The sequence below is a fragment of the Piezobacter thermophilus genome, assembly GCF_055386745.1.
This window is the reverse complement of the sequence record NZ_AP042380.1, coordinates 3,051,762-3,107,136: the sequence shown is the minus strand read 5'-3', so window position 1 is coordinate 3,107,136 and position 55,375 is coordinate 3,051,762. Positions and strand designations below refer to the sequence as shown.

The 55,375-nt window shown below is 65.5% G+C and carries 57 protein-coding genes (2 of these 57 only partly in view); 23 read left to right on the top strand and 34 right to left on the bottom strand.

What is annotated here, in order from left to right; genetic code table 11:
• Positions 1-375 carry the beginning of a flagellar hook-length control protein FliK gene (locus ACZ5CM_RS15080; RefSeq protein WP_464639833.1) on the bottom strand. The gene continues 1,221 nt to the left of window position 1, outside the view, so the window shows 375 of its 1,596 coding nt (coding positions 1-375); its start codon is at positions 373-375; its stop codon lies beyond the left edge, outside the window.
• Between ACZ5CM_RS15080 and ACZ5CM_RS15075 the strand changes: the two genes are divergently transcribed.
• From ACZ5CM_RS15075 to ACZ5CM_RS15030, 10 genes are all read left to right on the top strand, one after another.
• A complete protein-coding gene (locus tag ACZ5CM_RS15075; protein ID WP_464639831.1) occupies positions 374-658 on the top strand; it encodes a rod-binding protein in 285 nt (94 codons plus the stop codon). The two genes, ACZ5CM_RS15080 and ACZ5CM_RS15075, sit on opposite strands and share 2 nt — an antisense overlap.
• Positions 648-1,004 carry a flagellar biosynthesis protein FlgN gene (locus ACZ5CM_RS15070; protein ID WP_464639830.1) on the top strand — a complete coding sequence of 119 codons (357 nt, stop codon included), beginning with the start codon at positions 648-650 and terminating at the stop codon, positions 1,002-1,004. Before ACZ5CM_RS15075 ends, ACZ5CM_RS15070 begins: the two co-directional genes overlap by 11 nt.
• 203 nt (positions 1,005-1,207) lie before the next feature.
• Positions 1,208-2,419 (top strand): flagellin N-terminal helical domain-containing protein, encoded by a 1,212-nt coding sequence (locus ACZ5CM_RS15065; protein WP_464639829.1) that lies wholly within the window; start codon positions 1,208-1,210, stop codon positions 2,417-2,419.
• A gap of 65 nt (positions 2,420-2,484) precedes the next feature.
• Complete coding sequence (flaF, locus tag ACZ5CM_RS15060; protein ID WP_464639827.1) at positions 2,485-2,850, top strand: flagellar biosynthesis regulator FlaF; 366 nt, start codon at positions 2,485-2,487, stop codon at positions 2,848-2,850.
• A complete protein-coding gene (gene flbT / locus ACZ5CM_RS15055) occupies positions 2,851-3,261 on the top strand; it encodes a flagellar biosynthesis repressor FlbT (RefSeq protein ID WP_464639825.1) in 411 nt (136 codons plus the stop codon).
• 7 nt (positions 3,262-3,268) lie between these two features.
• Positions 3,269-3,997: a transglycosylase SLT domain-containing protein gene (locus tag ACZ5CM_RS15050; RefSeq protein WP_464639824.1), complete on the top strand. Its 729-nt coding sequence runs from the start codon at positions 3,269-3,271 to the stop codon at positions 3,995-3,997.
• Between the two features lie 69 nt (positions 3,998-4,066).
• A complete protein-coding gene (flhA, locus tag ACZ5CM_RS15045) occupies positions 4,067-6,127 on the top strand; it encodes a flagellar biosynthesis protein FlhA (protein WP_464642644.1) in 2,061 nt (686 codons plus the stop codon).
• On the top strand, positions 6,124-6,894 hold the full coding sequence (locus ACZ5CM_RS15040; RefSeq protein WP_464639822.1) for a flagellar biosynthetic protein FliR: 771 nt from the start codon (positions 6,124-6,126) through the stop codon (positions 6,892-6,894). The genes flhA and ACZ5CM_RS15040 overlap by 4 nt, the downstream gene beginning before the upstream one ends.
• Positions 6,876-7,970, top strand: coding sequence for an EscU/YscU/HrcU family type III secretion system export apparatus switch protein (locus tag ACZ5CM_RS15035; RefSeq protein WP_464639820.1), 1,095 nt, complete (start codon positions 6,876-6,878; stop codon positions 7,968-7,970). The genes ACZ5CM_RS15040 and ACZ5CM_RS15035 overlap by 19 nt, the downstream gene beginning before the upstream one ends.
• On the top strand, positions 7,970-8,350 hold the full coding sequence (locus ACZ5CM_RS15030) for a hypothetical protein (RefSeq protein WP_464639818.1): 381 nt from the start codon (positions 7,970-7,972) through the stop codon (positions 8,348-8,350). Before ACZ5CM_RS15035 ends, ACZ5CM_RS15030 begins: the two co-directional genes overlap by 1 nt.
• Positions 8,351-8,393: 43 nt before the next feature.
• Here the strand turns inward: ACZ5CM_RS15030 and ACZ5CM_RS15025 are convergent, their stop codons facing one another.
• The 15 genes from ACZ5CM_RS15025 to ACZ5CM_RS14955 all read right to left on the bottom strand — a co-directional run bounded on the left by ACZ5CM_RS15025 (position 8,394) and on the right by ACZ5CM_RS14955 (position 21,059).
• Positions 8,394-9,257, bottom strand: coding sequence for a sterol desaturase family protein (locus ACZ5CM_RS15025; protein WP_464639817.1), 864 nt, complete (start codon positions 9,255-9,257; stop codon positions 8,394-8,396).
• A gap of 119 nt (positions 9,258-9,376) precedes the next feature.
• Positions 9,377-10,048, bottom strand: coding sequence for a cysteine hydrolase family protein (locus tag ACZ5CM_RS15020; RefSeq protein WP_464639815.1), 672 nt, complete (start codon positions 10,046-10,048; stop codon positions 9,377-9,379).
• Positions 10,045-10,674, bottom strand: coding sequence for a hypothetical protein (locus tag ACZ5CM_RS15015; protein ID WP_464639813.1), 630 nt, complete (start codon positions 10,672-10,674; stop codon positions 10,045-10,047). Before ACZ5CM_RS15015 ends, ACZ5CM_RS15020 begins: the two co-directional genes overlap by 4 nt.
• A 21-nt stretch (positions 10,675-10,695) precedes the next feature.
• Positions 10,696-10,980, bottom strand: a complete 285-nt coding sequence (locus ACZ5CM_RS15010; protein WP_464639811.1) for a BMC domain-containing protein — start codon at positions 10,978-10,980, stop codon at positions 10,696-10,698.
• A 49-nt stretch (positions 10,981-11,029) separates the two neighbouring features.
• On the bottom strand, positions 11,030-11,269 hold the full coding sequence (locus ACZ5CM_RS15005; RefSeq protein WP_464639809.1) for a EutN/CcmL family microcompartment protein: 240 nt from the start codon (positions 11,267-11,269) through the stop codon (positions 11,030-11,032).
• Entirely contained in the window at positions 11,266-11,706 is a 441-nt protein-coding gene (locus ACZ5CM_RS15000) for a hypothetical protein (RefSeq protein WP_464639807.1), read from the bottom strand. The genes ACZ5CM_RS15005 and ACZ5CM_RS15000 overlap by 4 nt, the downstream gene beginning before the upstream one ends.
• Positions 11,706-12,317, bottom strand: a complete 612-nt coding sequence (locus tag ACZ5CM_RS14995; RefSeq protein ID WP_464639805.1) for a BMC domain-containing protein — start codon at positions 12,315-12,317, stop codon at positions 11,706-11,708. Before ACZ5CM_RS14995 ends, ACZ5CM_RS15000 begins: the two co-directional genes overlap by 1 nt.
• A gap of 3 nt (positions 12,318-12,320) precedes the next feature.
• Positions 12,321-13,901 carry an aldehyde dehydrogenase family protein gene (locus ACZ5CM_RS14990; protein ID WP_464639803.1) on the bottom strand — a complete coding sequence of 527 codons (1,581 nt, stop codon included), beginning with the start codon at positions 13,899-13,901 and terminating at the stop codon, positions 12,321-12,323.
• Entirely contained in the window at positions 13,901-15,172 is a 1,272-nt protein-coding gene (locus ACZ5CM_RS14985; RefSeq protein ID WP_464639801.1) for a class-III pyridoxal-phosphate-dependent aminotransferase, read from the bottom strand. The genes ACZ5CM_RS14990 and ACZ5CM_RS14985 overlap by 1 nt, the downstream gene beginning before the upstream one ends.
• A gap of 92 nt (positions 15,173-15,264) precedes the next feature.
• Positions 15,265-16,269, bottom strand: coding sequence for a phosphotransferase enzyme family protein (locus ACZ5CM_RS14980; protein ID WP_464639799.1), 1,005 nt, complete (start codon positions 16,267-16,269; stop codon positions 15,265-15,267).
• A 21-nt stretch (positions 16,270-16,290) separates the two neighbouring features.
• Positions 16,291-17,070: a 3-oxoacyl-ACP reductase FabG gene (gene fabG / locus ACZ5CM_RS14975; RefSeq protein ID WP_464639797.1), complete on the bottom strand. Its 780-nt coding sequence runs from the start codon at positions 17,068-17,070 to the stop codon at positions 16,291-16,293.
• Positions 17,071-17,089: 19 nt separating this feature from the next.
• Entirely contained in the window at positions 17,090-17,902 is an 813-nt protein-coding gene (locus ACZ5CM_RS14970) for an ABC transporter permease (protein ID WP_464639795.1), read from the bottom strand.
• Position 17,903: 1 nt separating this feature from the next.
• The gene (locus ACZ5CM_RS14965; RefSeq protein WP_464639793.1) at positions 17,904-18,758 is read right to left on the bottom strand and encodes an ABC transporter permease; all 855 of its coding nucleotides are present in this window, start codon (positions 18,756-18,758) and stop codon (positions 17,904-17,906) included.
• Positions 18,745-19,845 carry an ABC transporter ATP-binding protein gene (locus ACZ5CM_RS14960; protein ID WP_464639791.1) on the bottom strand — a complete coding sequence of 367 codons (1,101 nt, stop codon included), beginning with the start codon at positions 19,843-19,845 and terminating at the stop codon, positions 18,745-18,747. Before ACZ5CM_RS14960 ends, ACZ5CM_RS14965 begins: the two co-directional genes overlap by 14 nt.
• Positions 19,846-19,919: 74 nt before the next feature.
• Positions 19,920-21,059 carry an ABC transporter substrate-binding protein gene (locus ACZ5CM_RS14955; RefSeq protein WP_464639789.1) on the bottom strand — a complete coding sequence of 380 codons (1,140 nt, stop codon included), beginning with the start codon at positions 21,057-21,059 and terminating at the stop codon, positions 19,920-19,922.
• 251 nt (positions 21,060-21,310) lie between these two features.
• Here ACZ5CM_RS14955 and qhpR point away from each other — a divergent pair, with 251 nt between their 5' ends.
• Positions 21,311-22,378 (top strand): AraC-like transcriptional regulator QhpR, encoded by a 1,068-nt coding sequence (qhpR, locus tag ACZ5CM_RS14950; protein ID WP_464639787.1) that lies wholly within the window; start codon positions 21,311-21,313, stop codon positions 22,376-22,378.
• Here qhpR and ACZ5CM_RS14945 read toward each other — a convergent pair.
• From ACZ5CM_RS14945 to ACZ5CM_RS14930, 4 genes are all read right to left on the bottom strand, one after another.
• A complete protein-coding gene (locus ACZ5CM_RS14945) occupies positions 22,366-23,811 on the bottom strand; it encodes an amidase family protein (RefSeq protein ID WP_464639785.1) in 1,446 nt (481 codons plus the stop codon). The genes qhpR and ACZ5CM_RS14945 overlap by 13 nt on opposite strands.
• A gap of 33 nt (positions 23,812-23,844) precedes the next feature.
• Positions 23,845-24,243: a carboxymuconolactone decarboxylase family protein gene (locus tag ACZ5CM_RS14940; RefSeq protein WP_464639783.1), complete on the bottom strand. Its 399-nt coding sequence runs from the start codon at positions 24,241-24,243 to the stop codon at positions 23,845-23,847.
• Positions 24,243-25,064: a cyclase family protein gene (locus ACZ5CM_RS14935; protein WP_464639782.1), complete on the bottom strand. Its 822-nt coding sequence runs from the start codon at positions 25,062-25,064 to the stop codon at positions 24,243-24,245. The genes ACZ5CM_RS14940 and ACZ5CM_RS14935 overlap by 1 nt, the downstream gene beginning before the upstream one ends.
• A gap of 187 nt (positions 25,065-25,251) precedes the next feature.
• Positions 25,252-26,478 carry an FAD-dependent monooxygenase gene (locus tag ACZ5CM_RS14930; RefSeq protein WP_464639780.1) on the bottom strand — a complete coding sequence of 409 codons (1,227 nt, stop codon included), beginning with the start codon at positions 26,476-26,478 and terminating at the stop codon, positions 25,252-25,254.
• A gap of 85 nt (positions 26,479-26,563) precedes the next feature.
• Here ACZ5CM_RS14930 and ACZ5CM_RS14925 point away from each other — a divergent pair, with 85 nt between their 5' ends.
• The 4 genes from ACZ5CM_RS14925 to ACZ5CM_RS14910 all read left to right on the top strand — a co-directional run bounded on the left by ACZ5CM_RS14925 (position 26,564) and on the right by ACZ5CM_RS14910 (position 32,667).
• Positions 26,564-27,892, top strand: coding sequence for an amidase (locus ACZ5CM_RS14925; RefSeq protein ID WP_464642642.1), 1,329 nt, complete (start codon positions 26,564-26,566; stop codon positions 27,890-27,892).
• A gap of 106 nt (positions 27,893-27,998) precedes the next feature.
• Entirely contained in the window at positions 27,999-29,180 is a 1,182-nt protein-coding gene (locus ACZ5CM_RS14920; protein WP_464639778.1) for an aminotransferase class I/II-fold pyridoxal phosphate-dependent enzyme, read from the top strand.
• Between the two features lie 15 nt (positions 29,181-29,195).
• Positions 29,196-32,003 (top strand): DNA translocase FtsK, encoded by a 2,808-nt coding sequence (locus tag ACZ5CM_RS14915; RefSeq protein WP_464639777.1) that lies wholly within the window; start codon positions 29,196-29,198, stop codon positions 32,001-32,003.
• 58 nt (positions 32,004-32,061) lie between these two features.
• Positions 32,062-32,667, top strand: coding sequence for a LolA family protein (locus ACZ5CM_RS14910; RefSeq protein ID WP_464642640.1), 606 nt, complete (start codon positions 32,062-32,064; stop codon positions 32,665-32,667).
• A gap of 16 nt (positions 32,668-32,683) precedes the next feature.
• Here ACZ5CM_RS14910 and ACZ5CM_RS14905 read toward each other — a convergent pair whose 3' ends face one another.
• Positions 32,684-33,268, bottom strand: a complete 585-nt coding sequence (locus tag ACZ5CM_RS14905) for a transglycosylase SLT domain-containing protein (RefSeq protein ID WP_464639775.1) — start codon at positions 33,266-33,268, stop codon at positions 32,684-32,686.
• Between the two features lie 196 nt (positions 33,269-33,464).
• Between ACZ5CM_RS14905 and hspQ the strand changes: the two genes are divergently transcribed.
• A complete protein-coding gene (hspQ, locus tag ACZ5CM_RS14900) occupies positions 33,465-33,791 on the top strand; it encodes a heat shock protein HspQ (protein ID WP_464639773.1) in 327 nt (108 codons plus the stop codon).
• Between the two features lie 18 nt (positions 33,792-33,809).
• On the opposite strand, the gene ACZ5CM_RS14895 is transcribed toward hspQ, so the two are convergent.
• The 3 genes from ACZ5CM_RS14895 to ACZ5CM_RS14885 all read right to left on the bottom strand — a co-directional run bounded on the left by ACZ5CM_RS14895 (position 33,810) and on the right by ACZ5CM_RS14885 (position 36,472).
• The gene (locus ACZ5CM_RS14895) at positions 33,810-35,387 is read right to left on the bottom strand and encodes a gamma-glutamyltransferase family protein (protein ID WP_464639771.1); all 1,578 of its coding nucleotides are present in this window, start codon (positions 35,385-35,387) and stop codon (positions 33,810-33,812) included.
• 282 nt (positions 35,388-35,669) lie between these two features.
• Positions 35,670-36,137: an ATP-binding protein gene (locus ACZ5CM_RS14890; protein WP_464639769.1), complete on the bottom strand. Its 468-nt coding sequence runs from the start codon at positions 36,135-36,137 to the stop codon at positions 35,670-35,672.
• Positions 36,134-36,472 (bottom strand): STAS domain-containing protein, encoded by a 339-nt coding sequence (locus tag ACZ5CM_RS14885; RefSeq protein WP_464639767.1) that lies wholly within the window; start codon positions 36,470-36,472, stop codon positions 36,134-36,136. Before ACZ5CM_RS14885 ends, ACZ5CM_RS14890 begins: the two co-directional genes overlap by 4 nt.
• 249 nt (positions 36,473-36,721) lie before the next feature.
• On the opposite strand from ACZ5CM_RS14885, the gene ACZ5CM_RS14880 reads away from it, so the two are divergent.
• The 4 genes from ACZ5CM_RS14880 to ACZ5CM_RS14865 all read left to right on the top strand — a co-directional run bounded on the left by ACZ5CM_RS14880 (position 36,722) and on the right by ACZ5CM_RS14865 (position 43,206).
• On the top strand, positions 36,722-37,291 hold the full coding sequence (locus ACZ5CM_RS14880) for a helix-turn-helix domain-containing protein (RefSeq protein ID WP_464639765.1): 570 nt from the start codon (positions 36,722-36,724) through the stop codon (positions 37,289-37,291).
• A 66-nt stretch (positions 37,292-37,357) separates the two neighbouring features.
• A complete protein-coding gene (locus tag ACZ5CM_RS14875; RefSeq protein ID WP_464639764.1) occupies positions 37,358-39,805 on the top strand; it encodes a GcvT family protein in 2,448 nt (815 codons plus the stop codon).
• Positions 39,806-39,923: 118 nt separating this feature from the next.
• Positions 39,924-42,374, top strand: coding sequence for a GcvT family protein (locus tag ACZ5CM_RS14870; RefSeq protein WP_464639763.1), 2,451 nt, complete (start codon positions 39,924-39,926; stop codon positions 42,372-42,374).
• Positions 42,375-42,459: 85 nt separating this feature from the next.
• Complete coding sequence (locus tag ACZ5CM_RS14865) at positions 42,460-43,206, top strand: glycosyltransferase family 25 protein (protein ID WP_464639761.1); 747 nt, start codon at positions 42,460-42,462, stop codon at positions 43,204-43,206.
• On the opposite strand, the gene ACZ5CM_RS14860 is transcribed toward ACZ5CM_RS14865, so the two are convergent.
• Positions 43,173-43,829 (bottom strand): peroxiredoxin, encoded by a 657-nt coding sequence (locus ACZ5CM_RS14860; protein ID WP_464639760.1) that lies wholly within the window; start codon positions 43,827-43,829, stop codon positions 43,173-43,175. The genes ACZ5CM_RS14865 and ACZ5CM_RS14860 overlap by 34 nt on opposite strands.
• Before the next feature lie 221 nt (positions 43,830-44,050).
• Here ACZ5CM_RS14860 and ACZ5CM_RS14855 point away from each other — a divergent pair, with 221 nt between their 5' ends.
• Positions 44,051-45,490, top strand: coding sequence for an aldehyde dehydrogenase family protein (locus ACZ5CM_RS14855; protein WP_464639758.1), 1,440 nt, complete (start codon positions 44,051-44,053; stop codon positions 45,488-45,490).
• Between the two features lie 164 nt (positions 45,491-45,654).
• Positions 45,655-46,500, top strand: a complete 846-nt coding sequence (locus ACZ5CM_RS14850; protein ID WP_464639756.1) for an alpha-1,2-fucosyltransferase — start codon at positions 45,655-45,657, stop codon at positions 46,498-46,500.
• Between the two features lie 7 nt (positions 46,501-46,507).
• Here the strand turns inward: ACZ5CM_RS14850 and ACZ5CM_RS14845 are convergent, their stop codons facing one another.
• The 8 genes from ACZ5CM_RS14845 to rbfA form a co-directional block, all read right to left on the bottom strand.
• Positions 46,508-47,161, bottom strand: a complete 654-nt coding sequence (locus ACZ5CM_RS14845; RefSeq protein WP_464639754.1) for an RluA family pseudouridine synthase — start codon at positions 47,159-47,161, stop codon at positions 46,508-46,510.
• A 140-nt stretch (positions 47,162-47,301) separates the two neighbouring features.
• The gene (pnp, locus tag ACZ5CM_RS14840) at positions 47,302-49,443 is read right to left on the bottom strand and encodes a polyribonucleotide nucleotidyltransferase (protein WP_464639752.1); all 2,142 of its coding nucleotides are present in this window, start codon (positions 49,441-49,443) and stop codon (positions 47,302-47,304) included.
• Positions 49,444-49,612: 169 nt separating this feature from the next.
• Positions 49,613-49,882 carry a 30S ribosomal protein S15 gene (gene rpsO, locus ACZ5CM_RS14835; RefSeq protein ID WP_464639750.1) on the bottom strand — a complete coding sequence of 90 codons (270 nt, stop codon included), beginning with the start codon at positions 49,880-49,882 and terminating at the stop codon, positions 49,613-49,615.
• A 185-nt stretch (positions 49,883-50,067) separates the two neighbouring features.
• On the bottom strand, positions 50,068-51,063 hold the full coding sequence (locus ACZ5CM_RS14830) for a calcium-binding protein (RefSeq protein ID WP_464639748.1): 996 nt from the start codon (positions 51,061-51,063) through the stop codon (positions 50,068-50,070).
• Positions 51,064-51,160: 97 nt separating this feature from the next.
• On the bottom strand, positions 51,161-51,670 hold the full coding sequence (locus ACZ5CM_RS14825) for a DUF1643 domain-containing protein (protein WP_464639746.1): 510 nt from the start codon (positions 51,668-51,670) through the stop codon (positions 51,161-51,163).
• A 94-nt stretch (positions 51,671-51,764) separates the two neighbouring features.
• Positions 51,765-52,670 carry a tRNA pseudouridine(55) synthase TruB gene (gene truB / locus ACZ5CM_RS14820; protein ID WP_464642638.1) on the bottom strand — a complete coding sequence of 302 codons (906 nt, stop codon included), beginning with the start codon at positions 52,668-52,670 and terminating at the stop codon, positions 51,765-51,767.
• Between the two features lie 78 nt (positions 52,671-52,748).
• Positions 52,749-53,504 (bottom strand): phosphodiester glycosidase family protein, encoded by a 756-nt coding sequence (locus tag ACZ5CM_RS14815; protein WP_464639744.1) that lies wholly within the window; start codon positions 53,502-53,504, stop codon positions 52,749-52,751.
• Positions 53,501-53,896 (bottom strand): 30S ribosome-binding factor RbfA, encoded by a 396-nt coding sequence (rbfA, locus tag ACZ5CM_RS14810; RefSeq protein WP_464639743.1) that lies wholly within the window; start codon positions 53,894-53,896, stop codon positions 53,501-53,503. Before rbfA ends, ACZ5CM_RS14815 begins: the two co-directional genes overlap by 4 nt.
• 100 nt (positions 53,897-53,996) lie before the next feature.
• Here rbfA and dapB point away from each other — a divergent pair, with 100 nt between their 5' ends.
• Positions 53,997-54,806, top strand: a complete 810-nt coding sequence (gene dapB / locus ACZ5CM_RS14805) for a 4-hydroxy-tetrahydrodipicolinate reductase (RefSeq protein WP_464639741.1) — start codon at positions 53,997-53,999, stop codon at positions 54,804-54,806.
• Positions 54,807-54,880: 74 nt separating this feature from the next.
• Here the strand turns inward: dapB and fnrL are convergent, their stop codons facing one another.
• A protein-coding gene (gene fnrL, locus ACZ5CM_RS14800) for a transcriptional regulator FnrL (protein ID WP_464639739.1) crosses the window boundary here: on the bottom strand, positions 54,881-55,375 show its 3' portion. Its footprint extends 249 nt past the window's final position; 495 of the gene's 744 nt are visible here — the last part of the coding sequence; its start codon lies beyond the right edge, outside the window; the stop codon is at positions 54,881-54,883.

The window sequence follows — 55,375 nt, the reverse complement described above, 5'->3', positions numbered from 1 at the left end:
GCTTTCCTTTTCCCCATTCGGCGAATCCGAAACCGCGGCTTCGCGATTCGGCTTCTCCGATTTGTCTGCGGTGGATTTGCCGTTCGCTCCCTTTTCCCCGACCGTGATGTCCGTTTCGCCGTCGAGTGCATCGAAAACGCGGGTGAAGCCCTGCCCCGTCATTTCCCCGGTAGCGGAAGATACGACACGCGCTGCCCCCGGAGTCGCAGATATCCCGATTGCATCGTTCGTTCGCGCATTCAGTTGAAATGTCGTCACAGCCATGACCAATTCGCCGTTTGTCCAAGGGTAGAAATGGCAGGATTCGGTTTCGGATTTTTTAACTCGAGTCAGCAAGGATGCGGGCGGTCGAAATTGTTCGAGGGAGAATTTCATGACAGTTCAAGCTGTCGGAACGGGTACTGCTTCATTGGTCGAAAAGGGAACGCAGGACGCGCTCGCGAAGGCCTCGCGCGCGATGGAGGCGGTCTTTCTTGCCGAAATGTTGTCCCTGGCGGGCCTCGGAAAGAGTTCGGAAAGGATGGGGGGCGGGATCGGCGAAGAGCAGTTCGGCTCGCTTCTCGTGCAGGCTCAGGCCCGGGAAATCGTGAATGCCGGGGGTATCGGGCTGGCGGATGTCCTGTTTCGGCAATTGTTGGAGCGTGAGAATGGCCGCTGATTCGTATTTCGATCTATCCGAAATGGCGGATCTTCTCGAAGAGGAGCGGCGCACTCTGCTTTGCGGGAAGTTGAAGGATCTGCAGGACATCGCACGGCGCAAGGAGGAATTGGCGGCGCAGCTCGAGGCAGCCTTCCCTCCTGACAATGAAGGGTTGCGCGAAATCCGGGAAAACATGGCGCGAAACCAGAGGCTTATGGCCTGCGCGATGGAGGGAATCCGGGCCGTTTCCAACCGGCTTGAAGAGCTTCGCCGGGTCTGTAACGGCCTGGTGACCTACGGCAGGGATGGCAAGCGGGAGAACGCCGCAACAATTTTGCGCCCGAAGCTGGAAAAACGGGCATGAGCGAAAATCGATTCAAATCCTCGAGAACCGGCGATCACGTCTTAGCCGTTCGTTAGGAGATGAAAGGCAAGAGTGTCGGGGCATCCGATCAGCGGGTGGCGCGGGGCCGGTTCGGCCATCGCAGTGGTCAGAAAGACGTGTGATCCGTCCCGAGGGGGCGGGATGAGATTGGGCGGAAACGCCTGCGACTGAAGGAACAAGCAATGTCCAGCATTCTGACGAACAATGGCGCGATGGTCGCGCTGCAGACACTCCAGAGCATCAACAAGAATCTCGCAAGCGTGCAAAGCGAGATTTCAACCGGCAAGCGTGTCGCGACCGCCAAGGACAACTCGGCGGTCTGGGCGATTTCCAAGGTGATGGAATCGGATGTCAAGGGCTTCAAGGCGATCGCCGACAGCCTTTCGTTGGGGCAGTCCACCGTATCCGTCGCCAGGAACGCCGCGGAAACGGTTACCGATTTGCTGACCCAGATGAAAGGCAAGATCGTCGCGGCGCAGGAAGCGAACGTGGATCGGAACAAGATCAATGCCGACGTGACGGCGTTGAAGGATCAGATCAAGTCGGTCATTGGTGCCGCTCAGTTCAACGGACTCAATCTTGTGGATGGAACTGTCGCTTCGGCATCCATTCTGGCGTCGCTCGATCGTGACAATGCCGGCAACGTGACGACCAGTTCGATCACGGTCACGGCCCAGGATCTTTCGACTGGGGGATATGTTGCCAACGATATCTTCAGCGGAAGTTCGACCGGTGCCTCCGTCAATGGCGATGTGGTTGCCTTCAACCTCAACAGTGGCGGTGGGAACCAACAGATCGAGATCGCCGAAAACGGTGCGGCGTTCGTTGCCGGGGACAAGGTCAGCCTGACCGTGGCCGGCAAGACCGTGTCGTACACGGTGACTGCGGATGATGCGGCCGCGACGACCACCAGCGATATCGTTGCGGTCGCCTTGAAGAACAAGATCGACAATCTGGGTATTGCCGGTCTGACGGTCGATTACGACAGCGGGACGCCTGGTACACTGAATTTCACGAATGCCGGTACCGTTGATCTGACCGTCAGCGGTCAGTTCACCAATGCCGGATCCGGTGGTCTGGGGGCCATGGCCAATATCGACGTCTCGACCTCAAGCGGCGCATCCTCTGCGCTGGCCACCATCGAGACGCTGATCGGAACCGCGATCGATGCTGCAGCCTCGTTCGGTTCGGCCGAAGGGCGTATCTCGATCCAGGCCGAGTTCGTCTCCAACCTCACCAACTCGCTCGAGGCCGGGATCGGGTCGATGGTCGATGCCAACATGGAAGAAGCTTCGGCGCGGCTTCAGTCGCTGCAGGTACAGCAGCAGCTGGGCGTTCAGTCCCTGTCCATTGCCAATCGGTCGCCCCAGACGATCCTGGCGCTCTTCCGTTGAGCAGAACTGGATCGGAGCGAAAATCGCTCCGATCCACTCATTTCCAACCTTGATGAGGTTTTGACGTGAAGCAAACTTCACAACAGAAATGGGCCTATTCCGATGTCGCCGCTCCGGTTCGAACCGGCCGTGGTCTGGAGTACAATATTCTGGCTCGGATTACGCGGAGCATCTCGAACGCCGAGCGAGACGGGCATTTCCCCGAGCTCGCAGCAGCGCTGCATGACAATACGCGCCTGTGGACGGTTTTCGCCACCCAGGTCGCGGACAACGACAATGCGCTTCCCAGGGATTTGCGGGCCCGGATCTTCTACCTTGCGCGTTTCACGCATCACCATACGCCGAAGGTGTTGTCGGGTGAGGCCTCCGCCGCACCCCTGGTGGACATCAATACCGCGATCATGCGCGGCCTTCGCGGAGAGACCGAATAGATGCCCGGGCTTGTTCTGAAACTTGCACCCAAGGAGCGGGTGCTGATCAACGGCGCCGTGATCGAGAATGGCGATCGCCGTTGCCGGCTTTCCATCCTGACAACGGGTGCGAACATCTTGCGCCTGCGCGACGCCATTCACCCCGGCGATGCCAACACGCCGGTAAAGCGGGTCTGCTATGCGGCACAGCTGGTTCTGACCGGTGACCTTGAGCCGGAGGCGGCGCGCCAGATGCTCCTGCGCCGCATCGAGGAGCTCAGCCAGATCTTTACCGATGCCGACAGTCGCTCGGTACTCGCTGATGCGACCGAAGCGCTGGTATCGGAGAAATACTATCGCTGCCTGAAGGCATTGCGCCGCCTGCTGTCCCGCGAGAGCAGGTTGCTCGCGGTTGCGCGGCAACAGAGCTGAGGCCGGGATGATCGGTGCTGCAAGGGCGTTGTCGTGGCAACTGCGGTCCCTTGTGATCCTGCTGGCAAGTCTGCGTGAAATTCTGACTCCGAACCTGGCCTTCTCGTCGCCGTCGGTCCTGACTGCCACGAGGTTCCCGGTTGTCGGGCCGATCCGCGAGATCGAGATATGCGACCGCGAAGCCACTCGGGCGGCCCGGATTTTCGGTATATCCCGCAAGACTTTGAAAGCGATCGGGCGGGTGGAATCCGGCCTGACGCGCGACGGAGTCTTCGCGCCTTGGCCGTGGACGATAAATGTGCGCAGCAAAGGGCTTCGCTTCCGCTCGAAGGAAGAGGCTGTGAAATATGCGTCGGCCTTGATCGACCGGGGGGTCAGATCCTTTGATGTTGGATGTTTCCAGTTGAATTACCGCTGGCATGGATCGAAATTCGAGGGGTTGGAAGAAATGTTCTCGCCCCGTGCCAATGCGGAGGGGGCCGCCAGATATCTTGTTGAGCTTTTTCAGGAATACGGGACGTGGCGCGAGGCGGTTGGTGCCTATCATTCTCGCACAAGGGTATTGAGCGAAGCCTATGTGGCACGCGTAATGCGCGCCGAACAGCGGATCGAGGGCTCTCCGTCGATCCCGGCCCCGGATATCCTGCCGAACTCGACCCCGGAAATTGCACCATTTTCACGAAAAACTAACCTTCCGCTTGTGAATTTGCGGGAAAGGACGGGCCCGCTGTTCTGAATGCGCCATTGGCAGTGGGCGGCCATCGAGGGAAGAAACACTGTGAACCGGTTTGCAATTCAGGCGATCATGTCCCCGACTGTCGCGCTAGCCATGGCTCTCATGGCGGTCATCCTGATGATGATTCTCCCGGTTCCTGCGGTCGTTCTGGATGCAGGTCTGGCAGCATCTTTCGCGTTGGCCATCCTCATTTTTTCGGTCACGCTGTTCATCGACAGACCGCTGGACTTTTCTTCCTTCCCGACCGCCCTGATCGCATCCCTCATGTTGCGGCTCGCGCTCAATGTCTCATCGACAAAGCTGATCATTGGGCAGGGTCACACGGGAACCGATGCGGCGGGTGATGTGATCGAAGGCGTTGCGAATTTCGTAATGGGCGGAAACGCGTTTCTGGGACTGGTGGTGTTCGGCGTGTTGCTCATCGTCAATTTCATCGTGATCACGAAAGGCGCCGCCCGGATGGCCGAGGTCGGCGCAAGATTCGCTCTGGACGGAATGCCTGGCCGGCAACTGGCTATTGACAGTGACCTTTCGGCCGGGGCGATTTCTCATGAAGAGGCAAAGCGGCGGCGCGAACTCGAACAACAGGAAACCACCTTTTTCGGTTCTCTTGACGGTGCGTCGAAATTCGTCAAGGGGGATGCAATCGCAGGGGTTCTGATTACTCTTCTGAATCTGCTGGTCGGGTTGGCAATGGGCATCTTCGTTCATGGCATGCCGGTCGCGGATGCATTCCGAACCTACGCGATTCTTACGGTCGGCGATGGTCTCGTGACCCAGATTCCCGCCGTCATCATTTCCATTGCGGCAGCCCTGCTACTGGCGCGCGGTGGGACGTCCGGACCGACGGATATCGCCCTTTTCGGTCAGCTCGGCAGGAATCCTTCGGCGCTAGCTTCGGTGGCCGTTCTCCTGGGGGTTTTCGCGCTTGTGCCCGGGCTGCCCTTTTTCCCGTTCATGGCCGGAGCGCTTTTCCTCGCGGGAATCTCCTACAAGGTTCGGCAGCGCGAGGCGGAACAGGAGGCGACGGCTGAAATCGCCGACGAGGGAGACGCCGCGCCCGAAACCCCTGTTCTCGGCGACATACTGGATCTTGATGACATTCATATCGAGTTTGCCCCGGATCTCGTTTCGATGGTGTTGGATGCGGGAACCGGGCTCGACGCGCGCATTTCAAACATGCGGACGCATGTGGCCCGCACGTTCGGGGTGATTCTCCCGGAAATACGGTTGACTGATCAACCCGAACTGCCAGCAGGAACCTACGTCATCCATATCCAGGGGGTCGAGCAGGCCCGGGGGGTCTTGCATGCGGATCTGGTTCTGGCTCTTGCTCCCGAGAGGAGTGACGCCTTGCCGGCGGGCAAGGAGGTAGAGGAACCTGTCTACGGTGCGCCGGCCCGGTGGATCTCGAAGAAGGATCAGGAAGCGGCCGTTCTGACCGGCGCAACTGTGGTCACTCCTCCGGAAATCCTGGCAACACATCTGTTTGAAATCGTGAGGAAAAACCTCTCCCGTCTTCTGACGCTGAAATCCCTGCGGCGACTCCTTGCAGAGTTGACGAATCTCTCGGATCCGGCGCGCGCCGAGGCCAACAGAAAATTTCTTGACGAACTGATTCCGGACAAGGTCCAACTGGAAACCCTTCACGAGGTTCTTCGTCTGCTGCTTGAGGAACGAGTGTCGATCCGCAATCTTCCCGTGATCCTCGAAACCATTGCCGAGGCACGCCAGACGACGACACAGCCGGAAGTTCTGTGCGAACTGGTCCGCAAGCGCCTGAGCTTTCAACTCGTGGCAGAAGCGCGCGACGAGGATGGCCGGGTGCCGCTTCTTCAGATCTCGCCCCGCTGGGAAGAGACCTTCGAATCCTGTCAGGTGCGAACCGAGGCCGCCTTTCCCGTTGTGGCGTTGCCGCCCGAACTTGCCGAGAAACTTTCCGACCAGATCGTGGAACACGCGGAGAGGGCCGCGCAGTCGGGGGTTACGGCTGTGGTCGCCGTGTCGTCAAGATGGAGGCGGTTTCTGCAGTCCGTGACCAGGGCAAGAAACCTTCCCAACCCGGTGATGTCCTTCGAAGAGATCGGAATGGAGGCGCGACCAAGCCTGATCGCGGTGATTGCGCCATGACCGATGGACAGGAATTGACGGCCATCCTGTTGCGACAGGGCTACCCCGTTCTGGTTGTATTTTCTCGGGCCATGGCGATGCTGCTGATGTTTCCCGGGTTCGGCGACGGGGTCGTGTCGATGCGATTGCGGGCATCGATCGCCTTTTCACTTTCCGTATCGGCGGTTTTTCTGTTCGACATCCGCGTGGAGCCGGCAAACCCCGTGGACGCCGTCAGGATCCCGCTGATCGAAGTTCTCTTCGGCCTCCTCACCGGTTTCGTATTCCGCCTTGCAATATACGCACTGGAAATTGCCGGATCAATCGCGGCCAATTCGACGGCGCTGTCGCAGCTTGCGGGCGGCAACGCGGTCGAACCTGCCCCGGCAATCGGTCAGATTCTTTCAATGGCGGGCATGTATCTTCTGGCCTCATCGGGAATCCTGGTACGCTTTACAGAGTTCTTGCAGGCGTCGTTCGAGCTGTTCCCGATCGGAGGAGAAATCGGTTTCGGGGTACCGGTTCAGGGCATCGTCCTTCTTGTTTCCAAGGCGTTTTCCCTGGCAGTGGCGTTCGCCGCGCCATTCCTCGTGATTTCGTTGATCTACAACCTGTCACTGGGTGTGCTGAACCGCGCAATGCCACAGATGATGGTGGCCCTGGTGGGGGCGCCGCTGATTTCGCTTCTGGCGCTCTACCTTCTTTTTCTGACCGCGCCGTATCTTCTGGCCGCTTGGCAGGGGGCGTTGAATGTGCTCTGGGGGCCGATGTGGGGGGATGGGCCGTGAGCGAGGATAGTGCGCAGGAAAAATCCCACCAGCCAACGGCCCGGAAGCTGGAAAAGGCGCGTTCGCGTGGCGATATCGCGCGTTCGACCGACTTGCTGGCGGCAGCATCCTATGCGGGCCTGTACCTTGCGGCGCTGGTTTTCGCATATTCGAAAGCGCCCGAAACCATAAGCGCGCTCGGGTCGTTCATGGAGCAAGCGAACTCGCTTGCCGCCTTTCCCGATGCGGGAAATGGCGCGGCCATTCGAGCGCGCGTTCTGTCGGCCTTGCAGGCGGTTGCCGTTTTTCTGGCGTTGCCCGGAGTCCTGGTTCTTGGCGTGCTGATCCTGCAGCGGGGGCTGACCCTGACCGGCGGCAATCTGGCGCCGAAGCCGGAACGGCTTTCCCTTGCCAGGAATCTCTCCAAGAGGTTCGGACGCGCCACAATGGTGGAGTTTGCGAAGAATGTCGCCAAAAGTGCGATTTTCGTGCTTGTCACGGTTCAGTTCGTCCGCACGCGAGAGGATGACATCGTCGCGCTTCTCGATCTGGAAGGGCGCATTGCCGCCATCGGGGCAGTGAAATTCCTGGATGGCGCCTTGCTTGTGGTACTCGCCGTTTCGGTTCCGATCGCGGTGATCGATCTTGTCTGGCAACGATTTCAGTATCTTCAGCGCAACAGGATGACCCGGAAGGAGTTGGAGGAAGAGGTCAAGGAATCCGAAGGCGATCCACATGCAAAGGGGCAAAGGCGGCGACGGGCGCAGGAAATTGCCACGAACCAGATGCTGTCCGAGGTACCCAAGGCCGACGTCGTCATCGTCAACCCGACGCATTTTGCGGTTGCGCTGAGATGGGAACGCCGGCCGGGCACCGCGCCTGTCTGCGTGGCCAAGGGGGTGGACGAGATTGCGCTCACCATGCGCCGAGTCGCGGAAGAGGCGCGTGTTCCCGTGCATTCCGATCCGCCGACGGCGCGTTCACTGTATTCCTCCGTAGAACTGGGGCAAGAGATCGACGAGACCTTCTATCGCCCCGTCGCGATGGCCATTCGTTTCGCCGAAGACATGCGGGCACGGGCCAGGCGGGGGATCTGATGAAGAAGCGGGATCTGGAGCGCTTGAACAAGGTCGCAGAGGTCATCTTTCTGAAGGCATCCGCCCGGCTTGAGGTGGTGCTGGCCGAGGAAAGAAGACTGCGCCATGACATCGACAGTATCCGCGAACGGCAGGCGGCCGCCACGGCCGGGCGCGAGGGCCTTTCCGCGATGAGACACCCGGAAATCCATTCCGCATGGAGCCTCTGGTGTGCGCGCGCGGTCTCGGATCTGAACGACGGGCTTGATCGCCTTCAGCCCGAGAAAGCGAAGCTGCGGGATGCGGTCAGGGACAGTTTCGGAAGGCATATGGCCGTGCGGCATCTTGTGGATATCCACCTCGGCCGGGGTCGGAAGGGACGGCGCGCCGGCCGGAGGTGATGCTCGCGGTCGGGCGGTGCCGGGTCTGCGGGGCGGATGCGGGTCAGTCGTCTTGCGGGGCCGGTCGGACCGCCTTTTTCCTGTCATCTGGATCGGGACCGTTGGCGGGTCCGAGCAGGGGCTGGATCAGCATCCGGTCGAGCCACTGGTCGCGCCGGGTACGGAACTGTTCGATGCCGATGGTCATGCCCTCGTGCCCCTTTTGCGGCTGCGCAATGTAGGTTCCGAACAGGCGGTCCCACCATGGCAGGTTGAAGCCGTAATTGCTGTCGGTTTCCCGCCGGATGATCGAATGGTGGACGCGGTGCATGTCGGGGGTGACGACGAACAGGCGCAGGATGCGATCCACCGCCGGGGGTATCCGGATGTTGGAGTGGTTGAACATGGCGGTGCCGTTGAGCAGCACCTCGAAGATCAGAACCGCCACGGCCGGCGGGCCCAGCGCCAGGACGGCGGCCAGCTTGATCCCCATGGACAGCAGGATCTCGATCGGGTGGAACCGCAACCCGGTGGTCACGTCGATGGCCTGATCGGCGTGGTGCATCCGGTGCAGCCGCCACAGCACGGGGACTGCGTGGAACAGGACGTGCTGCAGGTAGATCACGAAATCGAGGATCACGACCGAGGCGACGATCGCCACCCATTCCGGGACCTGGAAGATGTTGAAAAGGCCCCAGCCCCTGTCTTGCGCCACCAGGGCCAGGCCGACGGCCACCACCGGAAAGGTCAGCCGCACCAGGATCGTGTCGAGCACCACGACGCCCAGGTTGTTGGTCCAGCGGATCAGGCGGGGGATTTCTATCCGGCGGCGCGGGGCGGCGACCTCCCAGATTGCCATGACGATCAGGATGCCCAGGAATACCGCAAGCCGAAGCGGGCCTTCGTTTGACAAGAGCAGGTCGGTCATGTGTCGCGATCCCGGGCCGATGCCATGCGCATATTCAACCGGACTTGCCGCGACGGCACAAGCGCGCCGGCTTCACCGTTTCGTGCCCGGGGCGGCGAAGTTCCGCTCCCCCGTCGGGTTCAGATCAGGAAATCCGAAACGTCCTCCAGCGCCACCACATGGCAATAGATCATGTTGATGACCTCCAGCTCGTGGCGGTGCAGCGCCTCGGTTCCGGCGGCGCAGCAATCCTCGACCACCACCACGTTGAAGCTTTCATCGGCCAGCGACCGGACGGTCGAGCTTACGCATTGATCGGTGAAGATGCCGGCGACGATCACGTTGCGGATGCCCATATTGTGCAGGATCAGCCGCAGATTGGTGCCGGTGAGTGCGCTGTCCGTCGTCTTGACGATCGTGATGTCATCGTCGCCCGGCGCCAGTTCCGGCACGATCTGGCTGTCTTCCCGATCCTTGGGCAGCAACAGGTAGTTGAAGCCGGGCTTCTTCTGACTCAGCGATCGGTCGCGGCCGTCGCGCTTCAGACAGGCGATGCGGGCGAAGATCACCTCGATCCCGGCCCCTCTTGCCCAGTCGATCAGACGCGCGGCCCCGGGAATGACGGTTTCCCGCATTCGCGTGAAAAAGGGCTCCCAGGCGGCGTTTTCGTCGGGGTCGTCCTTGGGCTCCAGATAGGTGTTCTGGATGTCGATCACCAGCACGGCGGTTTCTTCGGGCCGCAGGCGGATGTCCTCCGGCGGATCGGCATTGGCATAGTAGAAGCTGCGAAAGGCCGATTTCCAGTCGCTCATCGCTTGCGCCCCTTCACCCCCTCCAGCGTGGCGATGATCGCGTCGCGGGCGCGCTCAAGATCGGCGGTTGTGCCCGACATGAACACCCGCCCCGATGCCCCCATCATCTGCACGTCGTTGATGACCGCCGCCGGCGCGGCGCGCTCGGCCTCGTTCGCGGCGACGCAGGCGAAAAGCGCCGGGGCCATCTCGAAGATCAGCAGCGACACCCCCGGCACGAGGATCGAGCCGTCGCGGGTGCGGTTGAGGATGATCGCATGCTGGTCCGAAATGTCCTCGATGATATCGTGGAACAGGATCTCGGGCGCCAGCTGATCCGAGGATTTCGCCCCGATCCCCTTCAGGACTGCCCGCCCAGCGGCATCGAGATCGGCGGCATCGTCGGAATGAAGCTCCAGCAGGCCGAACTGGCGCTCGGTGAAGAGCAGGCCGGGCTCCATGTCCGGGGCTTCCTTAAGCGCCAGGTCAACGATGCGGTGAATCGCCAGCGCCGGCGACACCTCGACGATCAGGGAATGCTGACCCTGGTAGGGCGGATAACCCCTGGCGCGGGTCGGCGAGGACAGCCATGCCGCGAATTGTGGCTGCAGATCGTGGATTGGCAGATAGACCCGTAGCTCGGTCATGGCGCTGTCCTTTGCCGAGGGTTATTTCTGCGCGATGGCAGTGAAATGCTTGCCCAGATCGCCATGCGGCCGCGGGATCACATGGACGGCGACAACCTCGCCAATCTGGTTGGCGGCCTCGGCGCCGGCCTCGGTCGCGGCCTTCACCGCGCCCACGTCGCCGCGAACCACCACCGAAACCAGCCCGCCGCCGACTTCGTTGCGGGCGACGATTTCCACGTTGGCGGCCTTCACCATGGCATCCGCGCCGGCCAGTGCCGGCACATAGCCGCGGGTTTCGATCATTCCAAGTGCCTGACTTGCCATTTTTCCGTCTCCTGTCATTGCGGTTTCGTTTCGGGCCGGCCACACCCGGTCATGTCTCGTCGATGGAGCCGATGATGAGCGCATCGATGGGCGCCTTCATCTTCGTGAAATAGGCCGCCGCGACCGATCCTTGCGTGACCAGAACGCTTTCCCCCTCGGCACAGCCCAGCGGGTCGAGCGCGACCAGCGTCGTACCGTTTTCAAGCGTCACTTCCAGCAGGGCGCCGCCCGGCATGGTTTCGATGTGTTTCGAGGACCAGACGCGTCCGGTCACCTTGCCCTGGATCATGTGTCCGACCTTTCCACTTCAATACCCCGTCGCCGCAGCTCGTCCCGGGCAAGCGGCGTCAGACGGGCGGTTTTTCCCAACCTCACGGTGCGCGTTCCGGCCGGCAGCGAGGCCACGTCGCGTTCGCCGACCAGCCCGCGTTCGAAACGGACCGGGTGGGACGCACCCGGCGCCGGCGCGAGCGGCATGTGGGCCTGCACCGGTGCCGGGGATGCCGTGTCGGCAAGGCGGAACACGTGCCGCCCGGCCTCGATGTCGGCGCGCAACCGGCCGTCCTGCGCGGCGCGCAAGAGGCGCTTCACGAAGGCCGCCAGATCGGCGTTGGAGCGGATCGTCACCAGTTCTTCGGTGACCTGCGGCCGTTCCTGCGGCGCCACGCCCATTCGCCCCAGCTCTTCGGCCAGGACTTCGCGTATGAGCTCGCGCAACTCCGACATCAACGCGCCCCCGCCGCATGCAGCGCCGCCTCGGCCGCGTCGCGGGCATTGCGCACCTCGGCCTCGTCACCGGCCAGATACAGCCGCCCGTTGGCGCCGATCATGCGGTAGTCGATGACCTTGATGTTTGCCTCCTTCTCGGCCTCGTTGCAGGCAAGAATGGCGTAGGAGGCCGAGCGGCATTCCAGGAGATACAGGCTGTCGCCGGCCACGATCATCGAGCCCAGCTTGTTGCGGTTGATGAGAAAGGCGTGCTGGCGGTCCACCCGCGTGACGATCTTCGAGGCCAGAATCTGCGGCGGCGCCACGTCGTCGCGGCTGGCGCCCAGCGCGTCCAGAACCGCCTCGGCGCCGGCGTGCACCTCGGCCGTCGAGCGGGAATGGAATTCCAACGTGCCGAACTGGCGTTCGACCACCAGCAGGCCGGCTTTGACCTCGGCGCTTTTCAGCGCCACGTCGGTCAGCGCCTCGATGTCCAGCCCCGGCGCGATCTCGATGATCTGCGCGGCCATGCGTGCCCGCGGCAGCGATCCGCGCATCCAGGTCGAGATATAGGCCAGCGTCTGCGGCTGCAGCTGGTCGATGAAGATGAAGGAACGAAGCTCGGCCATGGTCTACTTTCTCAACAGGTCGCGGAGTTCCTCGGCGATCAGCCGGCGCAGCTCGTCCCGGGTCGGCCCGTCGAGGGCGCCGGCGCGCGCGGTGGCAGGGGCGGGGTGGAGCGGCTGCGGGCGCGTCTGGCCGGGCACGCCGTCGGCGGGGGCCGTGGGCAAGGGCCCGCGGAAATCCGGCCCCAGCCCGCTGTAGTTGCCGAAGGGTTCGTCGGCGTCCGCGTTGTGGGCGATGCGCGTCCAGTGCACCAGGTGCTGGGGGCCGACATTCTCGCCGATCGAGGAGCGCCCGAAGAACCCCGTGCCGATGGTGAATGTCGGGGCAAGATTGGTGGCAAATCCCGCCGCCCCCTGCGAACAGGGCGCGTTGACGACGACGCGGTAGGCCTCGACCATTGCGGCATAGCGCATCACCAGCGCCTCGTCGCGGGCGTGGATGGCGGCGGAATGCCCCGCCCCCGACAGGCGCAGCACCGCGCGCGCCTGACCCAGCGCCTGTTCGCGGGTGCGCGCGACATGGAAGGCCAGCACCGGGCACAGCTTTTCCCGGCTCAGCGGTTCGTCCACGCCGATCTGCGCGATCGGGGCGATGAGGATCTTCGTCGAGGATGGCGCCCGGATGCCGCATTCCTGCGCAATCCACGTGGCATCGCGGCCGATGGCCTCGATGTTGAAGCCGCGCGCATGGAACAGGAAGCGGCGCAGGCGGTCCACCTCCTCTTCTTCGCACAGATATGCCCCCGCGGATTTCAGCGCGCGGCGCAACTGCGCCTCTACCTCGGGCGTGGTGACGAGCACGCTTTCATTGGTGCACAGAACCGAGTTGTCGAAGGACTTGGACGCCACGATGCGCCGGGCCGCATTGGTGATGTCGGCCGAGGCGTCCACGAGGACCGGCGCATTGCCCGGCCCCACCCCGATGGCCGGGTTGGACGAGGAATAGGCCGCGCGCACCATCGCCGTGCCGCCGGTGGCAAGGATGACGTTCGTTCGGGGTGAGGCCATGAATGCCTCGACCACCGGGATGGAAGGGTTTTCGATGATCTGGATCACCGCCTCGGGCGCGCCGGCGGCCACCGCCGCTTCGCTCAGCGCGCGGGCGGCTTCGGTCGAGGCCTCCCTTGCCGCCGGATGCGGGCTGATGACGATGGCGTTGCGGGTCATCAGGGCCAGAAGCACCTTGAAGTGCAGCGTCGCGATGGGGTTGGTCGAAGGCGTGAGCGCAAAGATCACCCCCGCCGGGCGCGGAATCTCGACAATCTTGCGGGCCTCGTCCACGCGGGCGTTGACGAAATCCTGGTCGCGGTAGAAATCGACCAGCGGTTTCGCGGTCAGCTCGTTCTTGATCTTCTTGTGCGCGGCCACGCCAAAGCCGGTTTCCCGCACCACCGCTTCGGCGAAATGGGCGGAATGGTCGTGCGCCCGCTCGGCCACCGCATCGACGATCGCCATTGTCGCGGCGCGATCGTAGCGGGCGAATGCGGTCGTCGCCCAGCGCGCGCGTTCGAGCATCATGTCGGCCATCCCGTGACGCGCCGCCGGGGTGCCGGAAATGTCGATCAGCGTGCGGATTTCCGCTTCCATCACAGCATCCTCCGGCGGCCGCCCATCACGTCCTCGCGCGCCTGTTCGACGGCAATGGCCATGATCCGCAGCGTCTCCTCGGCGTCAGCTTGGGTCAGCAGCAGCCCCGGCTTGAACTGCAGGACCCGGGGGTCCAGCGTCGAAAAGATCGCCCAGACGCCGTTTTCGTAAAGCCGTTTCATCACCGGTTTGGCGCCCTGCGGATGGTTGAACTCCAGCCCCATGATGACCCCGTGCTGGCGGATGCCGACGAAGAAATCGGGGAATGCCGCGCGGATGTCGTCCAGTCCCGCGCGCATGAAATCGGCGATGTAGCGCACCATCGAGCGCACCGCCGGGCGCTGGACGATCTCCAGCGTCTTCATTGCTACGATGCAGCCCAGCTCGGCCCCGCCCATGGTCGAGATGTGGCCGAATCCGTCCTCCTTCAGCCAGGCGCCCGAGCGCTCGGTCAGCAGCACGCAGGCGATGGGATACATCCCCCCCGAGATGCCCTTGCCCACCACCATGATATCGGGGATCACGCCATAGCGGGTGCAGCCCCACATCTCGCCCGTGCGCATCAGCCCGGTCTGCACCTCGTCGGCGATATAGAGCGCATCATAACGCTCGCACAGCGCCTTGACCGCGGGCAGGTAGCCTTCCTGCGGCATCGGGAAGCCGTAGGTGGCGGGGATGGTCTCCATGATCACGGCGGCCACGTCGCGCCCGCGCAGGGCGTCCTCCATGGCGTTCAGATCGTTGAAGGGCACCTGCACGAACTCGCCCTGCGTGTCCTCGGACAGGAACAGCTTGGAGAAGCGGTCATCGCCGGTCTTGACCGCAAGGCCCGTATGGCCGTGATAGGCCTTGATGATCGACACGATCTTGCGCTTGCCGGTGGCGTGGCGGGCGCTTTTCAGGGCGATGTCGATGGCCTCGCCACCGCCCGAGCCGTAGGCGGTATAGTGGAAATCCGGGCCCGGCGCACAGGCGGCCAGCGCCTCGGCCAGGGCCGTGCGGGCCAGCGCCGGAAAGTGGTGGTTGCCCATGTCGAAGCGTTCGGTACCGGCCTTGAGCACCTCGACCAGCTCGGGGTGGCGGTGGCCCAGGTTGTAGGTGCCGCCATTGAGGTGCATGTCGATCAGGCGGCGACCGTCCATGTCGAAAAGGTAGTATCCCTCGCGCCGGTCGATCACCAGATCGACGCCCATGTCGATCCAGTCCTGCGTCTTGCCGGGGTTCCAGAAGGCCTTGGAACGGGCCAGAAATTCCTCTTTTGCCTGGCTCACTGCGACTTCCCTCCATACGCTTCCCGACTATTCGTGATTCCCCCCCGTGCCGCTTGACAGGTCGTGCGGCAAAGTTGACAGCACCCCATGGCCTAGGGCGAATTCGCCAGCCAGTCCCGGCCGAGTTCGGCGGTCACGCGGGCAAAGCCGTGGGCCAGCTGCTGCGGCTCGGGCGCCTCGATATGGCTCCCGATCCAGGCCAGAAGCGCCATGCGCCGAAGCATCACGAAGGTATCGATTTCTCGCTCCTCCTCGGCCGAAAGGGGGCGGACCGAGCGATAGCCGCGCACCCAGGCGTCCTTCATCGCAGGCACGCGCGGATCGTCCTCGATGAAGCTGATGGCGGTGGCGAAATCGTAGAGGTACCAGCCCAGCCCGCAGTCGTCGAAATCGATCAGGTGGATGTGATCGCCCTTCACCAGCAGGTTGGCCAGCCGCATGTCCGCGTGGATCAGCCCGTAACGTTCGGGCCCCCTGCCGAAGGCCCTGAGCCGGGCGCGAATACGCGTTTCCACCTCTTCCAGCGTATCCCGGATCTCGCCCGACACCTCGGGCCCGTCGCGCCAGTCGCCCCAGGTGGGGTCGGGGCCGAACACCGCCTTTTCGTCCCAGACCAGCCGCTCGAAGAATGGCGGCCATGTCCAGCTGCGGGAATGTTCGTGCGTGCGCGCGGCAATCGCGCCGAGCGTTTCGAAGTGATCCGTCATGTCGCCGCTTTTGTCGGGGGCGTCGCCCTCGACGAATTCGAACAGGACCATGAAGCGCGGCGCCGGCAATCCCTCGACGATACCCGACTGGATACGCCGCCCGTTGCGCCCGGTATGGACCGCGGGCGTTTCCACAACGCCGTCGGCGCGCAGGGCGTCGGTCCAGGCCAGTTCGGTCTCGATCGCCTTTTCGGAGTGGTAGTTCTCGCGGTGGATGCGCAGGATCGCGCGCCAGCCGTCGGGCGCCTCGACCAGGTAGGTGGCGTTCTCGGAAACGTTGATAAGCCGCGCCGTCGCGCCCTCGGGGATGTCCCACAAGGGCAGCGACTGCGCCGCAAGCCGGTCCAGCAACCGCAGCGTCTCCTCAAGCGACATTTCGGAATGCGACATGGTCTTTCCGCCCCTCCCGCGTCAGATCTCGTCGATCGCTTCCAGTGATTCGGGCAGGATCTGCCCGCCATCCACCACGATCTGCTGGCCGGTGATGTAGCCGGCCTCGTCCGAGGCGAAGAACAGCGCCGCGTTGCCGATGTCCTCGACCGTGCCCAGCCGCTTGAGCGGGATCGAGGCGGCCATGGTGTCCAGATATTCCTGCCCCAGGTCCTGCAGTCCCTCGGTGTAGATGTTGCCCGGCATCACCGCGTTGATGGTGGTGTTGTAGCGGGCAAGCTCCATCGCCGCGGTGCGCAGGAACCCCAGCTGCCCGGCCTTGGAGGCACCGTAATGCGCCCAGCCGGGAAAGCCCGTGACCGGCCCGGTGATCGACGAGGTCAGCACCACACGCCCCTTGCCCGCCTTTTCGAAATGCGGGATCGCCGCCTTCACGCAGAAAAAGGCTGAGCGCAGATTGGTGGACAGCACATGGTCCCAGTCGGCGGGAGACATGTCCACGATCTTGGCCTGCGGGAAGATGCCCGCATTCGCGCACAGCACGTCCAGGCCCCCCTGGGCCTGCGCCGCGCTGTCCACCATGGCGCGCACGCTGTCCCAGTCGGAGACGTCGCACAGCTCGTAGCGCACCTGCCAGCCGGCTGCGTTGAGCTCCTCGCAGGTCGCCTTCAGCGCCTCTTCGCCGCGCGCGGTGATCGTCACCTTCGCCCCCTGTGCGGCGAACACCTTGGCGATGCCCCGGCCGATCCCCTTCGAGCCGCCGGTGACGATGACGCTTCTGTCCTTGAGCGATGTCAGCATGTCTTTCCTCCCATTCTGGTCAGTTCTGCAATTCTCTTGAGGCCCGGATCGAGCGCACCAGCCAGGCTATGGCAAAGGCCAGCATGATGAGCAGGAACGACCCCGCAACCGACAGCACGCCCAGGGTGGGCACCAGCGGCGAATAGCCCGAGACCATCTTGGCATAGAGCCACTCGGGCAGGGTCGAATCCGCCCCGGTGGTGAACAGCGACAGCGGGAAGTTGCCCCAGCTCAGCAGGAAGGCGAACAACCCCGCCGAGACGATCCCGGGCATCAGCAGCGGCAGGGTGATCTCGCGCAGGATCGTTGCCGTCGATGCCCCCATGTCGCGGGCGGCTTCCTCAAGCGCGGGGTCGAAGGAATAGGCACGAATGGCGATGATCAGCGTGGCGATGGGGGCGATCCAGACCAGGTGCGCCACGACGGCGGTCTTCCATGTCGGGATGATCCCCAGCGCGTTGAACCAGATCAGCAGCGCCAGCCCCAGCACCATCTGCGGGAAGAAGATCGGCAGCAGGATCAGTTTCTGGAACAGCGTGCGGTAGCGCCAGCGATAGCGCGCGAAGGCCAGCGCGCCGAAGAAGCCCACCACCATCGACACGGCGGTAACGATCAGCGCCACCTTGAGCGAGGTCGCGATCAGATCCTGGACCGAACCGCTCTCGAGCGCCTTGCCGTACCATTTCGTCGAATAGGCCCTGATCGGGAAGGTCAGGTAGCGCGCCCTGGAAACGGAAGCGAATCCCACCGACACCAGCGGCAGGTAGAGGAAGGCGATCACCAGCAGCCCGTAGATCAGCAGCACGATGCGGGTCGAGCGCGACGGTCCCATCTCACTTTCTCCTGCCCATGATCGCGTCCAGATCCACCCGGCTGACCCCGAACACCGCCAGCCCGCCGATGATCAGGATCAGCAGCACCGACAGCGCCGAGCCCAGCGGCCAGTTCTGCCCGAAGGTGAAGGCGGTCTCTACGTCGTCGGCGATGACGATCACCGCCTGCCCGCCGAGGATCTTCGATTCTGCCACCGCCCCGGCGGCCAGCACGAAGGTCAGCAGCGACCCCACCACGATGCCCGGCGCGGCCAGCGGCAGGTCGATCTCGAACAGGATGCGGGCGCGCGAGGCGCCCAGATCCGCGGCAGCCTGCCGCGCGTCGTCGGGGATCATCGAGATCCCCTGCGCCAGCGGGAACAGCATGAACGGCAGATAGACATAGACCAGCCCGAAGACGATGATCGGCACGTTGTAAAGCGGGCTGTCGAACCCGACCCCGGTCCAGGCGCGCAGGTGGCCCTCGATCAGCCCGCCCTTCATCAGCGTCAGCACCCAGCCGAACAGGCGGATGTTTTCCGAGACGAACAGGCTCATCACCACGGCCACGGTCAGCACCAGCGAAAAGCGGCGGAACACCTTGGCCATGCCGAAGGCCAGCGGCCAGCAGATCAGGAACAGCAGCACCGTGGCCACCGCCGCCATGCCCAGCGACCACAGGAGCGAGCGGTAATATCCCTGTTCCACGATCACCCGGAACGAGGAGAAATCGGGCACGTTCAGCAGGCTGAACACCTTCTGCGGCATCACCGAGAAGATGGCGATGACCATGAGCGGCGCCAGGAACGACACCGCCAGCAGGGCCAGCAGCGGCAGCGCGCTGAGAACGCCGAGCTTGCGGTCAACGCGCTCCATCGCGGGCCTCCCGGATCAGGTGCGCGGCCTCGGCGTCGAAACCGAGCGTCACCTTCTCTCCCGGCGTGCCGGAAAAGCGGTCCTCGCGCAGCTTCTCGATGGTCAGGGTGTGCCCCGAGGCGGTATTGACCTCGTACTGGATGCGCGAGCCAAGCTCGTATTCGCCGTGAAATATGCCGCTGGCGACGAAATCGGCGGTCTCGCCCGGCGGCAGGAAGCGCATGAATTCGGGGCGCACCATGAGCGTTGCCGCCTCTCCGGCGGCCAGTTGCACGCCCATCCCGGATGCGTTCCCGTTAACGTAAAGCGCCCCATCGGCAGAGATCAGGCCGCCATTTTCGGCGCCGGTGACATCGAAAAGGTTCACCTCGCCCATGAACTCGGCCACGAAGCGGCTGACCGGACGGCTGTAGATCTCGTCGGCGATGGCGATCTGCTCGAACCGGCCGTCGCGCATGATGGCGATGCGGTCCGACATCACCATGGCCTCTTCCAGCGAATGGGTGATGTAGACGAAGGTCTTGCCGGTGCGCGCGTGCAGATCCTTCAGTTCCTTTTCAAGCATCTTGCGCAGGCGGTAGTCCAGCGCCGAGAGCGGCTCGTCAAAGAACAGGATCTCGGGGTCGAAGGCCAGCGCCCGGGCCAGCGCCACGCGCTGGCGCTCGCCGCCCGAACATTGCGCCACGCCCTTGCCGTAATAGTCCTGCGGCAGCCGCAGCATGTCCAGCAGCTCCATCGCGCGGCGACGGCGGTCGGCCGGCGAAACGCCGCGGATCTTCAGCGGAAACTCGATGTTCTGGCCCACCGTCATGTGGGGAAACAGCGCCAGCGACTGGAACACCATGCAGGTGGGCCGCTCGTTGGCCGGGGTCTGCTCGATCCGCTGGCCGCGCAGCTCGATGGTGCCTTCGGTGACCTCCTCCATCCCCACAAGCAGGCGGATCAGGGTCGATTTCCCGCTGCCCGAGGGGCCGACGATGGTCAGGAACTCGCCCTCTGCAATATCCAGATCGATGCCGTGCAGTGCGGTGAAGGCGCCGAATTTCTTGACCAGGCGCCGAAGCCTGAGGATTGCGTCCGATGACATGGTGTTGCCTGTATGGATGGAGGATCATCCGGCCCCGGCACGCAACCGCGCCGGGACCGGTTCCGGCGGGCCGATCAGGAACGGCGCGCCTTGGTATAGATGTCGATCAGCGCATCATAGGACGCCACCGGCGCGTAATCGAGCGAGCGCGCCATTTCCTCTTCCAGGCTGTCCATCTGGATCGCATCGAGTTCGTCCTTGTCGAACAGTGCCATCACCTCGGGATTGCCCATCTGCGCGATCGGGTTGTAGGTGCCTTCGGCGAAGGCGACGACTTTGCAGATTTCGGGCTGCTGGACGAACTCCAGGAAGGCTTCGGCCAGCGGCGAGGGATGCGGGTTGTTCACCGCCGAGGTCAGTTCGACCCAGACGACCCCGCCCTTGCCGCCCACCGGGCCAGAATTGGGCGTGATGCCGCGAATGTTGGCGGCGCCGTCGAACCGCGCCGGCGAGGCGGTGTAGGTGCCGCCGGTGAAATAGGCGTCGATCTCGCCGTTGATCAGCGCCGTGTTCATCGCCACCAGGTCGTCGGTCAGCAGCTTGGCGCCGTCGAACAGCTGTTCGGCCACCGTTCTGAACTTCGCCTGCCCGGCCTCGTCCACCGGCGCGAACGGGTTCAGCCCCGCCGTCAGACACATGTGGATCACGTTCCAGTTGTCATAGGTCAGGATGCCGTAGCGATCCTTCATGGCGGGGTCGAGGAACAGGCTCCAGCCTTCGTCCTCGGCCATCTTGCGGCTGATCTTGTCGGTGTTGACGACAAAGCTGAATGGCCCATAGCGCTGCGGCATGCCCAGAAGGTTGCCGTCATCGGCGAAGGCCAGCGGGTAGGGCTTGGCGAACTCCGGCGACATCTTCTCGAAATAGGGCATGAACCGCTCCTTGTTGAGCGGCCTGATGAGGTTTTCGGGATAGAGCTGATCGCGCGCCCAGGGCTGGTTGACGTTGATGAGATCCCAGACGTTGATTTCTCCGGCGCGCAGCTTGTTGATCATGTCGGGGTCCGAGGTGCCGCTTTCGGCCCGAACCGAGGCGCCGGGATGGGCCTTGCGGAACGGTCCCAGCACATCGTCGGTGTTGTAGCCCTCCCAGCAGAGGATATTCATCTCGTTGTCGCGCCCGCCGGCCGCCCAGGCCGCGCCGGCGGGTGTCAGTGCTAGCGCACCCAGCGCGCCCAGCGTGCGCCCGGTAAACTGTCGCCGTGTCAGTTTCATGGTCCATTCCTCCCGTTGATGGCCTTGTCGATCTTTCCGATTCTGATGATCAAGATTACGGAAAGGGCAGAAGCTCGGCTTGACAGCAGGGCTGCACAATTTAACACCCGCCGCCCGCCCGATTGCGGCATCACCTTGTCGTTTCGGTCGGCTGGTTGGTGAACAAGTTAGGTTTTGTTTTGTCGCAATGCGGTCATGACCTATACTTCGCCTGATCGACGATCTGCTGCAACGATTCTGGCGGGCCCGAAATGCACCAGTCCAGCCAAGCCGTTGACGCGACGTTTCAGGGGCCTACGAAGGTCCTGGCCGCCGCGGCAACAGGCACGGTTTCGTTTTTCGAAAAGTCCGGTGGCGATGTGGACCGGATATTCGGCCGTGCCGGCGTGAGCACCGACGACCTCGAAAACCCGCTGGCGGAACTGAACCTGAAATCCTATTGCGCGCTTTTTGAAGAGGCCGCCCGGCAGACCGGAAACGACAATATCGGCCTGCGTTTCGGGCACGGTTTCCAGCCCCGGCAGCTGGGGGTTCTGGGCTATGCTGCGCTCAGCGCGCCGACCATTGCCGCCGCTTTGCGCAACCTCGAGAGGTTCTTTCCCGCGCATCAGGGGCTGACCAGCTTCCGGCTGATCCAGGAAAGCGGCATCCTGTGGCTGAGCTACCGCATCATCGACAGCCGCATCGAGCAACGGCGCCAGGATGCCGAACTGTCGCTGGGCATGTTCTGCAACATCTTCAAGACCGCGCTGGGCGCCGACTGGGCGCCGCTGGAGGTGCGCTTCGAACACCCGCGCCCCGACGGCGCCGGCGAACACGAGATGCTGTTCGGCGCCCCGGTCGAATTCGGCCGTCGGACGAATGCCTTCGCCTTCCGCCGCAGTGACCTTGACGCCTTGATGCCGGATCAGGACCCCTATCTTGCCTCGGTGGTGGAGCGCTTCCTGCAAAGCCGCTGCGAATTGCAGGCCAGCCCGCAGGATTTCGCCCAGGCCGTCAAGAACGAGATCCGGATGCATCTGGGCGAGACACTGCCGACGATGGCCGACATCTCGCGCCTGTTCGGAATGCCCGAAACGACATTCCAGAAGCAGCTGCGCGAGCGGGGCCTGAGTTTCGGAGACATTCTCAAGGCCGCCCGGCAGGAACTTGCGCTGCACTACATGGCCGATACCGACATGCCGCTGACCGAGATCGCCTCAAGCCTGGGCTATTCCGAACTCTCGGCGTTCTCGCGGGCATTTCGCAACTGGACCGGGATGAGCCCGATGCGCTATCGTCGGCAGCTGGGCGAGAAACCGGGTCTTCAGGCCGGGTGAGCGGGATGCGCAGGGTGCGCGCGCGGCGCTTGTCCTGTCGCGGCAGGCTCGGCCACCGTTGGCCGGTGGCCGCCGGCCTCCAGCGCGCGGCCGGCGGCGATCAGGACATCCTCGCGGAACCGCCCGGCCACCAGCTGAACGCCCACCGGGCGCCCGGCGGCCATTCCGGTTGTCACGCTCATCGCCGGCAGGCCGAGGGCGGGCAGGGCGCGTTGCAGAAGCTGTGCCTCGAGAACATCCGCAAAATCCCGGTCCGAGCGGACGTCCTGCTGCTGATCGAAGGGCAGGGTGGCGGAGACCGGACAGATCAGCAGCGTATGGCGTTGCAGAAAAAGCTCCCATTGCCGGGCCAGCGCCGCCCGCCTTTGCAGTGCCTCCATGACGCTGTCCAGGTCGATCGGCCCGGCATCTTCGCACATCAGCCGGAAGACGAACTGCGAATCGCGTTCGCCTTCGCGCTCGATCATCTCCGCGGCGCCGAAGCGGGTTTCGGCCATCCACAGCGTGGCATTGATCCGGGCGGCCTCGCGCACCGGCGGCAGCTCGACCTCCTCCACCGTCCAGCCCGCCTCCGCGAGGATGCGCGCCGCCGCGCGCACGGTCTCGGCCACCGGCGACGCAACCGCCATGCCCTCGGGGGCGACGGCCAGCGCGGCGCGGCGCTCGAACGGGCCGGAATCGAACGGCGCCGGCACCGACCACGGATCGCGCGGATCCATCCCGGACATGGCCCGCAAGGCAAGCTCGATATCGTCCATCGACCGCGCGATGGGGCCGGAAACCGCCATGATCTGGGCGCCGATGAAGCGGTCGGGTGCGCTGGCGTTCCAGGCGGGTATCCGCCCCGACGTCGGGCGCAGCCCGTGCAGGCCGCAGGCATAGGCGGGATAGCGGATCGATCCGGCAATATCGGTACCGTGGCCGATGGCGCACATGCCGGCGGCCACCGCCGCTGCAGCTCCTCCCGAGGATCCGCCCGGCGTGATGGCGGCGTTGCGCGGGTTCAGGGTCTGCCCGTGCAGGTCGTTGGTGGTGAACCAGCGCAGGGAAAAGGCCGGTGTGTTGGTGCGCCCGACGATGACGCCGCCGGCGCGCCGGATGTTGGCCACCACCGGGCTGTCCTGCTGCGCGATGGCGTGTTTCAGCAGCTTCAGCCCGTTGGTCGTGGCATATCCCTTCTGGTCCACATTGACCTTGATGGTCACCGGCACGCCCGCAAGCGGCCCCGGATCCTCGCCCCGGGCGATTGCCGCGTCGAGTGCGGCGGCGGTGGCCAGTGCCTCGTCGCGGCAGTCCTGAACGATGGCGTTGATTGCCGGGTTGACGGCGTCGATGCGGGCAAGATGCGCGCGGGCCACCTCGGCCGCCGAAACCGAAGCATCGCGCACCTTCCTGGCGATCTCCGCCGCTGACAGTTCCCACAGTTCAGCCATTCCGTTCCTTTCCCGCCGGCGCGCGTCGGGTGGTCATTCGCCGCGAAAGACCTCGTCGGTTTCCACCTGCAAGGCGGTCGCCAGCGCGTTGGTCTGCGAGGCCATGGCGATGACGGCCAGCAGCTCTCCGTGCATTTCGGGCGTCATCCCCTTTGCCCGCGCCGCTGCCGTGTGCGAATGGGTGCAGTATTCGCAGCCATTGGCGACCGACACTGCCATGTAGATCATCTCTTTCACCAGCGGGTCCAGTTCGCCGGGGCCCATGACCTGCTTCAGCCGTTCCCAGGTCGCCTTCAGCAGCGGCGGGTCATTGGCCAGCGCGCGCCAGAAATTGTTGATGTAATCCGTGCCCCGCGCGGCGCGAATGTCATTGAAGACGGCCAGCACCTCGGCGCTGGCCGCTTCGTCCGAAATCAACGGAACCGTTGCCATCAGACCAGCGCGATGATGCGTGCCGGCCCGCCCGAGCCCCCCCTGTGCGCGGGGGCCCCGACCACCAGCGTGGCTCCGGCAGGTGGAACCTTGGCAAGATTGCGCATGTTCTCGATCCCGTAGCGGCCCGAGGGTAGCCATGCGTAGTGGGTGACGAAATCCTTCGACTTGCCATAGTCCAGCGACAGCGTGTCCACGCCCATGGCGACGGCGCCGGTCTCTTCCATCAGCATCTGCGTGGCCTCAATGTGGAAGCCGGGGAAATGCATCACGCCGTCCGCATCGGCGCCGCGGAACTTGTCGGACCCGATATGATTTTCCCACCCCGAATGCATCGCCACGCAGGCCCGATCCGGGATCGGCCCGTTCTTCGAGATCCACGCCTTGATGTCATCGGGTGTGACCTGCGCATCGGGGTTGTTCGCCGCCTTTTCGTGGATGTGGACCACGCACAGCGGAATCACCAGGTCGCGGACCGGGATTTCGTCCACCGAATTGCCGTCGGCCGAGAAATGCAGCGGCGCGTCGATGTGGGTGCCGGTATGTTCGTTGATCGTCAGTTCGAACAGGTTGAAGCCGTGTTCCTTGAAATTGAACTTCTGCTCCTGCGCGATGCCGGGAGCGCCGAAATAGGTGGGGAAATCCTTGTCATAGACATGGGTCATGTCCACCACGTCGGAGTGGCCCGCCGCCAGCGCCGGCGGCGCCGAGGCCACCGTGCCGACTGCCGCGGCAACGCCCGCGGCAGCGCCGGTCCTGAAGAATTGCCGCCGCGAAAGCATCTTTTCCTTCACGGCATTCATGACGCAAACGTCGCACATTTGCTTGTCCTCCCTGGTTGCGTTTCCTTTGCCGGGCGGGCTTCGGTGGCCTGCTCCGGTCACGTGACGGACAGATCCGAAACCGTTTCGCACACCGACCGGGGGTGCGAACCGAACCTTCGGGCCTGACCTGGCGCAGAGCGTAAGGCCGTTCCCGTCGTCATGTCCAGCGGCAAGGTTGGCGCCTTCAGATGGGGCGGCCGCGCATCAGGGCAGGCAGGTCGCCGGTCAGCCCGGCGGCCTCGCGGATGAAATTGCGGCGCAGGGCGGGAATGGCGCCGACCAGCCCCATGCCCATGTCGCGCCCCAGGCGCAGCAGCGGATTGTCATTTGAAAACAGCCGGTTGAACAGGTCGGTCGCGGCCACCATCGCGGCCGTGTCGAAGCGCCGCCATTGCTGGTAGCGTTCCAGCACCTGCGGCGCGCCGATATCCTCGCCCCGGCGCCGCGCCAGCGTCAGCACTTCGGCCAGCGCCGCAACATCGCGCAGCCCGGCATTGAGCCCCTGGCCCGCGATCGGGTGCATCCCGTGGGCCGCATCGCCTGCCAGCGCCACCCGCTCGGCCACGAAGTCCTGCGCGACGGTCAGGTTGAGCGGATAGGTCCAGCGCTTTCCGGCCAGTTCGATCCGGCCCAGGAAGTCCCCGAAGCGGGGCCGCAGCGCCGCCAGATAGCCGGCGTCGTCCAGGGCATGAATGCGCGCCGCCGTCGCCGTCCGCTCGCTCCAGACGATGGAGCTGACATTGCCCGGCAGCGGCAGGATGGCCAGCGGCCCCGGCGGCATGAAGAACTGGTGCGCGATGCCGTGATGGGGCAATTCATGGGCGATGGCACAGACCAGCGCCGTCTGACCGTAATCATGGCCGTGGCGGCCGATGCCGGCCCGACGCGCGGTGCCGCTGGCGCGCCCGTCGCAGCCAACCAGCAGCGTGCCGGCAAGCTTCCTGCCGTCGTCCAGGGTGATGGTGACGCCCGACGGCCCGGTCTGTTGCGCCACGACCGAGGCGCCGCCGATCCGGGTGATGCCGGGTTCATCCTTCATGGCGTCAAGCAGGGCGCGGCGCAGGAAGCGGTCCTCGACCATGAAGCCCATGGGGCCTTCCTCGATCTCGGCATGGTCGAAATGCATGAAGAAGGGCGAAGGGCCGCTGCCCGCATGGCCGTCCGATACCTTGATCTCAAGCATCGGTTGCGCGCGATCGGCGATCCGGTCCCAGATGCCGATGGCCTCCAGCAGCCGCTGTGACGCCAGCGCCAGCGCATAGGCGCGGCCGTCGAAGGCGGCGTTCCTGCGCGTTTTCTCGGCAAGCGCGTCGATGATGGTGACCCGGTGCCCCGCCCGGGCCAGGGCCAGTGCCAGTGCCGGGCCGTTCAGCCCGCCGCCGACGATGAGGATGTCGCTGTCGGTCGTCATGCCATGCAATATGCGCGCGCGGGCGGGATTGTCCATGCGTGACGGGGCCGCTACCGTCGCCGCGACGAAGATTCAGGGGGAAGACATGCAGGACTGGCTGACCATGACGGCGGGCGATCTGGGGCGGGGGATCGGTGCCGGCGAAATCGACCCGGTGGAGCTGACCCGGGTCTTTCTGGAGGCGATCGACGCCCACCCCCTGCGCGAAAGGATCTATACGGTCGTGACCCGCGAACGCGCGCTGGCCGAGGCCCGCGCCGCCCGCGCCCGCGCCCGTCGTGGGCTGCGCCGTTCGGCGCTGGACGGTGTGCCGATCAGCTGGAAGGATCTCTTCGACAGTGCCGGGGACGTGACCGAGGCCGGCAGCGATCTGCTGCGGGGGCGGGTGCCCGGGCGCGACGCCGAAGTGCTACGCGCGGCGACGATGATGGGCACGGTCTGCCTGGGCAAGACGCATATGAGCGAACTTGCCTTTTCCGGCCTGGGCCTGAACCCGGTAAAGGCGACGCCGCCCTGCGTGCATGATCCACAGGCGGTGCCGGGCGGGTCGTCCTCGGGGGCGGCGGCCTCGGTGGCCTTCGGCCTTGCCGCCTGCGGGATCGGGTCGGATACGGGCGGATCGGTGCGCATCCCCTCGGCCTGGAACGATCTCGTGGGGCTCAAGACCACCGCCGGGCGGGTCAGCCTCGACGGGGTGGTGCCGCTTTGCCCGAAATTCGACACCGTGGGTCCGCTGGCGCGGTCGGTCGAGGATGCGGCGCTGATGCTGGCGGTGCTGGAAGGCGGCCGGCCGGCGGATCTGCGCGGCGCGTCCCTGAAGGGGCGGCGGCTGGCGGTGCTGGAAACCGTGGCCCTGGACGATCTGCGCGCGGCGCCGAAAGAGGGGTTCGAGCGCGCGGTGGCGCGTCTCGCCGCCGCCGGGGCCGCGATCGAGCCGCTGCGGGTGCCCGAGCTGGAAGAGGCGATGGAGCTTTCCGGCGTCCTGTTCACGGCCGAGGCCTGGGGCGTCTGGCGCGAGGTGATCGAGGCCGATCCGGAGGCGATGTTCGACCGCATCCTTGAGCGTTTCCGCGCCGGGGCGGGCTGGTCGGGGCCCGATTACGTGGCCGCCTGGCGGACGCTGGAACGCTGCCGCGAGGCCTGGGCGCGGGCGGTGCGCGGCTTCGATGCGGTGCTGACGCCGACCTCGCCCATCCTGCCCCCCGATGCCGGGCGGCTGATGCGCGATGACGACTATTACGTGACCGAAAACCTTGCGGCGCTGCGCAACACCCGGATCGGGAACCTGATGGGGCTGTGCGCGCTGACCCTGCCCACGGGCGAACCGGGATGCGGGCTCCAGCTGCTTGGGCGGCCCATGGGCGAAGAGGCGCTGCTGCGGATCGGGGCCGCGGCCGAGGTCGCCCTGGCCTGAATGCCACAAACCCCTGTCCGGGCAATGCTTTGTCTGGACGGGGGCGGCCCGCTTGGGTAACCTGTGCGCAAACGGGGCATCAACGATCCCGGACCGAGGCAGACACATGCAGTTCCCCGAGCGGTTTTCGAACCTGCCGCCCTATGCCTTTCCGCGCCTGCGGGCGCTGCTGGACGCGCATGCGCCCGGCGGCGAGGTCATGCACATGACCATCGGAGAGCCGAAACACCCCTTTCCGCCATGGGTGAGCGAGGTCATCGCCGAGAATGCCTCCGGCTTCAACAGCTACCCCCCGAACGACGGTTCGCCCGCGCTTCGCGCGGCCATCGCCGGTTGGGTCGGGCGGCGCCATGGGGTCGATCTCGACCCCGAGACGCAGATCATGGCGCTCAATGGCACGCGCGAGGGGCTCTACAACGTGGCCATGGCGCTGATCCCCGAGGAAAAGAACGGCCAGCGGCCCGTGGTGCTGATCCCCAACCCGTTCTACCAGGTCTACATGGTGGCGGCGCTTTCGGTGGGGGCCGAGCCGGTCTTCGTTTCGGCCACGGCGGCAACCGGCCATCTGCCGGATTATGCGGCGCTGCCGCCCGCGCTGCTGAACCGCGTCGCAGCGGCCTATGTCTGTTCGCCCGCCAACCCGCAAGGTGCGGTGGCCGACCGGAACTGGTGGAGCACGCTTCTGGCATTGGCCGAGCAATATGATTTCCGCGTCTTCGCCGATGAATGCTACAGCGAGATCTACCGCGACACCCCGCCGCCCGGGGCGCTGGAGGTGGCCGCGCAGACCGGCGCCGATCCCGAACGGGTGGCCATCTTTCATTCGCTGTCGAAGCGTTCGAATCTTCCGGGGCTGCGCTCGGGCTTCATCGCCGGGGGGGCGCAGAGTATCGCCCGCGTGAAGACCCTGCGCGCCTATGCCGGAGCGCCGCTGCCGGGCCCGCTGCAGGCGGCGGCCGCGCGGGTCTGGGCGGATGAGGCGCATGTGACGGAAAACCGCGCACTCTACCGCGAAAAATACGCCATCGCGGACGAAATCCTGGGCGGTGTGCCCGGCTATCGCGGCCCCGAGGCCGGGTTCTTCCTGTGGCTTGGCGTGGATGATGGCGAAAGGGCGGCGTTGCGGCTGTGGAAGGAAACCGGGGTCAGGGTTCTGCCCGGCGCCTATCTGGCGCAGGACGGGCCGGACGGGAATCCCGGCAAGGGCTATATCAGGGTGGCGATGGTGGCACCCGGGAATGATTTGCGGCGCGGGCTGATCCGGCTTCGCGACTGCTTGTATGGATAAGACAGGGGACAGGGCATGGCATTTCAGACACGCAGCCGCGATCCGCTTCTGGACACGAACATGGCGCAGGCGATCGAGAAACGGGGCAAGGAACTGATCGGCCTGATCCTTGTCGGGATGGGCCTTGCCGCCGCGGCGATGATCGGATCCTACAGCCCGGACGATCCCAACTGGCTGATTTCGACCGATGCGCCGGTGCAGAACTGGCTGGGGCCCTTCGGCGCCTCGGCTGCGGCGGTGCTTTACATGATCGTGGGGCTGGGGGCATGGGCGATTCCGCTGGTGCTGGTGGCCTGGGGGTTGCGATTCGTCCTGCATCGGGGCGAGGAGCGCTGGGCCGGACGGCTGGTCTTTGCGCCGATCTTCGTGGCGGTGGCATCGGTTCATGCCGCGACGCTGGTTCCCGGTGCGGGGTGGAGCGCGGTCCACAGCTTCGGCCTTGGCGGGTTGTTCGGAGACACGGTTCTGGGGGCGCTTCTGACGCTTCTGCCGGTGGGGTCGCTGTTCGGGGTCAAGCTGATTTCTCTTCTGGCGGCGCTGGCCATGCTGGGGCTTGGGGTCTTCGTTCTGGGCTTTGCCCGCGATGACGTCATGCGCGCGCTGAAGCTGTCCGTGGTGGGGGTGGTCCTGATCTATGGCGCCATCGTCGCCCTGCTGGGCCGGGGGGCACAGTCGGCGCTGCGGGCGGCCCGCGGGTCCCGTGCCGCCACCACACCCGATGCGCCGGGCAGCAAGCCAACGGTCGCGCGCACCCCGTCGGCCCGGGCAACGGTCCCGGAAACGGCCTCGGTCAGGGCCGCGCCCGAACCGGAACCGAAGCAAAAGCCGCGCGCGGGGATTCTCGCGCGCGTGCCGACCCTGCTCAAGAAGGCCGGGCCGATGCCCGAACCGGAGCTGGTCGAGCCGCAAGCCGCCCCTGCCGAGGAAGAGCTGCCTGCCGATGACGCCCGGATCCGCGCCAAGATTGCCAACGCGGTGCGCGCGCGGGTGCAGGCCAGGCAGCAACCGGCACAGCCCACCCATGCCGCCGAGCCACTGCTGACCGAGCCGGCCGCTCCGGACCGGTTGCCGCCCGAGCCGCCGCTGACCGCAGCGCGGGGCGGGGTCCATGCCGAAGCCGCACCTGTCGCGCAGCCGGCCGGGCCGGCCGCGGACGGCCTGCCGCTGACCGAACCGCCGGCGCAGCCGCGGGTGGTGCCTGCGGCCGGGACGCGCAAGGTGGTGCAGCACCCGCCGCGCAAGGCTCCGGTTCCCTCGCGCCGGGCCCGGGAGGAGGCGCAGCCGGCGCTGGCCTTCGAGGATGACGCGCCGGCCTATGAATTCCCGCCGCTCAGCCTGCTGACCGACCCGGCCAGCATCGAGCGCTATCACCTCTCGGACGAGGCGCTGGAGGAAAACGCGCGGATGCTGGAAAACGTGCTGGACGATTACGGCGTCAAGGGCGAAATCGTCAGCGTCCGCCCCGGACCGGTGGTGACCATGTATGAACTGGAACCCGCGCCGGGGCTGAAGGCCTCGCGGGTGATCGGGCTGGCCGACGACATCGCGCGCTCCATGTCGGCGTTGTCGGCGCGGGTTTCCACGGTGCCCGGGCGCAGCGTTATCGGTATCGAGCTGCCCAACGACTACCGCGAAAAGGTGCTGCTGCGGGAAATCCTGTCCAGCCGCGATTTCGGCGACAGCAACATGAGCCTGCCGCTGGCGCTGGGCAAGGATATCGGCGGCGATCCGGTGGTGGCCAACCTGGCCCGGATGCCGCATCTGCTGATCGCCGGCACCACCGGTTCGGGCAAGTCGGTGGCAATCAACACCATGATCCTGTCGCTGCTTTACAAGCTGACGCCCGAGGAATGTCGCCTCATCATGATCGACCCGAAGATGCTGGAACTGAGCGTCTATGACGGCATCCCGCATCTGCTCTCGCCCGTGGTCACCGACCCGAAAAAGGCGGTGGTGGCGCTGAAATGGGTGGTGGGCGAGATGGAGGACCGCTATCGCAAGATGTCGAAGATGGGGGTGCGCAACATCGAGGGCTACAACGGCCGCGTGCGCGAAGCGCTGGCCAGGGGCGAGATGTTCACCCGCACCGTTCAGACCGGGTTCGACGACGAAACCGGCGAACCGATCTTCGAAACCGAAGAGATGACCCCCGAGGCCCTGCCCTACATCGTCGTCATCGTGGACGAGATGGCCGACCTGATGATGGTTGCGGGCAAGGAGATCGAGGCCTGCATCCAGCGCCTCGCGCAGATGGCGCGGGCCAGCGGCATCCATCTGATCATGGCCACCCAGCGGCCCAGCGTCGATGTCATCACCGGCACCATCAAGGCCAACTTCCCGACCCGGATCAGTTTCCAGGTGACCTCGAAGGTGGACAGCCGCACGATTCTGGGCGAGATGGGCGCCGAACAGCTGCTGGGCATGGGCGACATGCTGTACATGGCGGGCGGGGCCAAGATCACCCGCTGCCACGGGCCCTTCGTCAGTGACGAGGAAGTGGAAGAGGTGGTCAATCACCTCAAGCAGTTCGGCCCGCCGGACTATGTCGATACCGTTCTTGACGGGCCGGACGCCGAGAAGGAGGCCGATATCGACCTGGTGCTGGGCCTTGGCGGCAACACCGGCAGCGAGGACGCGCTTTACGACCAGGCGGTGGCCATCGTCATCAAGGACCGCAAGTGCTCCACCTCCTACATCCAGCGCAAGCTGGCGATCGGCTACAACAAGGCCGCCCGCCTGGTCGAGCAGATGGAGGAAGAGGGGCTGGTCTCGCCCGCAAATCACGTGGGCAAGCGCGAGATTCTGGTGCCGGAGCAGCAATAGGCCGCGGCCGGGGCCGGCGCGGGGTTCAAAACCGATGCGGGCGGATTATCTGGAAGGCATGAAGCAGCTTGCCCTTGCACTCACCCTTGCGCTGGCTCTTGCCGCGCCCGCCGTCTCGGCGGCCGAGAAACTGCCGCTCGCGAAGATTTCCGACTACCTTAACGGCATCACCACGGCGCGGGCGACGTTCGTGCAGGTCAACGACGACGGGTCGCTCTCCACGGGGCGGTTCTTCATTCGCCGGCCCGGGCGGATGCGGTTCGAGTACGACTCGCCCGACAGCGGCGTCGTCGTGGCCCGCGCCGGATCGGTGCTGATATACGACCCCAAGTCGAACCTGCCGCCCGAGACCTACCCCCTGCGGCGCACGCCGCTTTCGATCATCCTGGCCCGGAGCGTCGATCTGGAAGGCGCGCGCATGGTGGTCGGATACGATTTCGACGGCACCTACACGATCGTGAAGGCGCAGGATCCCGACAACCCCGAATATGGCTGGATCGAGATGTTCTTTTCGGACGATCCGGTCGCGCTGGTGCGGTGGATCATCCATGACGGCAATGGCGGCGAAACCACCGTCGAGCTGGGCGAGATGACCACCGGAATTCCGCTCAGCGACACGCTGTTCGGTTCCGGCCCCGAGGGAATCGTCGTTCCGGGGCGCTGAGGCCCCGGAACGGAGGCTAGATCCTGCCGCAGCGTTGCAGCTGGCGCCGATACATGTTCGAGCGCGCCTGGACCTGATCGGCGACTCGCAGCAGCCAGGCCTTGCGGCGATAGCTTCCACGGGCATAGCCGGCATGGCCTTCGTGATAGGCCAGATACTGGTTGCGCGCGTCGCTGAGGGAGATGCCGTTCCTGCGGTAGCTGGTGGTCATGTACCAGCCCATGAAATCGGCCACGTCCTTCATCCGGTCGCGCCGCGCCCACCGGCGGCCTGCTTCCTTCCGGTAACGGTCCCAGGTGCTGTCGATGACCTGCCCGTATCCGAAGGCGCTGCTCTGCCGGCCCATCGGAATGACCCCCAGGACGTAACGGTGCGGGGTCTTGGCGCGACCCTTGTAGCGGCTTTCCTGGTAGATGACGGCCATCTGGACGTTGATCGGAACGCCCCATCTTCGTTCGGCCTTGCGGAAGGCGCGGGCGAAATCGCCCCTTTGCGCAAGGATGCTGCACGCGTTGTCAAGATTCCGCGGCGGCGCCTTGTAGGCGCGCGCGCAGGATGCGACGAACAACACGAGCAACATCGCGGTAATGGTTCTGCTCATCTGCCTCATGCCTTTTTTCGGGAAGTGTACCGCAATACCGGCGGTGATGGAATCCCATTTGGCCGGCTCGGCCCCGGCGCGAGACACCGGCGACTGTCAATCCAGAGTTCACAATCTGTTTCTGTGAAAAACAGCCTGCCGGTTGGACATTTGGGGCTGTTTTCAGGTATTGATTCAGGGTAGGGGCTGCACGGCAATGTTCAAGACTCATGCAAAATATCACCTGGGACAGGTCGTCCGGCACAGGAAGCATCCCTTTCGGGGTGTGATCTTCGACGTCGACCCCCGCTTCGCCAATACCGAGGAATGGTATCAGGCCATCCCCGAAGAAAACCGCCCCTCCAAGGATCAGCCCTACTACCACCTTCTGGCCGAGAACGATCACAGCTATTACGTGGCCTATGTCTCGGAACAGAACCTGATCGCCGACTATTCCGGCGAGCCGGTCGAACACCCGGACATCGACAACATGTTCGGGCAGTTCGAGGATGGCAGCTATGCGGTCGAGCTTCAGATGAACTGACGCCGCCCCTGCCGCGGTTCAGCAGCCAAGGGCGCAACCGTCCTTGCGCGGATCGCTGCCGGCCACCAGCACGCCGTCGGGGCGGATGCGAATCGCCTGCGCGCCGCCCAGCGGCGGCTCGGGGGTGATCACGTCATGCCCCATATCGGCCAACTCCTGCCGGACCGAATCTGAATATCCCCTTTCCATCTTCAGTTGCCCGGCCTCAGGGAAACAGCGCGGCGCATCGATCGCGGCCTGCAGATCCATTCCGAAATCGGTCAGGTTGGAGACAAATCTCGCGTGTCCGGTCGGCTGGTAGGCGCCGCCCATGACGCCGAAGGGCATCAGGCTGCCGTCGGCTTCGCGCAACATGCCGGGAATGATCGTGTGCATGGGGCGCTTGGCCCCGGCCAGTTCGTTGGGGTGGCCTTCCTGCAGCGTGAACCCGGCCCCGCGGTTCTGGAAAAGAATGCCGAACCGGTCGCTGGCGATGCCGGCGCCCAACCCGTGGAAGATCGAATAGATCAGCGAAACCGCCATGCGGTCGCGATCGACGACGGTGATGTAGATCGTGTCCCTGTGCACGGCCTCGCTCAGCGGGGCAGCGGCGGGCATCGCGCGTTTCATGTCGATCAGCCCGGCCAGCCGGCGCGCCGTCTCGGGTGAAAGCATGTGTTCGATCCGCGTGGCAAAATCGGGATCGGCAATGAAGCGGTTGCGGGCGTCATAGGCAAGTTTGGCGGCTTCCGCTTCCAGATGCGCGCGCTGGGCGCCGAACGGGTCCATGGATGCGATGTCGAAATGTGACAGGATGTTCAGCAGCAGGATCGCCGCGGCGCCCTGGCCGTTGGGGGGGTGCTCGAAAAGTTCTGCCCCCTTGTAGCTGCCGCTCACCGGCTCTGCTTCGGTGCAGCGGGTGGCGGCGAAATCGTCAAGCGTATGAACCCCGCCCAGAGACTGCAGGGTGGACACCATGTCTTCGGCGACTTCTCCGGCATAGAACGCATCCCGCCCGTGCCGGGCAATCCGGCGCAGAACCTCGGCCTGTCCGGGCGAACGGAAGACATCGCCCACTTTCGGCACCCTGCCGTCAATCAGATAGTTCCGCCTTGCCGCACCCTGAAGCGCGGGGGCGTTGGTTTCCCAGTCGAAGGCCACCCTGGGCGCAACCGGCACGCCCTCTTCGGCATAGCGGATCGCCGGGGCCAGTATGGCGTCGAGCCCAAGCCGGCCAACGGTTTCGGACAGGTGGCAGAACGCATCCACCGCCCCCGGTATGGTGACCGCATGAACGCTTCTGAGCGGAATGCCATCATGGCCTGCCGCGCGCAGGGGCTCGGGGTCGGCCGCTGCCGGGGCGCGGCCCGATCCGTTCAGCGCCCGGATCGTGTCATCGCCCGGCAGCCGGTAAAGAACGAAGCAGTCGCCGCCGATCCCTGTCATCGGCGGTTCGCAGAACCCGAGCAGAACGGCAGCACCGATGGCGGCATCCATGGCATTGCCGCCCCGGCCGAGAATGTCGATCGCGGTCTGTGCTGCCAACGGGTGCGACGTCGCGCACATGCCGTTCATGGACAACACTTCCGATCGGCCCGGCAACTGGAAATCACGCATGAATGCCCCTCCCGCGCTGTTGCGCCGGGACACTAGACGGGTCCGGACGATTTGCCAACGTGAAGATCGGGGGGAAAAATCCTCGACGCCGCGCACTGGGTGGGGGCTATGAACACGCGGCGCCGAGGGAAGCCATATGCAGCTACCCTTTCCTTATGGCCGCCGATTCCGGCCGGTTCTTGATCGGATTGGGGCATTTTCGCGGCGCCCGGTGTGTTCGGCATCGAACAGAGCGGATCACCGGGCGGTTCGCCGATCTCCCGGATGTCAAGGCGCGGGATGTTACAGCCTGAAACGCAATGAAAGCGTGTTGGTTCCGTTGTATCGTTCGTGGCGGACATCATCGGCGAGGGTGCGAATCAGGAACCAGCCGAACCCGCCTTCGGGCAGCATTCTGCGCGGAACGGCAAGATTCGCCGGGCGCCCTGCGGGCAGGCATCCCTCGGGCAGCGGTCGGCCGGTGTCGGAAAGCCGCACCACGAGCACACCGCCCCTCAGGGTCAGGTTCATCCGCACGAGGCCTGCCTCCGGATCGCCATAGGCGTGTTCGATCACGTTGTTGACGGCTTCGGTCAGGGCGATTTCCACCTCTCCCCCGCGAACCGGATCGATGCCGGCGCGTCGAAGAGCCTGCATCACCGACCGCAGAGCGTCGCGGGCTTCCCCCGCACGCGCGCGAAACACGCAACTGAAACGGCGACCGTGCCGCCGCTCTGCGGCGGGGTCGGGCACAGGCAGCGCTCCACTCATGCCGCCTGAGCCTGCAGCGCCGCGTCCGTGCTGGGAAACAGCCGGAAAACGGTATCCATGCGGGTCAGCCTGAACACCTTTTCCACGATCGGTGTCAGCCCGACCAGATCCAGGCGTTGCCCCTCGGGCATCCGCTTCATCGAGGCCACGATCGCGCCCAGCCCGCTCGAATCGATGAACGCGACCGCCGACAGATCGAGAATGACCCGCCCCGATGCCCCCTGTATGGCGTTGCGCATGTTCTCCTTGAACCGGACCACGGCAGCGGCATCGATCCTGTCGGCATGAACCGACACGACCCGCACCCCGTTCATTTCGACACTTGTCAGTTTCACTGCAGCTTCCCTTGCTTTCGACTGCGGGAACGAGGCTAGATGGCGATTCTTGCCATTTGGTGAACCGAAACCGGACCATTGCATTCACCGTGCTCGGAATTCGTCCCGCCCAGCAGTTTCGGCATCGACCGGGCCAGCGCGGCATCCGCAATTGCCGGGAACTTTCGAGAAGGATGAAAAATTCCTTGGAGATTTCACGAATCAACGGCATCGTGAAAATTGCAGAAAATATTTCATGGAGCCGATCGCATGACGCCGGAGAAAACGACGCCGCGTACACTGGGTGCCGACCTGCGCGCTTTGCGCAAGGCGCGCGGGCTGACGCTTTCCGAACTTGCACGCCGGCTGGAGCGTTCGGTCGGGTGGCTCAGCCAGGCCGAGCGGGATCTTTCTCGGCCCTCGGTTACCGACTTGCGGGGGCTCGCCCGTGAGCTTGGCGTTCCGGTGTCCATGCTGTCCACCCCTGCCGCCGGCGACCGCGAAGAGGCCGGTTTCGTCGTCCGAAAGGACGCCCGCCGGCCGATCGGGCGCGACAGGCCGGGCCTGACCGAAGAGCTGCTCTCGCCCGACCTGACAGACGATTTCGAGATGGTCCATTCGACCTTCGCACCTGGCAGTCGTCTCGATGCGCCGGTGACAAGACCCACGCAGGAGGTGGGATACCTGATCTCCGGCCGGCTTGACCTGGACATTGCCGGGCGGGCCTTCACCATTCACCCCGGCGACAGCTTCCGCATTCGCGGCGAACCGTTTCGCTGGGCCAACCCTTACCAGGAACCCGCCGTCGCGATCTGGGTGATCGCGCCGCCCGTTTACTGAGACCGCGCCCCATGCCTTTGCCGAGACCTCCTTCCCGCCTCTGACCCCATGACAGGAGTTGACCCCATGTCCGACTTTCCCACCACGGCCCGAATTGTCATCATCGGCGGCGGAGTCGTGGGCACCTCCTCGCTGTACCACCTGGCCCGCAAGGGATGGACCGATTGCGTGCTGCTGGAGAAGAACGAGCTTACCGCCGGGTCGACCTGGCACGCCGCCGGCAACGTGCCGACCTTTTCGACCTCCTGGTCGATCATGAACATGCAGCGGTATTCGACAGAACTCTACAGCCGCCTCGGCAAAGAGGTCGATTACCCGATGAACTACCACGTCACCGGTTCCATCCGCCTGGCACATTCGCGCGAGAGGATGCAGGAATTCGAGCGCGCCGCCGGGATGGGGCGCTACCAGGGCATCGGAATGGAGATCCTGTCGCCCGAAGAGACGAAGGAACGATACCCGTTCCTCGAAACCCATGACCTGGAAGGATCGCTCTTCGACCCCTGCGACGGAGATATCGACCCGGCGCAACTGACCCAGGCGCTGGCCCGGGGTGCGCGCGACATGGGGGCAAGGATTCTCCGGTTCACGCCCGTCACCGGTATCGACCGCAAGAGGGGCGAATGGATCGTGCACACGGAAAAGGGCGACATTCGCTGCGAATACGTGGTCAATGCCGCCGGCTACTACGCCCAGCGTGTGGGCGAGATGTTCAAACCCTTCGGGGGCCGCGCCGTGCCGATGATGGTGATGAGCCACCAATACCTGCTTTCCGAGGAAATCCCCGAGATCGCCGCCTGGAGCCGCGAGCAGGGCCGCAAGCTGCCGCTGCTGCGCGACGTGGACGTGTCCTATTACCTGCGACAGGAAAAGAACGGTTTCAATCTCGGTCCCTACGAACCGAACTGCCGCGCCCACTGGGTGACGCCCGACGATCCGATGCCCGAGGATTTCAGCTTTCAGCTCTGGAATGATGACTTGGACCGGATCGAGGACATCGTGGCCGACGCGATGGAGCGGGTGCCGCTGCTGGGCCGCGCGGGTGTCAGCCGGGTCATCAACGGCCCCATTCCCTATACCCCGGACGGTAATCCGCTGATCGGCCCGATGCCGGGTGTGCCGAATGCCTTCGAGGCCTGCGTCTTCACCTTCGGCATTGCGCAGGGTGGCGGGGCAGGCAAGGTGCTGGCGGAATGGATCACCGAGGGCGCAACCGAATGGGACATGTGGTCCTGCGATCCCCGCCGCTTCACCGACCATGCCGACCACGACTATTGCGTGGCCAAGGGGATGGAGGTCTATGGCCACGAATACGCCATGCATTTCCCCTGGGCCACGTGGCCTGCGGGACGGCCGAAGAAGGTCTCGCCGGTGCATGACCGGGTGGCCGCGCTGGGCGCGCAGTTCGGCGAATACGGTGGGTGGGAGCGCGCCAACTGGTTCGCCCGGCCCGGCGACGACACCTCGCCCGAGGCCACCCGCACCTGGGGCCGCGCCGGCCCGTGGGAGCCTCGCATCCGCGAGGAATGCGAGGCGGTGCGCGATCATGTCGGCGTGCTCGACCTGCCGGGGTTTTCGCGCTTCGAGCTCGAAGGGCCGGGGGCGGCGGACTGGCTGCTGACCCGCATCGCCGGCGGCCTGCCGCGGGTCGGGCGCATGGGGCTGGCCTATTTCCCCGACCACCGGGGCCGCATCCTCACCGAGATGAGCGTGATGCGCCACGACGACGACCGCTTCACCCTGATCACGGCGGCAACCGCCCAGTGGCACGACTTCGAACTGCTCGCGCATGCCCTGCCCGAGGGGCTGAGCCTGACGGATCGGAGCCGCGATCTCGATACCCTTATCGTTACCGGGCCGAAGGCGCGCGACCTCTTAGCGGCCATATCCGGAGACGCTGACCTGTCGCTGCCCTGGCTGTCCCATCAGCGGGCAACCGTCGCCGGGGCCGATGTCCTGCTGGCCCGGGTCTCCTTCGCTGGCGAACTGGGCTGGGAGGTCCACGCCGCCAATGCCGAAATGCCCGCGATCCACGACGCTGTTCTGGGTGCCGGCGCGAAACCCTTCGGCATGTGGGCGCTCAACTCCTTGCGCATCGAAAAGGGCTACCGAACGTGGAAGGGGGATCTGTCCAGCGACTACTCGCTGCTCGAAGCCGGCCTCGACCGGTTCGTGAAACTCGACAAGCCGCAGGACTTCCCCGGCAAGGCGGCCCTGCTGGCCCAAAGGCGGCAGGGGGTGAAAAAGCGCTTCGTCACCCTGGTCGTGGACGCGGGCGAGGCGGATGCGCCCTACATGTCAACGCTCTGGCATGACGGAGAGGTGGTGGGCGAAACCACCTCGGGCGCCTGGGGCTACCGGGTGGGCGCCTCCATCGCCCTCGGCATGCTGCGCACCGACCTGACCCGCCCGGGCACCGAAATCGAGGTCGAAATCTACGGCGAACGCCGCCGGGCCGTCGTTCAACCCGACCGGCCCCTGTGGGACCCGGCAAACGAAAGACTCCGCGCATGACCCGCCCCGCTCCCTTCCTCTTGCTCCAAATACTCCGGGGGGAGCCGAAGGCGGGGGGCAGAGCCCCCCACTGGTCGGATCGCATCAGCGATCCGAAACTGCCGAAAGGAATGAATCGATGAATGATCTTCCCGACAAGGCCCGCGTGGTCATCATTGGCGGCGGCGTGATCGGCTGTTCGGTCGCCTATCACCTGACAAGGCTGGGCTGGACCGATGTGGTGCTGCTTGAGCGCAAGCGGCTGACCTCGGGCACCACCTGGCACGCGGCCGGGCTGATCGCCCAGCTGCGCGCCACCGCCAACATGACCCGACTGGCCAGATATAGCCAGGAACTCTACGGCCGGCTGGAGGAAGAAACCGGCGTCGCCACGGGGTTCCGGCGGGTGGGTTCGATTACCGTGGCGCTGACCGCAGAGCGGATGGAAGAACTGCGCCGCGCGGCCGCCATGGCCCGCGCCTTCGGGGTCGAGATCGAGGAAATCTCCACCGCCGAGATCGCCGCCCGCTACCCGCTGCTCGATACCCGTGGCGTGGTGGGCGGCGTCTGGCTGCCCAGGGACGGGCAGGGCGATCCGGCCAATATCGCGCTGGCGCTTGCCAGGGGCGCTCGCCTGCGCGGCGCGGAGATCCGCGAGGGCATCAGGGTCACCGGAATGGCCCGTTCCGGCCGCCGCGTGACCGGGGTGGACTGGGTTGCCGATGACGGCACGGCCCGCGGCCGCATCGCCTGCGAACAGGTCGTCAACTGCGCCGGCATGTGGGGGCGCGAGGTGGGGCGCATGGCCGGCGTCAACGTGCCGCTTCAGGCCTGCGAACACTTCTACATCGTCACCGAGCCTGTCGCCGGGCTGCCGCAGCTTCCGGTGCTGCGGGTCCCGGACGAATGTGCCTATTACAAGGAAGACGCGGGCAAGATGATGCTGGGCGCGTTCGAGCCGGTGGCAAAGCCCTGGGGGCTGGACGGCATCCCCGACAGCTTCGAATTCGACCAGCTTCCGCAGGATTTCGACCATTTCGAGCCGATCCTCAAGATGGCCGTGAACCGGATGCCGGTGCTGGGGGCGGCCGGCATCCACACCTTTTTCAACGGCCCCGAAAGCTTCACCCCCGACGACGCCTATCACCTGGGCCTGGCGCCCGAATGTGACAATTTCTGGGTTGCCGCCGGGTTCAACTCGGTCGGGATCCAGTCGGCGGGCGGCGCGGGGATGGCGCTGGCGCAATGGATGGAAGACGGCGAAAAGCCCTTCGACCTGGGCGATGTGGACATTGCCCGGATGCAGCCCTTCCAGGGCAACCGCCGCTACCTGGCCGAACGGGCGACCGAAACGCTGGGCCTGCTCTATGCCGACCACTTCCCCTTCCGCCAGAAGGCGACCGCCCGCGGCGTACGGCGTTCGCCCTTCCACCGGCAGCTGCTCGACCTCGGCGCGGTGATGGGCGAGCTGGCCGGGTGGGAGCGCGCCAACTGGTTCGCTCGCCCCGGGCAGGAGCGGGAATACCGCTACTCCTGGGGGCGGCAGAACTTCTTCGACAACGTGGCCGAGGAACTCGCGGCGGTGCGCGGCAATCTGGGCCTTTACGACATGTCGTCCTTCGGCAAGCTGCGGGTCGAAGGGCCGGACGCCGAGGCCTTCCTGAACCATGTCTGCGGCAATGACGTGGCGGTGCCCGCGGGGCGGATCGTCTATACCCAGTTCCTGAACCCCCGCGGCGGGATCGAGGCCGACGTGACCGTGACCCGCCTGTCCGAGACCGCCTGGCTGGTCGTTACCCCGGCGGCAACGCGGCTGGCCGACGAAACCTGGCTGCGCCGCTATGCGGGGGAATACCGGGTGGTCATCACCGACATGACCGCGGCCGAGGGCGTTCTGGCGGTCATGGGCCCCAATGCGCGGGCGCTTATGCAGGCGGTATCCCCGGACGACTTTTCCAACGATGCCTTCCCCTTCGCCACCGCCCGGCAGATCGAGCTGGGCCTGGGGCTGGCGCGGGCCCACCGCATTTCCTATGTGGGCGAGCTGGGCTGGGAAATCTACATCTCCTCCGACATGGCCGAACACGCATTCGAAACCATCTGGCAGGCGGGGCAGGGGCTGGGGTTGAAGCTGTGCGGCATGCACATGATGGACTGTGCCCGGATCGAAAAGGCGTTTCGCCATTTCGGCCATGACATCACCTGCGAGGATCATGTGCTCGAGGCCGGGCTGGGTTTCGCCGTCAAGACCGCCAAGCCCGACTTCATCGGCCGCGACGCGGTGCTGCGCAAGCGCGACGAGGGGCTGCAGCGCCGGCTGGTGCAGTTCCGCCTGACCGATCCCGAGCCGCTGCTTTATCACAACGAACCGATCATCCGCGATGGCCGGATCGTGGGTCATCTGACCTCGGGCGCTTATGGGCACCATCTGGGGGGCGCGATCGGGCTGGGCTATGTCCCCTGCGCCGGCGAAACGGCGGACGATCTGCTGTCATCGCGCTACGAGATCGACGTGGCCGGCAGGCGGGTTCCGGCCGAGGCATCGCTGAAACCCCTCTACGACCCGAAATCCGAACGCGTAAGGATGTGACCTCCACCGGGCGCTTCGGGCATCGGTCGGCCCGGCCTGCGCGGTTGCGGTTCCCAACCGCGCCGCATTCCACTAATGCGGTGCCATGCAGTCCTTCATCATCCACATGAATGGCGACGAACGTCGCGCGCCCAATGCCCGGCGGCTGCTGTCACTGCTGCCTGGGGCAGAGATCATCGAGGCGGTGGTGGGGCGCGACATCTTCGAAGGCGCGCGCGGGCGCATCCACCCCGGCACGCTCTACCGTCCGCATTACCCTTTTCCGCTGCGCCCGGCCGAGCTGGGCGTGTTCGAAAGCCACCGCAGATGCTGGCAGCGGATCATCGACGAAGGGCTGGATTTCGCCCTGATCGTCGAGGACGACCTTGCCATCGAGCCCGACCGCTTCGGTGCCGCGCTGGAACTGGTTGCGGCTCATGCGACGCCCGGCATGTATGTGCGCCTGCCGGTGAAGCCGCGCGAGGCGCCGGCGCAGGTGCTGGCCGCGGCCGGCGGGATGCAACTGATCCTGCCGCGGGTGATCGGGTTGCAATGTATCTGCCAGGTGGTGGGGCGCGACGCGGCGGCGCGCCTTCTCGCGCTGGGGCCCGACATCGACCGCCCCGTCGATACCCTGATTCAGATGCACTGGGTGACGGGCCAGCCGGTCCATGCCCTTCTGGGCTCGGGCAACCGCGAGATTGCCCATGAGCTTGGCGGCTCCACCATCCAGACGAAACCGCCGCTGCTTTCAAAGCCCCGGCGCGAGCTGCTGCGGGCGTGGTATCGGGCGCAGGTTGCCCTGCGCCCGCAGAGGGCTCAGGCGGCGGGATCCTTCGTCAGCCGCAGATAGGGCAGCCTGACGTCGATCTCGCCGAATTTCTCGCGGGCCTCCTCGTCGCTCAGCGACAGGGCCACGATCACGTCCTGCCCGTGCACCCAGTTGGCGGGGGTGGCGATCGGCGTCTCGTAGGTGGCCTGAAGCGCATCCAGCGCACGCAGCACTTCCGCGAAATTGCGGCCCACCGACATCGGGTAGGTCATCATCAGCTGCACCTTCTTGTCAGGGCTGATGATGAAGACCGAACGGACCGTCGCCGTGTCGGCGGGGGTGCGCCCGTCGGGCAGATATGCCTCGGCCGGCAGCATGTCGAAGGCCTTGGACACCGCCAGATCGGTATCGGCGATGATCGGAAAGTCCGCCTTTGTGCCAGCGAAGCTCTCGATATCGGCCTTCCACTTGCGGTGATCCTCGGCGCTGTCCACGCTGACGCCGATCACCTTGCAGTTCCGTTTTTCCCACTCGTCGGCCAGCTGCGCGACCGCCCCGAATTCGGTGGTGCAGACGGGGGTGAAGTCCTTGGGATGCGAAAACAGGATCGCCCAGCTGTCGCCGATCCAGTCGTGAAAGGTGATGGTTCCCTGATCCGTCTCGGCGGTGAAATTCGGAACCGTGTCGTTGATGCGCAAAGCCATGTTCATCCTCCTGTCAGATATGTGGCGTTCGAACCATTGCACCCGTCTATCTAGGTGCGGGCCTGGCCCATGCCACCCCGGTACCGGACATGTGCGCGAAAAACCCGCAGCCGATTGGCGGGATTTCACCTCGGCTATTGCCCTCTCCTGCCGTGAATGACACAGTGCCGGCAAATCGCCGACCGATCGGTCGGCCAAACTGACAATCGGGAGAAGCGACCATGATCGAAAAGCGCGAATTCTACATCAACGGCGAATGGGTCGCGCCCGCGCAGGCCCGCGACCACCTGGTGATCGACCCCTCGACCGAAGAGCCCTTCGCGGTGATTTCCCTGGGCTCCGAGAAAGACACCAATGCCGCCGTCGCCGCGGCCCGCGCCGCGCTGCCCGGATGGATGGCCACGCCACCGGCCGAACGCATCGCGCTGCTGGAGAAGCTGCTGGACATCTACAAGACCCGTGGCGAGGACCTGGCGCAGGCCATGTCCGCCGAGATGGGCGCGCCCATCGACATGGCCCGCACGCAGCAGGTGGGCGCCGGGGCATGGCACCTCAAGAATTTCATCCGGGCCGCCAGGGACTTCGCCTTCGAACGCCCGCTTGGCGATCACGCCCCCAATGACCGCATCATCTACGAGGCCGTGGGTGTGGCCGCCCTCATCACCCCGTGGAACTGGCCGATGAACCAGATCACGCTCAAGGTCGGCGCGGCGGCGGTGGCCGGCTGCACGATGGTGCTCAAACCCTCCGAGGAAAGCCCGCTGGACGCGATGATCTTCGCCGAGATGATGGACGAGGCCGGCTTCCCCCCGGGCGTGTTCAACCTCGTCAACGGGGACGGAGCCGGCGTCGGCACCCGCCTCTCCGGCCATCCCGATGTGGACATGGTCAGCTTCACCGGCTCGACCCGCGCCGGGCGGCTGATCTCGATCAACGCGGCCGAAACGCTGAAAAAGGTCCACCTGGAGCTGGGCGGCAAGGGCGCCAACGTGATCTTCGAGGACGCCGACGAAAAGGCCGTCAAACGCGGCGTGCTGCACATGATGAACAATACCGGCCAGTCCTGCAACGCCCCCTCGCGCATGCTGGTCCAGCGCAGCATCTACGATCGGGCCGTGGAAACCGCCGCCGAGGTGGCAAGATCGGTGCAGGTCGCCAGCGCCCATGAGGAGGGCCGCCATATCGGCCCCGTGGTCAACGCCGCCCAGTGGCAGAAGATCCAAGACCTGATCCAGACCGGCATCGACGAGGGCGCCCGCCTGGTGGCCGGGGGAACCGGCCGCCCCGAGGGGCTCAACAAGGGCTATTTCGTGCGCCCCACCGTCTTCGCCGACGTCTCCAACGACATGACCATCGCGCGCGAGGAAATCTTCGGCCCGGTGCTGTGCATCATCCCCTTCGATACCGAGGAAGAGGCCGTCGCAATCGCTAACGACACCCCCTACGGGCTGACCAACTATGTCCAGACCCAAGACCCCGCCCGCGCCAACCGCATGGCCCGCGCTCTGCGCTCGGGCATGGTCGAGATGAACGGCCAGCCGCGCGCCGCCGGCTCGCCCTTCGGCGGCATGAAACAATCCGGCAACGGTCGCGAAGGCGGCGTCTTCGGCATCGAGGACTTCCTGGAAATCAAGGCCGTCAGCGGCTGGACCCCCGAATGAGCCTGACACCCCGGGCCGGCTGACCCCGGCCCTTCTCCCTTCCTCTTGCCTGAAATACTCCGGGGGGTCGCCATTGACGCGCCATTGGTCCGAGCGACAATGGCGACGGGCAGAGCCCCCGCCTCCGACCGCGCCACCGGCACATAAGGCCAGTTTCCGTCCCCATGATCATCACCCGCCTGCACGGCCGCCTCGGCAACCAGATGTTCCAATACGCCGCCGCCCGCGGCCTGGCGGCGCGGCTGGGGGCGAAGGTGGCGCTGGATGCGCGCACTGCCATCCGCCGCGGCGAAGGGGTCCTCACACGGGTGTTCGAGTTGCCGCTTGCCGGCCCGCCCGCCCTGCCGCCGGCGCGCCATGATTCGCTTCTGCGCTACGCGCTGTGGCGATTGTTCGGATCCAACCCGAAATTCCGGCGCGAGCGCGGCCTCGGCTACAACCGGGCCATCGAGAGCTGGGGCGACAACAGCTATCTGCACGGATACTGGCAGTCGGAAAGATATTTCGCCCATATCGCCGACGAGATCCGCCGCGACTTCGCCTTCCCCCCCATCCGCGATGCGCGCAATGCCGAAATGGCGGCGCGGATCGGTGAAACCCTGTCGGTCTCGCTGCATGTCCGCAGAGGCGACTATGTGGCGCTGGAGGCCCATGCGCTGTGCGATCAGGCCTATTACGACGCCGCGCTTGCACGGGTGCTCGACGGGCTCGGCGGGTGCCCCACGGTGTTCGTCTTCTCCGACGATCCAGACTGGGCGCGCGAGAACCTTCCCCTGCCCTGCGAAAAGGTCGTGGTCGATTTCAACGGGGGCGAGGCCGATTTCGAGGACATGCGCCTTATGTCCCTGTGCCGCCACCATGTCATCGCCAACTCGTCCTTTTCATGGTGGGGCGCCTGGCTGAACCCGAAGCCGGACAAACGCGTCGCCGCCCCCGCGCGCTGGTTCGCCGACCCGAAGCTGCACAACCCCGACATCCTGCCGCCAAGCTGGATGCGAATCGGCGGCTGAGGCCGCCTCAGAACGGGGCAGGCGCCCGAAAGCGCATCCCGATCCTGCCCTCGGGGTGGCGCAGGCGCAACTCCTCGGAATGCAGAAAGAGGCGGGGAAAATCGCGCGCCGGCCCTTCGGCATAGAACGGATCGCCCAAGACCGGATGGCCCAGCGCCTGCATGTGCACCCGCAGCTGATGGCTGCGCCCGGTCTTCGGCATCAGCCGCACCCGCGTCGTTTCCCCCTCGTGACGCAGCACCCGCCATTCGGTCAGCGCCGGACGCCCGGTTTCATGGCATACCTTCTGGCGTGGACGGTTCGGCCAGTCCACGATCAGAGGCAGATCGACCACGCCCCGCTTCGGCTCCAGCCGGCCCCACAGCCGCGCCAGATAGGTCTTTTTCACCTGCCGCCTTTCGAATTGCAGGCCGAGATGGCGCTGAGCGTGCGGCGTCAGGGCAAAGACCATCACCCCCGAGGTATCCCGGTCCAGCCGATGCACCAGAAGCGCCTGCGGAAAGGCCGCCTGCACCCGCGTCAGCAGGCAGTCGGCCAGATGCGCGCCCCTGCCCGGAACGCTGAGCAACCCCGAGGGCTTGTTCACCACCAGCAGATGCGCGTCCTCATGCAGGATCTCGATCGGCTCGTCCGGCGGGGCATAGATGGCGTCATCGGTCATGGCGTTTCCCTAACCGCCGGGTCGGCTGCCGGCAAGTTCCCCCGCCACCGGCGGGGCCGCAGGTGGCGCATTCACCGAAGCCACAAAACGCGAAGGCCCCGGCAGATGCCGGGGCCTTGCAGATTCGGGAAAGGGGCCGGTCAGCCGGCCTTTTCCTCTTTCTTCTCGCGGGCGATTTCCTGCCCGGTTTCCTGATCGACCACCTTCATCGACAGGCGCACCTTGCCGCGGTCGTCGAAGCCCAGCAGCTTGACCCAGACCTCCTGTCCCTCTTTCAGCACGTCCGAGGGATGGTTCAGGCGGCGGTTCTCGATCTGGCTGACATGGACCAGCCCGTCGCGCTTGCCGAAGAAGTTCACGAAGGCGCCGAAATCGACGATCTTGACCACCGTGCCGCGGTAGATCTGCCCGACCTCGGGCTCGGCCACGATCGCATGGATCATGTCATGGGCCTTCTGGATGGCCTCGGCATTGGGGCTGGCGATCTTGATCGTTCCGTCATCGCTGATGTCCACCTTGGCGCCCGAGGTCTCGACGATTTCGCGGATCACCTTGCCACCCGAGCCGATCACCTCGCGGATCTTGTCGGTGGGGATCTGCATGGTCTCGATGCGCGGCGCGTGGACCGAGAATTCGCCGACGCCCGAAAGCGCCTTGTTCATCTCGCCCAGGATGTGCAGCCGGCCGGCCTTGGCCTGCTCCAGCGCCTTTTCCATGATCTCGCGGGTGATGCCGGCGACCTTGATGTCCATCTGCAGCGAGGTGATGCCCTTTTCGGTGCCGGCAACCTTGAAGTCCATGTCGCCCAGGTGATCCTCGTCGCCCAGGATGTCGGTCAGCACCGCGTATGAGCCATCCTCTTCCAGAATCAGCCCCATGGCGACGCCGGCCACCGGCGCCTTGAGCGGCACGCCGGCATCCATCATCGACAGCGAGCCCCCGCAGACCGTGGCCATCGAGGACGAGCCGTTCGATTCGGTGATCTCCGAGACCAGCCGGATCGTGTAGGGGAACTCGGTCGGGGCCGGCAGGACCGCCTGCAGCGCCCGCCAGGCCAGCTTGCCGTGGCCGATCTCGCGCCGGCCCGGAGGCCCGACGCGGCCGACCTCGCCCACCGAATAGGGCGGGAAGTTGTAGTGCAGCAGGAAGTTGGACTTGAAGGTGCCGTGCAGCGCATCGACGAACTGTTCGTCATCCCCGGTGCCCAGCGTGGTCACCACCAGCGCCTGGGTCTCGCCGCGGGTGAACAGGGCCGAGCCATGGGTGCGCGGCAGCAGGCCGGTTTCGGCCACGATCGGGCGCACCTGATCCAGCGCCCGCCCGTCGATGCGGCGCCCGTTCTTCACCACGTCGCCGCGCAGCACCGAACTTTCCAGCTTCTTGATGGCGGCGTCGAGGTCGGGATCCTCCTGCTGCTCTTCGCTCAGCGCGGCGCGGATGGCCTCGCGGGCGGCGGCGACTGCGGCGACGCGCTCCTGCTTGTCGGTGACGGCATAGGCGGCGCGCATCTTCTCTTCGCCGACCTTGGTCACCGCCTCCAGCAGGGCCGAGTAGTCCCGGGGGGTGAAGTCGAAGGGCTCGTTGGCGGCCTCTTCGGCCAGCTCGATGATAAGGTCGATGACCGGCTGGATCTGCTCATGGGCGAAGGTCACGGCGCCCAGCATCTCGGCCTCGGACAGCTCGTAGGCCTCCGATTCGACCATCATCACCGCATCGCGGGTGCCGGCCACCACCAGGTCGAGCTTCTGCTCGGGGTTGAGGCGCAGCTCGTGCATGTCGTCCACGGTGGGGTTGAGCACATATTCGCCATCGACATAGCCGACGCGGCAGCCGGCGATCGGCCCCATGAAGGGCACCCCCGACAGCGTCAGCGCGGCCGAGGCGGCGATCATTGCCACGATGTCGGGGTCGTTGACCAGGTCATGGCTGAGCACCGTGCACATGACCAGCACTTCGTTCTTGAAGCCGGGCACGAAAAGCGGGCGGATCGGCCGGTCGATCAGGCGCGCGGTCAACGTCTCCTTCTCGGTCGGGCGCGCCTCGCGCTTGAAGAAGCCGCCCGGCACCTTGCCGGCGGCATAGTATTTTTCCTGGTAGTGGACGGTCAGGGGAAAGAAGTCCTGACCGGGCTTTTCCTCTTTCGCGAAGGTCACGTTGGCCATGACCGTGGTTTCGCCAAGGGTGGCGATGACGGATCCATCCGCCTGACGGGCGACCTTGCCCGTTTCCAGGGTGAGGGTCTCTTCCCCCCATTGCATCGATTTTTTCGTAACGTCGAACATTTCGTTTCCTATCCTGGCGCGGCGGGGCGTATCCCCTGGCGCCGATTTCGTGCGGGCCCCATGCCCGCGACCTCTGGTTTCTTTCGTCCCGTCCGCGCGGCAAGGCCCGACCGCGCGTCCCTTCGGATGAAGTGAAAACCGCGCCCATGAGGGGCGCGGTCTTCCATGTTCAGCGGCGCAGGCCCAGACGCTTGATCAGCGACTGATAGCGCGCTTCGTCCTTTGCCTTGAGGTAGTCAAGCAGCTTGCGCCGCTGGGCGACCATCTTCAGCAGGCCGCGACGGCCATGATTGTCCTTCTTGTGGACCTTGAAGTGCTCGGTCAGCGTGGCAATCCGCGAGGTGAGGATGGCGACCTGAACCTCGGGCGAACCGGTGTCGCCCTCCCTGGTCGCAAATTCCTTCATCACGCGGGCCTTTTCCTCGGCAGTGATCGACATCGGGGTCTCCTTCATGGGTTGGGGTGAATGGCGCAGGCCGGGATGTCGTCCAGCACAGGCCCGTGGAGATACGTCCGCACCAAACCGCCCCGTTGCGAGGCGATTCCGACGCAGATGCGCGCGTATAGGCGCATTTTGCGGAAATGGCAAAGGGTATTCGGTATCGCGCGCCTCAACCGGGTGGGTCATTCGGCGGCAAGGCCGGCCGGAAGCGATGCCGCGTCGACCACAACGATGTCATCTGCCGAAATCGCAGCCCCGGATTCGACCGCGGCTACATGGGTGCCATCCACAAAGACGTGGCTGACCGAGGGATTTTCCGCGTCGGGCCGGATATCGACCTCGGGATCCGGGTGTGCGTTCAGATCCCATGCCACCAGAAGCTGGTCCTCGGACGGGTCGAAATCGATCAGCCCCACCGCTTCTTCGCCTTCGGCCAGCGCGCCAAGGATGATCGAATCGGCCCCGGTGCCGCCGGTCACGATGTCGCCGGCCCCGGCAAGGATCATGTCATCGCCTTGCCCGCCGTTGAGGAAGTCGGCGGCATCGTCGTCGGCGCCATCGATCGTGTCGTTCCCGGCTCCGCCGAACAGGGAATCACCGCCCTGTCCGCCGGTCAGGGCATCGTCGCCGTCATTGCCATGCAGGGCGTCGGCACCGCCGCCGCCCGTGATTGCATCGTCCCCCTGTCCGCCATGGATCGTATCGTCGCCGGACCCGCCGTCGATCCGGTCATCGTCGAGATTCCCGAAGAGCAGGTCATTGTAGTCCCCGCCTTCAAGGGCGTCGTCGCCGGACCCGCCGTCGATCCGGTCGCTGCCGTCATCGCCGGTGATGCTGTCGTCACCCTCGGCACCATACAGATCGTCATCTCCGTCGCCGCCTGAGACCATGTCGTCGTCGCCATAGCCATTGATCTGATCGTTGCCGTCTGCACCCGCAAGCGTGTCGGCGTCGTCGGATCCGGGCAGAATGAGGCCGTCGCCTTCCGATCCCTCGGGATCTGTCGTGTCCGCGCCCGAGTGATCGCCTGCGCCACCCCCGATGCCATCCCCGGCATCGCCCGCCATGTCGGGTGTGCTGCCCGAGTCATTTTCGTCAGACAGCGGGTCCGCCCCGCCGTCCAGCAGAATGGCGCCGCTGACGGCCATCAGGCCCAGGAGACCGGCCAGAAAGAGCATCGCGCGATCCTCGCAAAGATTGCGTCGTTACACGGCAATTCAACCATTCCGGTGCAAGCCGGTCAAACACGATATGCCGGAGTGGTTAACGGAGTCTTCACTCCATCCATGGCGCCGGTTGTTCCCGGTAGCTGACATACAGGGGATGCCGGGGGTGTCCTGCCTTGGTCAGGCCGAGATGGAACAATCGGGCACCGGCCGCACGCAGCATCGCTTCGACCCGTTCGCCGCGGCCCAGATGCGCCCCGTGGCTGCCCCAGGCGGCAATGATCCGGTCGGCCCAGTCCGCGCCCTTCAGGATTGCGGCGTCATTGTCCGGCCCCACCGGGTCGGCGGCGGCGCGCAGTTCGCGCGGATCGGTGGCCCTCCAGGCAAAGATGTTGGTGACGCGGAACGCCCCGAAGCCGAGCGCCCGGGCGCGGCGTTCGCAGCGCTCCACGGTGGGATCGTTGCGGATCTCGGTCGCGGTGGAAGGGTTGAGCATCACGAACATCACGCGCGCGCCTTGCGGGTTCCACACCCGCGTCAGGCTGTAGCGATAGCGTTCGCAGTCGGAATAGACGGCCGATGACGGCGCGTCGCCCTTGAGGAAACTCCGTTCGATCATGGTGCCGTTGTGCCCGCCCGCAGGCGGCGGCGCAACCGGCGGGGCCCCTTGCCGGGCGCGGTCCGCGGCGGCAGGCGGCAGGTCCGCGGTCGGTTCAGTGGTTGAACACCCGCGTGGGGTGCAGCTCGCCGGCCTTGTAGATCCCCACCGCGACCGCCTTGCCGTCCAGAGAGGCCCAGCATTCGTCGCCATATTCCACATCCGCCGTCAGCACCATGCCGGGGTTGCCGTGCCGCAGGCGGGCGGCGCCTTCGGGCGTGCAGCGCAGCTCGGGCAGCTCGGCCAGCCCATCCTCCAGGGGGCGCAGATGTTCGTCCAGCTCGGGCGTGCGGGCCATGCGCTCGATGTCGTCGATGCTCAGCGCCCCTTCGGTGGTGAAGGGGCCGGCCCACAGCCGGCGCAGCTCGGTCACATGGCCGTAGCAGCCCAGCGCCTCGCCCAGGTCGCGGGCGATGGCGCGCACATAGCCGCCCTTGCCGCAGGTCATCTCCAGCACCACGTGATCGGGGTCGGGGCGATCCACCATCACCAGCTCTTCGACCCAGAGCGGGCGGGCGGCGATCTCGACCTCCTCGCCGTCGCGGGCCAGCCTGTAGGCGCGCTTGCCGTCGATCTTCACCGCCGAGAATTTCGGCGGCACCTGCATGATCTCGCCCACGAAGCGGCCCAGCGCGGCCTTGATCTCATCGTCCGAGGGGCGCCGGTCGCTTTGCGCGATCACCTCGCCCTCGGCGTCGTCGGTATTGGTGGCCTGCCCCAGCCGCACGGTGAAGCGGTAGGCCTTGAGCGCATCGGTGACATAGGGCACGGTCTTGGTCGCCTCGCCCAGCGCCACGGCCAGAAGCCCGGTCGCGGTCGGATCCAGAGTGCCGGCATGGCCCGCCTTGCGCGCGCCCAGTGCCCAGCGCACCTTGTTGACCACCGCGGTCGAGGTCATCCCCGCCGGCTTGTCGATCACCAGCCAGCCCGAAATGTTCCGTCCCTTGCGTGCCATCCTGATTTCCCCGTCATCGATGCAGGCCGCGCCTTATACGGCCTTCGGCGCGGCGGTCAACGGCGCGTGACGCCCTTGCCCGGGCTATTCTTCGCGGCTTTCCACCACGCCGACGATCGGGCCCATCGCGCGCCCGGGATCGTTGCGACCGATCTGCGGGGCGTAAAGCCGCGAGATGCTGCCATCGAAATAGAGTGCGTTGGGCAGTCCCAGGCCATCGCGGAAGAACCGCGCGAATTCGTGAAAGGTGACCGTGTTGCGAGAAATGACGAACACGACCCGCCTGCCGTCCGCGCTGCTGCCCACCCCGTTGCGGATATGGCGCGAGGTCGATTCGGGCAGGAAGCGGGGGTGCAGTTCGCCATCGATGACAAGCATCGGCCCGGATTGCGTGGCGTGGAGGCAGGCGGGCCGTTCGGCCAGAAAGCGCCGGGTTTCGATCACGTCGGCCCGGCCGGGGCGGATGCAGAACACGCCGTTGGGCAGCATGCCGAAATTGCCCGGCCCGGGGCCGGGCACGACGCGATGATATTCGCGCCCGTCCTCGACGTAATGGCCCACCGGCGACCGATCCTCGTGATACATCCCCGCATTGGTGGCGAAGGCCAGGCGTTTGCCTTGCGCCGCAAGGGCGGCATTCACGGCCCGGAACTGACCAAAGGGGCGGCCTTCCGGGTCGTAAAGGAACAGGCGCAGCTCTTCGCGCGAGGGATCGACCTCGCACAGGGTGTAGCGGTTCGAATCATGCTCGACATTTCGGCACGTGACCGCGCCTGCCCGGTCGGCGGCAAGGATCGCCGCCACCGTCAGCGCCAGAATTCCCGCCGCCCGCCGGATCACTTCTCGAGGTCGCGGCGAACCGCGTCCTGTTCGAACAGGCGCCGGGCCTCGTCCAGATGGTCGAAGGTCTCGTCCAGCCGGAACCGCAGTTCAGGCGAAAACTTCAGCCCCAGCTTTTTCCCGACGAGGCGGCGCAACTCGCCCCTGTTGCGCTCCAGCAGCTTCAGCACGTCCTCGCGCCCGCGCCCGCCCAGGGGCAGGACGAAGGCGGTCGCCACCCGCAGATCCGGCGAAGTGCGCACCTCACCCACGGTGACCGACAGCCGGTTCAGGTCGGGGTCGTGCACGGCCCCGCGTGCCAGCAGTTCGGCCAGCGTGCGGCGGATCAGCTCGCCCACCCGCAACTGCCGCTGCGACGGGCCGGGTCCATCATGAAACCTGTTCTTTGCCATGGGGCTGATCTACGCCTTGCAACGGGCTTTGCCAAGCGTGCCGCGATTGGATAGTCACCCTGTATCGGCACGGGGCCACTACGGGGAAGGAAACGCAGTCATGACACACAAGCCGGGAATCGTCGTCACCGGAGCATCGGGCCGCATGGGCCGGATGCTGATCCGCACCGTGAGCGAAAGCGGACAGGCCCACCTCGTCGGCGCCGTCGAACGACCCGGCCATGACTGGGTCGGCCAGGACGTGGGGCAGGCCATGGGCGGGGCGCCGCTGGGCGTGACCGTCACCGACGACCCGCTGGAGGCCTTCGCCCGGGCGCAGGCGATCATCGACTTCACCGCGCCCGAGGCGACCGTGCAGTTTGCCGAACTGGCGGCCCAGGCCCGGGCGGTGCACGTGATCGGCACCACCGGCATGAGCGAAGACCAGATTGCCCGGCTGGCCCCCGCCGCCCGCCATGCGGTCATCATCCGCGCCGGAAACATGAGCCTCGGTGTCAATCTTCTGGTACAGCTGACCCGGCGCGTCGCCGCCGCGCTTGACGAGGATTTCGACATCGAGGTGATCGAGGCTCACCACAACCGCAAGGTCGATGCGCCCTCGGGCACGGCGCTGATGCTGGGCGAGGCCGCCGCCGAAGGGCGTGGCGTCAAGCTGTCCGATGTCGCCGATCGCGGGCGCGACGGGCTGACCGGACCCAGGAAACGGGGGCATATCGGCTTTTCCGCCATCCGCGGAGGCGACATCGTGGGTGAACATGACGTGATGTTCGCCGCCGCCGGCGAACGCATCATCCTGCGCCACGTGGCCACCGATCGCGCCATCTTCGCCCGCGGTGCGCTCAAGGCCGCCCTGTGGGGGCAGGGCAGGGCGCCCGGCGAATACGACATGGCCGATGTGCTGGGATTGTGAACGCCCCCCTCTTTCGGCAGGCCGAGGGGCGAATTTCGGCAGATACGGGGCGCAGACGTGGCGTTCGCGCCGGCTCAGACCAGGAAGCCGCCGTCGCTGTCGTCGCCGGCCTCTTCCATCAGCCGGCCGAGGTCGGGGATGGTGACGCGGCGTTTGCCTTCGAGGTGGATCACCCCGTCCTTCTTCAGCGCCGAGATCTGGCGGCTGACGGTTTCCAGGGTCAGCCCGAGATAGTCGGCCATGGCCTCGCGCGTCAGCGGCAGGTCGAACAGCATGGGGCCGTTGACGCCGGTCTGGCTGAGCGACGCGTCGCGGCGGGCGATGATCGACAGCAGGCTTGCAATCTTTTCCCGCGCCGTCTTGCGCCCCAGAACCAGCATCCATTCCCGCGCCGCGTCGAGTTCGTCCAGCGTCATTTCCAGAAGCCGGTGCGCGATATGCGGGGTGCGGGCCATCAGCTCTTCGAACGGCTTCTTGCGGAAACAGCACATGACGATGTTGGTCGTGGCGACCACGTTGTAGGCGGCCGAATCCCGCCCCGGCCGGCCAACGAAATCCGAGGGCAGCAG

Coding starts and splice junctions, on each gene's coding strand:
- fabG (WP_464639797.1), bottom strand. CDS start 17,070: ATGCTGACATCGCTCAAGGACAGAAGCGTCATCGTCACCGGCGGCTCG.
- ACZ5CM_RS14945 (WP_464639785.1), bottom strand. CDS start 23,811: ATGGCTGAACTGTGGGAACTGTCAGCGGCGGAGATCGCCAGGAAGGTG.
- ACZ5CM_RS14935 (WP_464639782.1), bottom strand. CDS start 25,064: ATGTGCGACGTTTGCGTCATGAATGCCGTGAAGGAAAAGATGCTTTCG.
- ACZ5CM_RS15025 (WP_464639817.1), bottom strand. CDS start 9,257: ATGACCGACCTGCTCTTGTCAAACGAAGGCCCGCTTCGGCTTGCGGTA.
- pnp (WP_464639752.1), bottom strand. CDS start 49,443: ATGTTCGACGTTACGAAAAAATCGATGCAATGGGGGGAAGAGACCCTC.
- ACZ5CM_RS15040 (WP_464639822.1), top strand. CDS start 6,124: ATGACCGATGGACAGGAATTGACGGCCATCCTGTTGCGACAGGGCTAC.
- ACZ5CM_RS15065 (WP_464639829.1), top strand. CDS start 1,208: ATGTCCAGCATTCTGACGAACAATGGCGCGATGGTCGCGCTGCAGACA.
- rbfA (WP_464639743.1), bottom strand. CDS start 53,896: ATGGCAAAGAACAGGTTTCATGATGGACCCGGCCCGTCGCAGCGGCAG.
- ACZ5CM_RS15070 (WP_464639830.1), top strand. CDS start 648: ATGGCCGCTGATTCGTATTTCGATCTATCCGAAATGGCGGATCTTCTC.
- ACZ5CM_RS14995 (WP_464639805.1), bottom strand. CDS start 12,317: ATGGCCGAGCTTCGTTCCTTCATCTTCATCGACCAGCTGCAGCCGCAG.
- qhpR (WP_464639787.1), top strand. CDS start 21,311: ATGCACCAGTCCAGCCAAGCCGTTGACGCGACGTTTCAGGGGCCTACG.
- ACZ5CM_RS14915 (WP_464639777.1), top strand. CDS start 29,196: ATGGCATTTCAGACACGCAGCCGCGATCCGCTTCTGGACACGAACATG.
- ACZ5CM_RS14965 (WP_464639793.1), bottom strand. CDS start 18,758: ATGGAGCGCGTTGACCGCAAGCTCGGCGTTCTCAGCGCGCTGCCGCTG.
- ACZ5CM_RS15030 (WP_464639818.1), top strand. CDS start 7,970: ATGAAGAAGCGGGATCTGGAGCGCTTGAACAAGGTCGCAGAGGTCATC.
- ACZ5CM_RS14920 (WP_464639778.1), top strand. CDS start 27,999: ATGCAGTTCCCCGAGCGGTTTTCGAACCTGCCGCCCTATGCCTTTCCG.
- ACZ5CM_RS14870 (WP_464639763.1), top strand. CDS start 39,924: ATGAATGATCTTCCCGACAAGGCCCGCGTGGTCATCATTGGCGGCGGC.
- ACZ5CM_RS14875 (WP_464639764.1), top strand. CDS start 37,358: ATGTCCGACTTTCCCACCACGGCCCGAATTGTCATCATCGGCGGCGGA.
- ACZ5CM_RS14850 (WP_464639756.1), top strand. CDS start 45,655: ATGATCATCACCCGCCTGCACGGCCGCCTCGGCAACCAGATGTTCCAA.
- ACZ5CM_RS14910 (WP_464642640.1), top strand. CDS start 32,062: ATGAAGCAGCTTGCCCTTGCACTCACCCTTGCGCTGGCTCTTGCCGCG.
- ACZ5CM_RS15020 (WP_464639815.1), bottom strand. CDS start 10,048: ATGAGCGACTGGAAATCGGCCTTTCGCAGCTTCTACTATGCCAATGCC.
- rpsO (WP_464639750.1), bottom strand. CDS start 49,882: ATGTCGATCACTGCCGAGGAAAAGGCCCGCGTGATGAAGGAATTTGCG.
- ACZ5CM_RS14890 (WP_464639769.1), bottom strand. CDS start 36,137: ATGAGTGGAGCGCTGCCTGTGCCCGACCCCGCCGCAGAGCGGCGGCAC.
- ACZ5CM_RS14845 (WP_464639754.1), bottom strand. CDS start 47,161: ATGACCGATGACGCCATCTATGCCCCGCCGGACGAGCCGATCGAGATC.
- ACZ5CM_RS14855 (WP_464639758.1), top strand. CDS start 44,051: ATGATCGAAAAGCGCGAATTCTACATCAACGGCGAATGGGTCGCGCCC.
- ACZ5CM_RS14960 (WP_464639791.1), bottom strand. CDS start 19,845: ATGTCATCGGACGCAATCCTCAGGCTTCGGCGCCTGGTCAAGAAATTC.
- ACZ5CM_RS15075 (WP_464639831.1), top strand. CDS start 374: ATGACAGTTCAAGCTGTCGGAACGGGTACTGCTTCATTGGTCGAAAAG.
- ACZ5CM_RS14825 (WP_464639746.1), bottom strand. CDS start 51,670: ATGATCGAACGGAGTTTCCTCAAGGGCGACGCGCCGTCATCGGCCGTC.
- ACZ5CM_RS14980 (WP_464639799.1), bottom strand. CDS start 16,269: ATGTCGCATTCCGAAATGTCGCTTGAGGAGACGCTGCGGTTGCTGGAC.
- ACZ5CM_RS14895 (WP_464639771.1), bottom strand. CDS start 35,387: ATGCGTGATTTCCAGTTGCCGGGCCGATCGGAAGTGTTGTCCATGAAC.
- ACZ5CM_RS14830 (WP_464639748.1), bottom strand. CDS start 51,063: ATGCTCTTTCTGGCCGGTCTCCTGGGCCTGATGGCCGTCAGCGGCGCC.
- flhA (WP_464642644.1), top strand. CDS start 4,067: ATGTCCCCGACTGTCGCGCTAGCCATGGCTCTCATGGCGGTCATCCTG.
- flbT (WP_464639825.1), top strand. CDS start 2,851: ATGCCCGGGCTTGTTCTGAAACTTGCACCCAAGGAGCGGGTGCTGATC.
- ACZ5CM_RS15010 (WP_464639811.1), bottom strand. CDS start 10,980: ATGGCAAGTCAGGCACTTGGAATGATCGAAACCCGCGGCTATGTGCCG.
- ACZ5CM_RS15015 (WP_464639813.1), bottom strand. CDS start 10,674: ATGACCGAGCTACGGGTCTATCTGCCAATCCACGATCTGCAGCCACAA.
- ACZ5CM_RS14930 (WP_464639780.1), bottom strand. CDS start 26,478: ATGACGACCGACAGCGACATCCTCATCGTCGGCGGCGGGCTGAACGGC.
- dapB (WP_464639741.1), top strand. CDS start 53,997: ATGACACACAAGCCGGGAATCGTCGTCACCGGAGCATCGGGCCGCATG.
- ACZ5CM_RS14865 (WP_464639761.1), top strand. CDS start 42,460: ATGCAGTCCTTCATCATCCACATGAATGGCGACGAACGTCGCGCGCCC.
- ACZ5CM_RS14905 (WP_464639775.1), bottom strand. CDS start 33,268: ATGAGCAGAACCATTACCGCGATGTTGCTCGTGTTGTTCGTCGCATCC.
- ACZ5CM_RS15005 (WP_464639809.1), bottom strand. CDS start 11,269: ATGATCCAGGGCAAGGTGACCGGACGCGTCTGGTCCTCGAAACACATC.
- ACZ5CM_RS14970 (WP_464639795.1), bottom strand. CDS start 17,902: ATGGGACCGTCGCGCTCGACCCGCATCGTGCTGCTGATCTACGGGCTG.
- ACZ5CM_RS14880 (WP_464639765.1), top strand. CDS start 36,722: ATGACGCCGGAGAAAACGACGCCGCGTACACTGGGTGCCGACCTGCGC.
- ACZ5CM_RS14860 (WP_464639760.1), bottom strand. CDS start 43,829: ATGGCTTTGCGCATCAACGACACGGTTCCGAATTTCACCGCCGAGACG.
- ACZ5CM_RS14925 (WP_464642642.1), top strand. CDS start 26,564: ATGCAGGACTGGCTGACCATGACGGCGGGCGATCTGGGGCGGGGGATC.
- ACZ5CM_RS14955 (WP_464639789.1), bottom strand. CDS start 21,059: ATGAAACTGACACGGCGACAGTTTACCGGGCGCACGCTGGGCGCGCTG.
- ACZ5CM_RS15000 (WP_464639807.1), bottom strand. CDS start 11,706: ATGTCGGAGTTGCGCGAGCTCATACGCGAAGTCCTGGCCGAAGAGCTG.
- ACZ5CM_RS15050 (WP_464639824.1), top strand. CDS start 3,269: ATGATCGGTGCTGCAAGGGCGTTGTCGTGGCAACTGCGGTCCCTTGTG.
- ACZ5CM_RS14940 (WP_464639783.1), bottom strand. CDS start 24,243: ATGGCAACGGTTCCGTTGATTTCGGACGAAGCGGCCAGCGCCGAGGTG.
- hspQ (WP_464639773.1), top strand. CDS start 33,465: ATGTTCAAGACTCATGCAAAATATCACCTGGGACAGGTCGTCCGGCAC.
- ACZ5CM_RS14990 (WP_464639803.1), bottom strand. CDS start 13,901: ATGGAAGCGGAAATCCGCACGCTGATCGACATTTCCGGCACCCCGGCG.